Below are 57,671 nucleotides of genomic sequence, written 5' to 3'. Positions count from 1 at the left end.
GATTTCCACTCTTGTGATCACGTCGCGGCTAAATGATGCCGCTCTGCCGCAGCGCTGCAATCGCGGCCTTGTCATAGCCGAGTTCCGCGAGCACGGAATCAGTGTGTTCGCCAAGCGTCGGCGGACGCGATGCGATTTCGCCGGGCGTTTCCGAGAGCCTGACGGCAGCGCGCGCAACCGGCGCCTGCTTCGGCAAGCCGGGATAGTCGACGTCCTGCAAGAAGCCGGCGGCGCGAATGTGCGGATGATCCAGCGCCTGCTGCGGGCTTAAGACCGGCCCGGTCGGTATCATCGCCTTGCCGAGCGTGTCGACAGCCTCCTGCGTGGTGCGCATCGCGCACCAGCGCGCCATGCGCTCGCTGATGACAGGGCCGTTGTTGCCGCGGCTGATGTCGTCGGCAAAGCGCGGATCGTTCAGCCAAAGCTCCTCCTCGCCCATCAGCTTCGCCCAGCGCTTGAACAGCGGATGACCCGTGACCTGGCACAGCACCCAGCCATCTTTGGTGCGATAGATATCCGCAGGCGCGGCGGTCTGGCCGAGATTGCCTGTCGGAACGCGGTTGACGTTGATGACCGCCTGCTCGATCAGCGTCGCATTGGTGAAGGACAGAGCGGTCGCCAGCAGCGCGCCCTCGACGATCTGCCCGCGTCCGGATTTGCCGCGCTCGATCAGCGCGGCAAGCGTCCCGAAGGCGCAATGCAGCGCGGTGCCGAAATCCACCCAGTTCACCGCGGCCCGATACGGCGGATCGCCGGCACCGGTCATGTAGACCGAGCCCGACATGACCTGGCCGACGCCATCAAAGCCGACGCGGTCGGACCAGGGGCCCGGCCCGCCGAACGCTGTCGCCGTCGTCAGGATGATGTCCGGCTTGATCGCCTTGAGCTGCTCATAGTCGAGCTTCATCGCGCGCAGGGTCTGCGGTGGCAGATTGGCGACGACGACGTCCGCGGTCGCGATCAGCTTGCGCATCACCTCCTGCCCTTCGTCCGTCATCGGATCGAGCGTGATGCACTTCTTGTTGCGGTTGATCTGAAGAAACAGCGCGCCCTCGCCGCCGTCGCCGACCGGCGCCACGAAGCGGTCCTCGCTGCCGTCGCGCTTCTCCACGCGAATGACTTCGGCCCCGAACTCGGCCAGCAATGTCGCGCAATATGGCCCCGCGATATAGCGCCCGAAATCGAGGACGCGCACGCCGTCCAGAACTCCCCCCATCGGCCTCATTCCTTATGTCTTTCCCGGCAGATTACAGGGAATGGGTGCCGCGGCAAGGTGGCAGCCCACAACCGGCCTCGCTCTCAAGATGTGATCGGGCAACCCGTTTCGGCTGGCGGAAATTCTGCTCTAGTATGGAGCCAGCAGTCCCTCCAGCCGGAAGCGCACACCCATGCCGCAACAATTCGATCGATCCGCAGAAGATCTCGGCAACGCCATCCATTTCGAGCACGTCAACATCACGGTTCCGGATCAGCGCCTCGCCACGCTGTTCTACGTCACGGGCCTCGGGCTGACCCGCGATCCCTATCTGATGGTCTCAGACACCAACATGTGGATCAACGCCGGTCGGAGCCAGTTTCACCTGCCGCAGGGCAAGCCACAGGTGCTGCGCGGCCATACCGGGCTCGTCATCGAAGGACGCGAGGCGCTGCTGGCGCGACTGGCCTCGGTCAAGAGCAAGCTCGAAGGCACGGCCTTCGCCTACGCCGAGCACAATGATTATGTCGAGGCGACCTGCCCCTGGGGCAACCGCATTCGCGTCCATGAACCCGACGCGGCGCGCTTCGGGCGCATCACGATCGGCATCCCCTATGTCGAGTTCGATGTGCCGGTGGGATCGGCGCAGGCGATCTGCGCCTTCTATCCAGAAATCATGGGCATGCCCGCGGACTTGCGCAACGGTGACGGCAAGGTTGCCGCGGTGCAGACCGGCCGCGACCAGCACCTCTTGTTCCGCGAGACCGACCGGCCGCAGCCCGGCTATGACGGCCACCATGTGCAGATGTACATCACCGATTTCTCGGGCCCCTATCGCAAGCTGCTGGCGCGCGATTTGATCTCGCGCGAGGACAATCAGTACCAGTACCGTTTCTGCGACATCGTCGATCTCGACAGCGGCAAGCCTCTCTTCACGGTCGAGCACGAGGTGCGCAGCGCGACGCACCCGATGTTCATGCGACCGCTGGTCAATCGCAACCCCGCCGTCAACAACCGCAACTACGCCTACGGCCACGACCAGGCGTCGTGGGCGATGGGGCCGGATCAATACGAGGGTTAGGGAGCAACCTGGCTGGGGCGGGAGGGATCGAACCTCCGCCGCCAAAGGCGCTAACCATTGCTGAGGATGCGCTACACTCTTGGGAGACAGTGCGCAAAGTGCCTGCATGGCGCTCAAAGACGCGGTCTGCCTCGGAGATGCGCTCGGCCCGCAGCGTGGTCACATCGAACTGAATCTCCCATTCAGGCGTCGACCGTCATTGCCGCCTTCCAGGCAGCAAGGCCCTCACGACTTCTCCTCTGGCCCATACCGACGAATGCCCGCGGTCGTTCGGCTGTTCGCTATCGAAGCGATGAGCCGGACCGCGCGAGTCACGGCAAAAACAGCAAAACTGATCCATGCGGACAAATTCTCGCATAACCCGCTCGGGCCGCGGCGTCCGCTCCCAAGAGCAGTAGCGTTGGCAAACGATCTTCGGCCGTAAGCTAGCCTGCCGGCCTCTTTGAGCAATTTGACGGCCGTTTCGATGCTCGGCGCTCTCTTGACCCAGATTTCCAACGAGTTGACGCTACGGGGCGGACTAATATACTAGTGTTCCAATTCTAAGATGGGAGGAAAGCTTGGACCGACGCACGGCGCGCGATCGCGGTCGCCAAGGCGGCCGTCCAATCAGCTCCGCACCCGCCGAGGCCGACGCAATTCTGTTGAGGCGCAATACCATCGCAGAGCAGATCCATGCCCTCCTGCGCCGCGACATCATCTGCGGTCGCCTGCCGCCACGCGCCGGCCTAACCGATCAGGAATTGGTCCAACGTTTTCGCGTATCGCGAACGCCAATCCGGGAGGCCATGATCAAGCTCGCTGATGAAGGCCTGGTCGAGATATTTCCGCAATATGGCTCGTTCGTCGCACCGATCAAACTCGCCGAGGTCTTGGACAGCCAATTCGTTCGCGAGACGCTGGAATGCGCCGCGGTCGAAAAGGCGGTCGCGCAGATGGATTCCAGGCAGGCCGATGACCTGAAGGCTCTTCTGGATCGCCAGCGCGCATTGCAGCGAAGCGGCGACGAGGAGGGCTTTATCCGCGCCGACGAGGCCATGCATGCCCGGATTTTTTCGATCGCCGGCCATCCGACAGCCTGGCAGTTTGTGGCCGGTGCCAAGGCACAGATGGATCGCGTGCGCTATCTCGCTATGACGATCCTGCACAAACAACCATCTGTCATCGCCCAGCACGCCCTCATCATCGACGGGCTCTGCGCCCGGGATCGCGAGGGCGCTGTCGCGGCCATGCGCACCCACACGCGGGGAATTCTGAAGACCATCGAGATTCTCAAGGGTGGGAAGTACGACTATTTCGCCGAAGAGGACGGAAATCTGCAGCCGCGGCGCGAAGCACTCGATCAAGAAGCCCGGAAGCGGCCGCGGAAAGTACAAGCCGACAACTTACCATAAGCATCGCGCAAGACGTTGCGCGCCAATTCAAAAGGGAGAGAGAACGGCCATGACATTTGCACCTACTCGCCGCAACGTCGTCGCGGGCCTCGCCGGCTCGTTCGCCTTCAACGGTCGCGCTTTCGCGGCGTCTCCGCCGCTGCCGTCCTCCCCCGTTTCCTTGAACATCGTCGACGTTGCCGGCAACCTGGCTTTGACGCAGAAGGCGATCGAGGCCTACCGCGCCAAGAAGCCCAGTCTCGTCTCCAAGATCACCTTTACCAAGGCGCCGGCGCCGGAGCTGCCCGGCAAAATCAAGGCGCAACAGGACGCTGGCCGGGTCGACATTGACGGCGTGCTGACCGGCATCGATGCGCTCTCAGCGGGAGTCGACCAGAACCTCTGGATTCCGACCGTGAAGGACTACGCGGACAAGCTGCCGAAGCTCGACGATATCTATCTGCCGGGCGCGCGCGCCATGCAGGGGCTCGCGGCCAATCAGGGCGTTTGCATTGTGTTCTGTCCGGCAGGCCCCGTGATGGAATACATGCCCGAGAAGGTGAAGCAGGTGCCGGGCACGGCCGAGGAGTTGCTGGCCTGGGCCAAGGCCAATCCCAACCGATTCATGTACGCACGTCCCGCCAACTCGGGTCCGGGCCGCGTATTCATGATGGGGCTTCCCTACATCCTCGGGGACAAAGACCCGAAGGATCCAAAGGACGGCTGGGACAAGACATGGTCGTTCCTCAAGGAGCTTGGGCAAAACGTCGAATATTATCCCGCGGGTACGGGCGCGGTGATGAAGGAGCTCGGCGAAGGTTCGCGCGACATGATCCCCTCACAGATGGGCTGGGACATCAACCCGCGTGCGCTCGGCGTTGTGCCGAAAGAAGCAAAGGTCTTCTTCCTGAAAGGCTTCCACTGGATTCTCGACGCCCACTATCTGTGTATCCCCAAGGGCGTCAGCCCTGACAAGCTCGCGGTGCTGCTCGATCTCCTCAACTATCTGCTCGGCAAAGACGCGCAGGCCACCACCTACGACACCGGCTACTTTTATCCGGGACCGGCAGTGAAGGATGTCACGCTGGCGATGGCGCCACAGGACAGCCAAGACGTCATCAAGGAATTCGGTCGCGCGGAATATGAGGCCGCGATCACTGGCAACCCACAGGAGCTGCCGCTGACACCCGATAAGCTCGTCTACGCCTTCGGTCGCTGGGATGAGCAGATCGGCGCCCAAAAGAAGAAATGACGCGGGGTGGCCTGCCTTTATGGCCCTCAGATGAGAGCAGCCTGGTTCTCCTGGAGTTCTTGATACATGTCGATTGCAGGACGTGACTTCCGCGAGCTCCGGCTGGAGGACCTGAATCGCAGCTTTGGCATGCTGAACGCCCTCAAGGGCGTCAGCCTGAGCGTCAAACGGGGCGAGTTCATTGCACTCCTCGGCCCGTCCGGATGCGGCAAGTCGACCGCACTCAACTGCCTCGCAGGCCTGCTCACGCTGAGCGGCGGCAGCATCTGGCTCGACCAGACCCGGATCGACCGGCTCAAGCCGGAAGAGCGCGGCTTCGGCATGGTGTTCCAGAACTATGCGCTGTTTCCGCATATGACAGTCCGCCGCAACATCGGCTTCGGGCTCACAATGCAACGCAGGCCAAAGGAGGAGATCGCGCGCAAGGTCGAGGAAGCCCTTGCCATCGTCCGCCTCGGCCAGCAGGGCGACAAGCTGCCGGGTCAGCTTTCGGGCGGTCAGCAACAACGCGTGGCGATCGCACGTGCCATCGTGATCGAACCGCCGCTGGTCTTGATGGATGAGCCGCTGTCCAACCTGGATGCAAAGCTTCGACTGGAAATGCGCTCGGAGATCCGCCGCATCCATGACCTGATCGGCTCGGCCACCATCTATGTCACCCACGACCAGGAGGAGGCGCTTTCGCTGGCCGACCGGATCGTCGTGATGCGCGACGGCACGGTGCGCCAGGTCGGCACGCCGGCGGAGCTCTACGGCCGGCCGGCGCATGCCGATGTTGCGGAGTTCATGGGTTATCGCAACGTGCTGCCCGCGCGCGTGCTCGACGGCGGCGGCAGCGGTTGCATTCAGGTGTCTGTCGGCGGCGCTGCGCTCAAAGGGATGGCCATCGAACAACGCCCCGCCGATCAGGCGATCGTTGCCGTTCGGCCCGACGATCTCAGGCCCGCCAGCGACGGGCCAGTAGCCGCGATTGTGGAGAGCGCGCAGTACCACGGACGCGAGTTCTACTGCTCCGGACGTGCAAGCGACGGTACCGAGCTCTATTTCTGCTCACCGCAACCAGTACGGAAGGGCGAGCGGGTGCTCCTGGCCGCCGATCCGACCCGCGTGCTGATTTATGCGGGCACATCATGACCCATACTTCCGATCGACTGGCGCGCGCCACGCAAGAGAGTACTCATGAACGCACTCCCTGGCGCGTCCGGCTTGCGCTCCATGACATCGACGGCATCACCCTTCTGGTGGTGCCTGCGGTGCTTTTTGTGCTCGGTCTCTTCGTCTATCCGTTCCTCTATGGTTTGGTGTTGTCATTCAAGCCGCGTGCCGGGGACTTCCTTGCCAACTACAGAAAATTCTTCTCCGACCCGTTCCTCTATGACACTATTTACGCGACATTGCGGCTCGCGCTGCCGGCGACCATCATCAACGTACTGGTTTCGATTCCGGTCGCGCTTCGCGTGCGCAAGCTGCACCGCCGCCGGCTGTTGACGACAATCCTCGTCATCCCGATCACGCTCGGCACGGTGCTGATCGCCGAGGGCCTGCTCAATTATCTCGGTCCGCAGGGCTGGCTGAATCGCACGCTGATGCTGTTGGGCGTGATCAGCGCGCCGCTGCGGCTCGTGCACAACTACACCGGCGTGATGATCTCCCTGATTCTGTCCGGCTTCCCCTTCACCTTTCTGCTGACCCTCTCTTATATCACCGGGATCGATGCCTCGCTCGAGCAGGCCGCCGCAACGCTCGGGGCCACGGCCCGAGCGCGCTTCCGCCATATTGTGCTGCCGCTGCTGGTGCAGGGGCTCGCTGTCAACTTCTGCCTCTCCTTCGTTCAAACGTTTTCAGTGTTTCCGTCGGCGGTGCTGCTGGGGGCGCCGGCCGGCGATACAAGAGTGATCTCGATCGCTGCCTATCAGGCTGCCTACGAGCAGTACGACGCGTCCATGGCCGCGACGATCGCAATGATCATGGGCTTCGTGCAACTCACCGTCGTCGTGCTGGCACTCGCGGGGCGAAACCTGTTCTACCGTGGCGCGGCGGGTGGCGGAAAGGGCTAAAGGGCAATGGGCCAGGACAAGACCATCTCCGAGCGACTGTGGGCCGTGGCGATCTGGGCAGCCGTTATCTTCTTCATCATCAACTTCATGGCGATGATTGCGACGGTCGTGATCAACTCCTTCGGCACGCGATGGCTCGGAACGTGGTTGCCGGCCGGCTACACGACTCGCTGGTACCGCTCGGCGTGGGACGAATTTCAGCTCGGTGATGTGTTGATCACCACGTTCCAGGTAGTTGGCGCTGTGGTGCTGTTATCAGGGCTGTTCGGCGTGCCCGCAGCCTATGCGCTGGCCCGCCGCAACTTCCCCGGCAAGCAGCTCGTCATGCTGTTGTTTCTGCTCCCCCTGATGATCCCGCCGATCACGTTCGGCATTCCGCTCGCGACCGTGCTCTATCGGCTCGGCGTCGGCGGAACATTTTGGGGCGTCATCATTGCCAACCTCGTGCCGACAGTGCCTTTCGTCATCCTGGTGATGATCCCCTTTATCGAGCAAATCGACCCGCGTATCGAGTCCGCGGCCCGCGTGTTCGGCGCCGGGACGGGGCAGCTGTTTGTTTACGTCCTGGTTCCGCTGCTCGCACCGGGCATTCTGGCAGCGCTGCTACTGGTACTGGTACGCACGATTGCGATGTTCGAGTTGACTTTTTTTACCGCCGGGCCCGATAGCCAGACGCTGGTTGTCGCGCTTTACTACGCCGTCTATGCAGCCGGCGTGAGGGCGGGCCAGTCGATCGACGCGATGGCGGTCATCTACATGATCACCACGCTGATCTGGCTGCTGATCGCGCTACGTTTCGTCGATCCCACCCAGATGGTCGCCCGCGCTAAGCAGGAAGCAGCGAGGTAAGATGACAAAAAAATTCCGCCGCGCTGTTGCGAGTGCGCCGCGGGCTTCGCGCTAAGTGGGTCCGGGCCTCCGAATGACGGAATCAAAATCAGTTTGATAATTCAACGATTTCAAGGGGCGTTTGGAAGAAGGCCGAAAAGTCCCCTCTTCTGAGCCAAGATCCTCTCATCGTGGATCAACCGTTGACAGCGAAAATCCAACCGCGAGCGCGTCTGGGGCGGTGGGTAAATCTTGGGCAAGTCATTGCCAAGTCGACCACGAGGCCAGCCAAGCAGCGCCCTCATTGAGCTAACTCAAGCTGGTCCGACGATCTCAGGCTATTCAAGACATTCGATCGGACCGTTGAGATATGGCGCCTAACAATGCGTGGCCCCGCAGTATTTGCTATCGCCGCCTTGCTTACGCTTGCTGCAGGCGGATATATCTACTGGACGCAAGTGATGGCGGTGCAGACCCCTGTCGGGCTTGCGACCGCCAACGGCCGCATCGAAGTGACGCGCGTCGACATCGCCTCCAAATTGCCCGGGCGGGTGGCGCAAGTCCGCGTCAAGGAAGGTGATGCCGTTGAGAAGGGCGAGCTGATCGCCGCGCTCGATACCACGGAGCTGCGCGCACAGCTTGCCGGCGCCAAGGCCGCGGTTCAGCGCGCCGCAGCCTCCATCACCCATGCCGAGGCCGACATCAATATCCGCAAGGCGGAGTACGACTTGGCCGAGATCGAGACGCAGCGCGCGACGCGTCTTGAGCAGACGTCCGCCGGAACCAGGGCCGATCTCGAACGGCGCCGCGCACAAAGCCTCGTCGCCGCCGCACAAATCGAGGGTGCGCGCGCGGCGATGGTCGAAGCCAATGCGGCCAGGGAGGCCGCCGATGCCCAGGTCGCGCAGATCGAGGCGACGCTCAGCGATTCCGAACTGCACACGCCGGTGTCGGGCCGTGTCGAGTACAAGCTGGTGCAGGCCGGCGAAGTGGTCGCGGCAGGCGGTCGTGTGGTCACTATCCTCGATCTCTCCGACGTCTACATGACCGTCTTCCTGCCGACCGGCGAGAGCGGCCGGATCGCACTCGGCTCGCAGGCGCGCATCGTGCTCGACTCGGTTCCGAACGCCGTGTTCCCTGCCACTGTCTCCTTCGTCGCTGCCGAGGCGCAGTTCACGCCGAAGACGGTCGAGACGCAGAACGAGCGGCAGAAGCTGATGTACCGCGTCAAGCTCTCCATCGACCCGAAGCTGCTCGACACCTACCGGGACTATGTCAAAGCCGGCCTCAGCGGCAACGCCTATGTCCAGGTGACTCCGAACGCGACTTGGCCCGCCTGGCTTGCCATCCGGCTGCCCAATGTCGCCGGCTGAGCCTTTCGCCGTTGAAGTCAGCGAGGTCGCCTACCGCTACGGCAAGGTAACGGCGCTGGCCGACATCGGCCTGTCCGTCCGCGCCGGCAGCGCCACGGCGCTGGTCGGGCCTGACGGCGTCGGCAAATCGACCCTGCTCGCGCTGATCGCCGGCGTCCGCCGCTTGCAGGCGGGCAGCATCCGGACACTGGGCGGCGACATCGCTTCGCGCGCCCACCGCGACGACATCATGGCGCGCATCGCCTACATGCCGCAGGGCCTCGGGCGCAATCTCTATCCGAGCCTATCGGTCGCCGAGAACATCGATTATTTCGGCCGCCTGTTCGGCCAGTCGGCGACCGAGCGCGCGGCTCGCATCAAGCAATTGTTGAGAGCGACCGGCCTTGCTCCGTTTCCCGACCGGCCGGCCGGCAATCTCTCGGGCGGCATGAAGCAGAAGCTGTCGCTGTGCTGCACGCTGATCCACGATCCCGACCTGCTCATCCTCGACGAACCGACCACCGGCGTCGACCCCCTGTCGCGGCGACAGTTCTGGCGGCTGATCGACGACATTCGCGCCCAGCGTCCGCAGCTCACAGTGCTGGTCTCGACCGCCTATATGGAGGAAGCCGAGCGCTTCGATCACGTCGTCGCCATCGACGCCGGCCGCGTGCTGGCGCAGGGCGCTCCGTCCGAGCTCCTCAAGCAGACCGGAACCCAGCACTTCGAACAGGCCTATATCGCGCTACACGGCGGCAGCGTCGCACCTGAGATGGTGCCCATCGCGCCTTTGCCACCGAGCGCTGACGACACGCCGGCCATCGTGGCCGAGGGGCTGACGCGCCGGTTCGGCGACTTCGTCGCCGTCGATCATGTCAGCTTCAGCATCCGGCGTGGCGAGATCTTCGGGTTCCTCGGCTCGAACGGCTGCGGCAAGACCACGACGATGAAGATGCTCACCGGCCTGTTGGACATCAGCGACGGACGCGCCGAACTGCTCGGACGTCCCGTCGAGGCGGGCGACCTCGCCACGCGCCTGCGCGTCGGCTACATGTCCCAGGGCTTCTCGCTCTACGAGGAGCTGACAGTCCGCCAAAATCTCGAGCTGCATGCGCGCCTCTATCGTATTGCGGAAGCGGAGGTGAAGCAGGTTGCCGATCGGGCCCTGGAACATTTCGGCCTGGTCGAGGCGGCAAGCAGCAAGCCGCCGAGCCTGCCGCTCGGCATGCGGCAGCGGCTGCAGCTTGCTGCGGCATGCCTGCATCGCCCCGAGGTGATGATCCTCGACGAGCCGACCTCCGGGGTCGATCCCGCCGCGCGCGACATGTTCTGGCGCCTGCTTGGCGAGTTGTCCCGCCGCGACGGCGTGACCATCTTCGTGTCGACGCATTTCATGAACGAGGCCGAGCGCTGCGATCGCGTTTCCCTCATGCACGCCGGCAAGGTGCTTGCTGTCGGCACGCCAAAAGAGCTGCGGCAGGCCAGGAACACGGCCAGCCTGGAGGACGCGTTCATCGCCTATCTCGAAGAGGCCGATCCCGACGGGACGGTCGACGAAGGGGCGCACGCCGTCTGGACGACGTCGGCGGCAGCCCGTCCGCTGCCGAATGACAGCCTGCGGGCATCGCTGCGCCGCATGTGGGCATTCAGCTACCGCGAGATGCGCGAACTGCTACGCGACTGGGTACGACTGGGCTTTGCGCTGCTCGGTCCGCTGCTGCTGCTTCTGACCTTTGGATACGGCATCACCTTCGACGTGGAGAACCTGTCTTTCGCCGTGCTCGATCGCGACCACAGCGCCGACAGCCGGCAACTGGTCGAGAGCTTCGCCGCCTCGCGCTATTTCAGACAGATGACGCCCCTGCACAGCGAGACGGAGGTCGATCGTCGTCTGCGCGCCGGCGACCTGCGCCTGGTGATCGACATCCCGCCCGGCTACGGCCGCGATCTCGTCGCCGGCCGCCAGCCCGAGGTCGCCTTCTTCCTCGACGGTGCGACGCCCTTCCACGCCGAGACGACGCGCAACTACGTGGACGGCATCGTGCTCTCCTATGTCGAGGACCTCGCGCGCCGCACCCGCGGCGCTGTGCCGAAGCTCGTGGCGGCCTCGCTCGAGCCGCGTTTTCGCTATAACCAGGATTTCCGCAGCGTGTTTGCGCTCACGCCGGGACTGGTCATGATCTTCATGGTGCTCTTCCCGTCAATGCTCGCCGCCCTCGGCGTGGTGCGCGAGCGCGAGCTCGGATCGATCACCAATCTCTACGCCTCGCCGGCGACGGTCGCGGAGTTCCTGCTCGGCAAGCAGCTGCCCTACATTCTCTTCAGCTGCGCGAGTTTCGTCAGCCTCTTGGTGCTGGCGAGCCTTGCCTTCGGCGTAATCGTCAAGGGCTCGGTTGCCGCGCTCGCGCTGGGCGGCCTGCTCTATATCTTCGCCTCTACTGCCTTCGGCATTCTCGTGTCCGTCTTCGTGCGCAGCCAGGTGGCTGCGATCATCGTCACCGCCATCGTCAGCACCGTCCCGGCGATCAATTTCTCCGGCTACCTCTACCCGGCCGCCGCCCTGCAGGGCAGCGGTCGATTCATCGGCATGAGCTTTCCCTCGCTCTGGTTCCAGAACATTTCACTGGGCACCATCACCAAGGCGCGCAGCTTCGTCGAACTCTATCCGAACCATCTCATCCTGCTCGCCTTCGGTCTTGCCTATCTCGTGGCCGCGAGCCTCTTGTTGCGCAAACAGGACGGCTGAAATGACCCGCTGGCTCTCCAACGTGTTCCGCCTCGGCGTCAAGGAGCTTGCGAGTCTCGCAAGTGACGTGGTGCTGGCCTTCTTCGTGGTCTATTCCTTCTCGTTCAGCGTCTATAGCGAATCGACGGGGATCACGACCGAGGTCAACAACGCACCGATCGCCATCGTCGATTCCGATCGTTCGGTGCTGTCCACCCGCATCGCCGACGCGCTACTGCAGCCCTATTTCCGCCGTCCGGTCCCGGTCGACCGTTCTGCCGTCGACCGCCTCATGGATGAAGGCCAGTATGCCTTCGTGCTCGACATCCCGCCACGGTTCCAGGCCGATGTGCTGAACGGGCGCGATCCGGCGGTGCAACTCAACATCGACGCCACGGCCATGACACAGGCGGCAGTCGGCGCCGGCTACGTGTCCTCGATCCTGCAGCAGGAAACGACGAACTACGTGCATTCCCGCGGCATCGCGCGCGAACTCCCGCTGCGCAGCGTCGAACGCGCCTTCTTCAATCCGAACCTGGAAGGCTTCTGGCACATGGCGATCAATGCGCTGGTGGAGAACCTGACGATGCTGACCATCCTGCTGGTCGGCGCGGCGGTCATTCGCGAGCGCGAGCGTGGCACCATCGAGCACCTCCTGGTCATGCCTGTCCGCGCGCACGAGATCGCCGTCGGAAAGATCTGGGCCAACGCGCTGGTGGTGGCATTCTTCGGCACGCTCTCGCTGCTTGTCGTGATCAAGGGCATATTGCACGTGCCGATCGCGGGCTCGATCCCGCTATTCGTCTCCGGCATGGTGATCTATCTCTTCGCCATCGCCTCGCTCGGCATCCTTCTCGCGACCATCGCCAACACCATGCCGCAGTTCGCGCTGCTCGCGATCCCGGTGTTCCTCATCCTCAACATGCTGTCGGGCGGGGCCTCTCCGCTCGAAGCCATGCCGCAGCCGCTCCAGGTCGCGATTCAGATTTCGCCGGCCGTGCATTTCGTGCAGTTCACGCAGTCGGTGTTGTGTCGGGGCGCCAGCATCGACCAGGTCTGGCCGCATCTCGCCGCGATTGTCGGGCTTGGCGCAATCTTCCTGGCGGCCGCACTTGCCCGATTCCGCCGGATGCTGGCGCGGGCGCAGTAGATCCTGGGAGCTGGCTGGGGCGGGAGGGTACTGAGCCAGATTTCCGCCGGTGGCCAACGCAGCTACACACCTGAAAACACTGAAGAAAATCGGACGACACTGCGGATGTGTAGCACCCGCGTGCTTCATCATCAACTGCGGCAAATGTCCGCGCTAGAATATGACCGGTGACGCACAGTAGGCTCCAGGCTACAGGCTCGCTGCCTCGGAGATGGTCACCACGTCGGTGGAAACGGCGGCTGAGCACAAGGGCGTAAAACCGAAGGAGCGGCACTCCGAGTGCGCGAGACCAGTGCACAGGCGATCGCTCGCCACCTTTGACTGATAGGCTTCGCCGAGCACGCTGCTACTCGAAGCAGGTGCCGCGGAAGGCGGCGGCCTGCACCGGGGTCAGATGGCTGCGCAGCTCGATCCGGATCAGATCGATGACGGCATCGCCCAGCTCGGCCTGTTCGATCAGCCGCCACACCGCGCGCCCCACCTCGCCGTCGCGAATGCCCTGCTCTCGCACCGAGGCCTTGCGCAGCTGGCGCTTGCCAATAGCCATCCGGCGGCGCGTAGCTTTGAGGCGTTCCTCGATAATCTCGACCCGGCTGCGCGGCAGCTCGCGCGGTTCGGTATCTTTGATGATAGCGGTATGTCTGGGCGCGGGGCGCGGGAAGGAAGACATCGAGAGCTCCTATGCGATTGATCGGTTACTGGAGCGCCTCATTATCCAGCTGGAGCAGCAAATCACCAGGGTGTCATTTGGGGCGCCGATGCCCGGACCAAATTCTCTCCTGGTAGCGGGAGGATCTGCCCACCCGGCCACCTCGGGCTTCGGCACGGGAGCAAGGGCCGGCCGCTTGGAAGCGGCTCGAGCCGATATCCGGTGGCCCGGAAACCGGCGGCCTTGCCCTCCCAAGGTTTTCTCGCCGCTGCATAGCGGATGGCCTTTCGGCTTGCTGCCGAGGCGGTTACCTTGCCCGGCATCGAGACACGGAGCGCGCTTCATCTATACGTCGGGTTCTTCATGGTCAGCTCCCTCGGCTTCGATATGGGTCTAGTGCAACGCTCGCGTGGGGGCGACGCGCAACGCCATTCCGCCTACGTGTGCGGCGGCAAGGCGCGGCTCGCCGACGGCTCGATCGTCGATTATTCAGGACGAAATGACGTTGTGGCCACCTTCATCGTGAAGCCGAAAGGCACGCCGGCCTGGGCTGCTGATCCCACGGAATTGTGGAAGCGCGCGGTTGCGGCCGAGAAGCGGGCGGATGCCCAAGAGGCCCGTCTCTTCGAGTTGACGATCCCGCGTTCCATCCCAAGACGGCACTGGTCGGAGCTTGCGCGACACGTAAGCAGCGCGTTCGCGGTTCACGGTATGATCGTGCAGGTCGGCATCCACTGCCCGATGGCATCCGACGGGGCGTTCAATCCGCACGTGCACTTTATGGTCACGATGCGTGAAATCATGGATGGAGAGTTTTCGCGCAGGAAGGCTCGCCACTGGAATAAGATTTTCCACGGTGCTGCCAAAGCCTTCCGCTCCAAGATTGCGGAGATGTTGAACGAGTTTTGCCGCATCAAGGGCGTGGACTGCCAAGTCGACCATCGCTCAAACGCCGAACGGGGATTGCCCCCGGCCGAAGTGCGCCTGCCGCACTGGCACATTCAGTACTACAAGCGCACCGGCAAGAGGACCCGCGCGATGGAGCAGCGCGACAAGGAGCGTGCAGCTCGGGCAGAACTCGCGCGCTTGGAGGCCGAATGCGCTGAACTCGAGCGCGAACTCCAGGTAGCCCGCGCGGAAGCCGAAGCAGTCTCTGTCAAAGATACGGTCCCGACCGCTCAGCGACAAGTGCCCCGCTTCCCGTTCGGGATCGCTAAGCCCGCGACGTATCGCCGTAAAACGGAAGCTGAAACGGCCGAGATATCAGTTCGGAGTGCGACAGGTTGTATTCTGCCTAGTTCGAGATACGGACCCTAAGGGCTGTTTCCAGGCGGAGGGCTGTTGGTCCGATCGCTCGCGCAAAATCATTCGGCGAGGTGACTAGTGGGTTGAGACTAAGCCGTTACGCCAAAATGAGCGCGGCGCAACGGGGCGTAGCAAGTTGTCCTCGGCGCGCAGTTCCTCCTGGACTCCCGTAGCATTTTGCGGACCGATCAGCGTCGAAACCCAATTCGGTCTTCGGCGGTAAGTTTCTGCCGACGAGAGTTGCCGTCTTTCCATCGTTCGTCCGCCGGCGCGCGCCTAGGGATGACAGACTAGATGCTGTCGATCCGTGTCAGTCAAATGTCAGCTACCAACTGCCATAATGGAGCACACTGTAATCAGCTAGAACGTTCATACGTCTAGTTAAACCCGCGTCCGAGAACGCCAACTAGCAAGAGTGCATGTAATGAAAGAAGCGCTCGCAAGAATTGCGCCCGGCGCAAAGCTCAGCGCGGCGATGACAGCGATACTTGTCGCCTTTTGGATCTCGCCAGCTGCAGCCCTCAGCGACGAAGATTGGGATACCTGCGCCCGTTCCGCTGACCTATCTTCTGATCGCCCCATACGAGGATGCACGGCGATCATCTCCGCGGGCGAGCGGATTCTCGCCCAATTGGTCGCGGCTTACAACAATCGTGGACTTGCGTTCAGGGCGAATGGAGATTTGGACCGCGCCATAGAGGACTATGATCAGGCCATTCGCCTGATGCCCGACCACTATATCGCCATTAACAATCGCGGCGTGGCGTTGATGGCCAAGGGCGAGTTAGATCGCGCGATCACGGATTTTGATCAGGCGATTCGGCTGAAATCGGACTACCTCGCAGCGGTTGGTGCTCGAGCAGCGGCTTATAGCCGCAAAGGCATGTTCGATCGTGCTATCGCCGACCTCGACGTGGTCATCAAAGCAGATCCCAAAAACCAGGCTCTTATCCGCGAGCGCGGCACAATAAAGGCAAAAATCGGCGACGGGATCGGCGCGGAAACGGATTTTCGCCGAGCAGATGCCCTTGGCTCCGGCAATACCGCCCCAGTTCGCCCGAAATGATGTGCGCCCCCGATCTGGCACGGAGGTCGAGGGATCGGCAAGTTTCACGTATAGGGGATGTCGATCACGCCAAATTCCGAGACCGGCACGATCCAATAGACGATCCTTGATCCAAGGAAGGCCGCCTTCAGTCGTTCGAGCAACTGAGCCGCGGCTTGTCTCTCAAGGATCATTCGCACTATCAACTCGTCGGCATGTCCTTTGACCCGCTCGGCTGATGTCTGCAATCGTACATCGGGACCGTGTCCCGCTGCGTCCGATGCGGTGAAACCGGAAACGAGATCGCGTTGTTCGCTCAGATAGTCGAACAACTCGTCCCGGAGTGATCGGCCGGCGATCAGCGTTAGGCAGACAAATTCGGCGCTCATTTGGCACCCTTCACAATTCCACCAAACCGGCGATAGAGGATTGGCAGAAGGATCAGCGTTAAAGCCGTCGACGACAACAGGCCGCCGGTCACCACGATCGCGAGAGGCCGCTGGATCTCTGATCCCGGGCCGGTCGCAAACAACAGAGGGATCAAGCCCAAAGCCGTGATGCTCGCCGTCATCAGGACCGGCCTGAGCCTGCGCTGGGCGCCGTCGATGACAATGCGCCCCTCCGGGACGCCATGAGCGCGTAGCTGGTTGAAATAGGAGACCAGCACGACGCCGTTGAGCACCGCAATTCCAAGCAGCGCAATGAACCCAACGGACGCCGGAACCGAAAGGTATTCGCCGGCAAGCACCAGGGCAAACACGCCACCAATCACGGCGAACGGAATATTGACGAGGACCAACAGCGCTTGCCGGATCGAGCCGAAGGTCGTGAAGAGCAGCACAAAGATCAGCCCGATCGCCACTGGCACCACAATCGAGAGGCGCGCCGCCGCACGTTGCTGATTCTCGAACTGACCGCCCCAGGTTAGCCTGTACCCCCCAGGCAAGGGCAATTCCGTGGCGACCTTCTGCCGGGCAGCCTCAACGAAGCCGACCATGTCGCGACCGCGAACGTTGGCTCGTACAACGCTCATCCTATTCCCGTTCTCGCGATTGACCACAACGGGACCGTCGACCCGTTGAATGCGGGCGACTTGTGAGAGCGCCACATGCTGACCCGAGGCAAGGGTTAGCGGCAGACTGGCCAGCAACGTCGGCGCCTCGCGCGTCGCTTCACTGCCGCGAACGAGGATGGGGGTACGGCGCCCCTCTTCCAGCACAGTGCCGACGGTGCGTCCCTCGATCTGGGTGCGCAACGAATTGGAGATGGCATCCACCGTCAGGCCGAGCCGTCCCGCCTCCATCCGATTAACGGCGACCGTGTAATATTGGGCACCCTCGTTGATGGTGGTGTAGACATCCTCGGCGCCGTCGATGCTGGACAAGATGGCGGACAGCTTGCTCGCAATCTCATTGAGCTTTGCGATATCAGATCCAAAGATCTTCACCGCGACATCGCCGCGCACGCCGCTGATCATCTCCTGCACGCGCATGTCGATCGGCTGTGTAAAGCTGAGCGATAGTCCCGGGAAATTGCCGAGCACCTGCCGCAGCTCTTCAATCAGAGCGGATTTGTCGACCGTCTTTCGCTCTGCTGCTGGCTTCAGAACCAGGAACGTGTCGGTCTGGTTGGGTCCCATCGGGTCAAGCCCGAGCTCGTCGGACCCGGTTCGGGCCACGATACTTTTGACGTCAGGGACCTTCGCGAGAATGGCCGATTGAAGTCTGGCATTGATCGCGATCATTTCATCGAGATTGATCGATGGCAGCGCCTCGACGCTGACGATCGTGTCACCTTCGTCCATCGTCGGCATAAACGTCTTGCCGAGCTGGGTATATGCATATCCGGCAGCGACAAGGGCCGCGACTGCCGCGATGACTACCTTGCGCTCGTTTTTCAGCGCCCACGCAAGTGCGGGCGCATAGAGCCGAGACGCAAGTCGGATCAACCACGGTTCTTGATGCGACGTCGCTTTGAGGAGAAATGACGTTGCTACGGGAATGACCGTGAGCGCCAAGAGCAGCGAGCCGCCGAGCGCAAAGATGATCGCGAGCGCCACAGGGATGAATAACTTCCCTTCAAGCCCCTCCAGCGTCAGCAGCGGCACGAATACCATCATGATAATCAGCACGCCCGAGGCGACCGGCTGGAGTACCTCGGAGACAGAGCGGTAGATGATATGAACTAGCGGCGTGGCCTTTCCCTGCGGTTCCTTACTCAGATTTCCGACGACGTTCTCGACAACCACCACCAGGGCGTCGATCAGCATGCCGATGGCGATCGCAAGGCCGCCCAGGCTCATCAGGTTTGCCGACATGCCGACCATTCGCATGACAATAAGGGCGATCACGATCGCGAGCGGCAGGCTTAGGGCGATCACCAGGGAGGCGCGCCAGTTGCCGAGAAATAGCAGGAGGAGGACGACGACAAGGACGGTTGCTTCGCCAAGTGCGCGGATAACGGTGCCAACCGCGCGGTCAACCAGCCGGCCACGGTCGTAAAATACTTGGATACTCACACTTTGAGGGAGTGATTGCTTAATCTCGTCGAGGCGAGCCTGCACGTCGGCCACGAGTTGACGCGCATTGGCGCCTCGCAGACCAAGCACGAGGCCTTCTACCGTTTCACCGTGGCCATCCGCAGTGACAGCACCGTACCGTGTCAGCGCGCCCAATTGGACACGGGCAATGTCCCTGACCCGGATCGGAACCCCATCTTTGGTATCGACGACGATTTGCCTGATGTCGTCGATGGTCCGAATGCTGCCTTCGATACGCACAAGAGCGCTGTCTTCGCCCTGGTTGACACGGCCTGCGCCGTCATTGCGGCTGTTCGTCTCGATCGCCCGCCGAAACATCTCGTAGGAAATGCCGCGGGCTGCAAGCGCATCGCTTAGCGGGACGATCTCAAAAGCCCGGACATAACCTCCGAGCGCATTGACGTCGGCCACTCCTGGCACCGTCCGTAGCGCCGGGCGGATCACCCAATCGAGCAGACTCCGCCGCTCGGCCAGCGAAAGTTCCGCACTTTCGATGGTGAACATGAACATTTCGCCGAGCGGGCTGGTGATCGGGGCGAGCCCACCTGCTACCCCATCTGGTAAGTCACGGGTGATGTTGGCCAAGCGTTCGGACACTTGGTTGCGTGCCCAGTAGATGTCGGTGCCATCCTCAAAATCGACCGTGACGTCGGCGAGCGCGTATTTGGTGGTGGAGCGCAGGATCTTCTTGTTTGGCAACCCAAGCAGCTCAAGTTCGATCGGCACGGTGACCCGCTGTTCCACCTCCTCCGGGGTGAGACCCGGCGCCTTCATGATGACCTTGACCTGGACGGGCGAAACATCCGGAAAGGCGTCGATGGGCAGGCTAGGCAACATAACCAGTCCGGCGCCGATCAATAGGAGCACGCCAAGAGCCACGAACAGCCGCTGAGAAAGCGCAAAGGCGACAAGTCGTTCGAGCACTAGCCTGCTCCCAGCTTCAGCAGGATACCGCGGAGCGCGGAGATACCACTGACGGCAACTTCGTCGTTGTCCGTGATGGCGCCAGAGATCACGACATGATCTTGGTCCTCCTCAAGCAGCGTGACCGGCACCAGGCGGAAGCCGCCCTTCATTGCCACGAATACAGAAGCTTGCTCGCCGCGGCGGAACAGCGCGCTGTAAGGGAGTTCCCAAGCGTTCTCCCGCTTAGAGGCAAAGGAGATGCGAGCCGCAGCAGTTTGACCAGGCCGCAAATCGCCCGAATTTGGTAACTCTGCCCGGACCAGCACGGTTTGCGTAGCCGGATCGGTCGTTTCAGAAACCAGCACCACCTGGCCTGGAGTTTCGTAGCCATCGACCTCCACCCTTGCGCCTTGTCGAATGGCCTTGATGTTCGATGCCGGAACCGCGATCTCGACCCATAGTGGAGAAAGCTGTGCGATCTTGATCAATGGCGCCGACTGCTCCACGCGTTGGCCGGGAGAAACGGCAATATCGATCACCGTCGCCGGCCGCGGAGCGGCAACCGTAAGGGTCGCGCTGATCGCGGCTTCGTTGGTCAGTCTTGAGATTGTCTCATCTGAGAGGCCACTGAGACGAAGCATCTGACGGCGCTCCGCGACCGCAATGCTCGCCTGCCGTGCCTCCGCCTGGCTCGCCTCAAGAACACGCTGTGCTACCGCATTGCCTTGGAAGAGCTGGGTGTTGCGGTTGAGTTGCTGTTTAACCAGGACTTCCTGCGCCACGGCATGCAAATAGTCGCGCTGCTGCGACACGAAGCCCTGGCTCTCCATGATGGCGAGCGGCTGCCCAGCGGCGACGCGGTCCCCTCGCGCCACCGAAAGATTGGTGACCATGCCAGCCACGGGAGCGCTAACGACCCACAATTGCGGTGTGGGAACGACGATCTGGGCTGGATAAGGAAGTGTCTTGTCGGTTGGACTCGCAACAGGATGAACGACACGAACTCCCAAGCTTGTTGCCTGCTCAGGGCTGAGTTTCACTCCATCCTCGGCCATCGACATAGAAGGCACAGCCAGAAACGCCGCTACCATCAGGGTGCGGGTGCCGCTGCTCCACAAGCGCGCTGTTAAACTCCGATGCATTGCCAAGATCCTATTGCAGCGATCGAGACCGGAGATCTGGCCGTTAGACCAACTATTCTCCGATCTGCATGTCAGAGGGTTGATATTCATCAACTGCCTCGTCGATCACTGTTTGAACAATAAGGCACCTTCGCTGACCGGAAGCTGTTGAGGCATGTCAGCAAATTGTAAGGTCAAATCGGCGATAAAGACCGGCTATGAAGCCGAAGTGGTACATCTCCTTCGAACCAGCGAACCGCGGAACAAACCGCATTTACCGGCGCGAGACCAAAACCTTTCTCACGGAAGCGGAGGCCAAGGCATTTGCACGGATGATTCTCGAGCGCGCCCTACGCATTTCCGCCGGGACAATAAATCCTGTTCAGCCAAAACGAGTGATTGGATCGAAGCGTGAACTTTCTGAGTGGCTCTCTCGGACTTGATCAAAATACTGGCGCCGACGCCTATAGCGTCAGGCTTGCTGCTGCGAAGTTGCCGAGGCGTTCGATTCTGTTGCGGAAGGACTCGAGAGCTTGGAGATCGCAGACCGCGGAGCGATTCTCGCTTTCAGCCCGCCGAGCTCCGACTTCGAAAGGTGCAGCCCCCACTCATACGCGTCCAGGACGTCCTGGACGATTGCAAGACCCAGGCCCGCGGTTCCTCCGCGCTCGTCAAGGCGGGCACCACGCTCGATCACCCGCTCGAGCTGACTTGGCTCGATCCCTTCGCCATCATCTTCTACAACAAGGGACAGCCCGTCGTCGGCGGCGGTGATGCGCACACGGCCCGTAGCATGGCGGGCGGCGTTCTCGATCAGATTGCCTAGCACTTCCGCGAGGTCGGTCCTGTCGAGCGGGAGGGACAGATCGTCGCCGACAAGGTTCTCGAACGTCACTCGCGCGCCGTCGGGAGTGCGCGAGATGGTCGCGATGATCGACCCTATGAGCGGCTTCACAGAGGCGGATGTTGCGGCGTTACCCCTGGCGCTACCGCGAATCCTCGCCCGTGCGAGTTCGCGGTCGACGTGACGGCCCATGGCTTCGCCGACGGCATCAATGTCCCGAGCGATGTCGCGCTCGCCCCTCTCCCGAAGCCGCGAAGCATCGGCCGCGAGAGCAGCAAGCGGCGTCTTCAGACCGTGCGCCAAGTCGGCGGCGCGACCGCGAGACCGTTCGATTTCGTGTTCCTGCGCATCAATGAGTGCGTTGACTTCCTCGACGAGAGGTTGGACTTCGGTCGGGACCGAGGATGGCAGGTGGCGAATTCGCCCCGCTCTGATATCGGCCACTCCGCGGCGCAGCGCGACCAGGGGATGCAAGCCAACGCCGACCTGGACCCAGGTCGCAAGCGCCAGCACCCAGCCGAGAAGGACCAGCGCGATCGAGAGATCCTTGGCGAACGCCGAGCTTGCCTCCGACACCCTCGCCAGGTCCTCGGCGACGGCAAGGCGGACGGTCACCGGCTTCCCGCCTGCGGAAAGCGTGACGGCGCGCTCGGCAACCAGCACGCGCTGGCCACCGGGACCGGAAGCTTCGTGCTGGTGCGTTTCGCCAGGCCTTAGACGGTCGGCCGGAAGCTCCATAGCCGAATCCCACAGCGACCGCGAGCGAAGCAACTGCCCATGATCATCGCCGACTTGCCAGTACAGCCCGGAAAGAGGATCGGCGAACCGAGGATCGACGGGGCTCTGCGACAACACCAGCTTGCCCTGAGGGTCGACATCGATATTCGCGAGTAGCTGCTTCAGATGGACGTCGAGATCTTGCGCCAAGGTGCGTGAGACATGACGCTCGAAGAGGACGACGAGCGCGCCGCCGGCGGCCGCAAGCGCGATCAGGATCGCGACGATACCGCCGGCGACAAGTCGCAGTCTGAGCGAATGCCGTTTCATGCGGGTGCATCTGGCATCATATAACCGAAACCGCGCCGCGTCTCTATCGCGCCGGGGCCCAGCTTCTTGCGCACGCGGCCGACCAGCACCTCAAGTGTGTTGGAATCGTGCTCTTCGCCGTGACCGTAGACGTTCTCGTCAATCTCCTGCTGCGAAACGACTCGCCCGCGATTACGGAGCAGGTGGGCAACTAGCCTGTACTCGAGCGGTGAGAGCGTGATCGGCACGCCGCGGCGGGTCACCTTCATCTGGCGCTCGTCGAGCGTGATCTCGCCCGCCGTTATGACCGAGGAGCCGTGCCCCGCGGAGCGCCGAACGATGGATCGCAGCCGGGCCAGAAGCTCCTCCATCCGGAACGGCTTCGGCAGGTAGTCGTCCGCGCCGGCGTCGATGCCGTCTACGCGCTCGGCCCAGCTTCCCCGTGCCGTGAGGATGAGAACGGGCATGTGGCGGCCGTTGGTGCGCCAGCGCTTCAGGACGGCGAGGCCGTCCATTCCGGGGAGACCCAGGTCGAGAACGACGGCACCGTAGTCCTCAGTGTCGCCGAGGAACCAGGCGTCCTCTCCGCTCGCGACGGTCTCAACCACATACCCGGATGCTTCGAGCGCGTGCGAGATATCCGACGCGATCCGCTGGTCGTCCTCGACAAGAAGCACGCGCATCACTTCTCCTTGGTCCGCTCGACTGCGCCGCTGCGGGCATTGACATGGATCTCGAACACGCGCCCCTTCTCGTCGACGACCCGGAATTCGTACATCCAAGCTCCGGCCTCTCGTTCGAGTTTCACCCCGACAACTTCGCCCGGAAGCTTGCCCTTGACCGTGTTGAGAATGTCGGCAAGCGGTCGTATCTCGCCAGCTTCTACCGCCCGTCGCGCGTCGTCATGATCGCGAGCAATCGCCGGTGCCCCGCCACCTGCCAGCAGGGTGGCGGCAAGGATCGGGGCGCAAATTCTGCGCGGGCGAAAGTTCATGAAACAACTCGTCATCGGGAAGATATGGATGCCAGATATCACCTGACAAATCGCTGACTTGGCTCAACAGATGTCAGTCAGGCCGCTTCTGGCAGGTTGCCCCGCATCGCCGGCGCATGGTGCGGCCGGCCACCGTCAGGAGATACCTATGCGCAAGATCGCCTTTCTTACCGTCGCCGCTGTCACGCTCGGAGCGGCCACCGCCCAGGCCGGCAGCCTCGGCAAGCCGTGCACCTCGGCCCCGGAGGCCCAGTGGCTGCCGATCGCGCAGTTGCAGGCCAAGGTCGAGGCTCAGGGCTACAAGGTTCAGAAGGCCAAGCTCAAGAACGCTTGCGGCGAGCTCTACACGCTCGACAAGACCGGCAACCGGGTCGAGCTGTTCGTGGATCCAACCAACGGCCAGATCATCGCCCAGATGTGACGATCCGCAAATGAGAACCGTGAGCAACACGATCGGAGCCGGCGGCGCGACGCCGCCGGCCACGGTCAAGGTCTGGGATCCGTTCGTCCGGATCTTCCACTGGTCACTGGTCGCCTGTTTCGTCATCGCCTACGCCACCGGCGACGAGATCGAACGGGTGCATGTCGCGGCCGGCTATGCCATCGCCGCCCTCCTCGCGGCCCGCATCGTCTGGGGCTTCGTCGGCCCGCGGCATGCGCGCTTTTCGAGCTTCGTTCGTCCGCCGCGCGAGGTGCTGGCCTATGTCCGAGACGTCGTGATGCTCAGAGCTCCCCGCTACATCGGCCACAACCCGGCAGGCGGTACCATGATCGTCGCGCTCCTGATCGCACTGGCCGGCACGTGCGCCACGGGCTACATGATGACGACGGACGCCTACTGGGGCTCTAAGCTGATCGAACACGTCCACGAGTTCCTGGCGAACCTGACCGTCGGCCTGGTCGTGGCACATGTCCTCGGCGTGTTAATCGCAAGCTTCGAGCATCGCGAAAACCTGGTCGCGTCGATGATCTCCGGCCGCAAGAGGGCCGCTGAATAGGCAGCCCTCTTCGAGCTCGACCCGCGAATTCCATTCCAACCTGGAGCACCCCTGTGCCAGCCACCCCGCACATCGAAAAGCACTTCACTTCCTCCGAAAGCGTCCGCGACGTCGTGATCGGGATGGCCGACGGCCTGACCGTGCCGTTCGCGCTGGCGGCCGGTCTTTCCGCGGCGGTTGCCAACACGGACGTGATCGTCACCGCTGGACTCGCCGAGGTCGTCGCTGGCGCCATCGCGATGGGCCTCGGCGGATATCTCGCCGCACGCACGGACGCAGAGCACTACGCTGCCGAGGAGCAGCGCGAGCACCACGAAATCGATCACCTGCGCGAGCGGGAGGTCGAAGAAGTGGAGCAGATCTTTCGCGACTACGGTCTCGAAGGAGATGCGCTGAAGTCCGTCGTTGGCGCGGTCGCTTCAAACCGGCAGCGATGGGTCGACTTCATGATGCGCTTCGAACTGGGTTTGGAGCGTCCGGATCCGAAACGCGCGCCGATCAGCGCCGCAACGATCGGAGGTTCTTATGTCGTCGGGGGCCTGATTCCGCTCGTGCCGTACATGTTCACGAAAGATATCGGGACCGCCCTACAGATCTCGGTGGCTGCGACCGGCCTGGCCCTGCTCTGCTTCGGAGCCGTCAAAGGGCAATTCACAGGCGTCAACAAGATCAAGTCGGCGCTGCAAACATTGCTCGTCGGGGGATTGGCCGCCGGGGCGGCGTATTGGCTCGCGCACCTGTTCGGATAGCGTGCCCTCATCGCACATCCGCAAGCCATCCTCTGACGGCCGCGCTGGTTGTCTGCGTGGCGACCAACGGCAACGCACTAGAGATAATCACGATCGACCACATTTCAGCAGTTGGGGGCGCAAGCTGCAAGAGATGCGCAGCCGACGGTAGGTAGGGCGGTACAACGAGTAGTGTTGCACAGAGTACAAGCGCGCCCCACAACCAGCCGTTCCGCGTCACCTCGTTGACGAACAGCGGCGAGCACGGATCACGCATGTTGAACGTGTGCCAGAGCTGGGCGAAGGCGAGCGTGAGGAACGTTGTGGTGACGGTTGATGATGCATCGAGAGCGAGCCAGGACGACGCAGCCAGCGCCCCGAACGTGCCGGCGGTCAACGCCGCTCCGTGCAGGACAATCGTGATCCATTGCCGGCGGCCCAGAATCGGCTCCTTTGGATCCCGCGGCGGCCGCTTTAGGATGCCCTCCTCGCCCTCGCCCATGGCAAGCGCGAAAGCTGGGAATACGTCTGTTACCAGATTGAGATACAGGATTTGCAACGGCAGGAGCGGCAAAGGAAGCGCCAGCGACACCGCAAGGCCGACCGCCAACACCTCGCTGAGATTGCAGGACAAGAGGTAGGCGACGAAGCGACGGATATTGGCGAAGATCACGCGCCCTTCGTGGATCGCCTTGATGATGGTTGGAAATGCATCGTCGAGCAGGATCATGGCTGCCGCTTCGCGCGCGACATCGGTGCCGCGCAAGCCCATCGCCACACCGATGTCGGCCTGCCGAAGGGCTGGCGCATCGTTCACCCCGTCTCCCGTCATGGCGACGATCTCGCCCTCAGCCTGATAGGCCCGGACGAGGGCGAGTTTTTCATCTGGCGTTACTCTCGCGAAGATCCCGATGTCTCGGAGCGCAGGCTGCCCGGTTTCAATCATCTGGCTGACATTCTTGCCCTCCACGACATTCGCAACGTTCTCCCCGAGATCGACGGCACGGCCGATACTTTGCGCCGTCACGACGTGATCGCCGGTGACCATCACGACGCGAATGCCCGATTGCCTGCAGGCCTTTATGGCCGGCGGCACGTCGGCGCGCGCGGGGTCTTCTAGGCCGACAAGACCCGCGAGCACTAGCCTGTCATAGGGTGCGGCATCGGCCAGTTGATCGATTCTCGTTGCGCAGGCGAGCACGCGCAGGCCCTGATGGCCAAGCCGATCGGCTCGGCTGAGCCACTCTGCTCGCATGGCGTCATCAAGCGCGACTTCGCCGTTACCGACGGCTACGCGCGTCGCCGCCGCCAGGATCGCCTCGGGCGCCCCCTTTACGGCGATCAGCACACCTTCCCCATGCTCATGAACGGTCGCCATCATCTTGGCGACGGCATCAAAAGCATGCTTGCGTACGACGCCGTGACTTTCCAGCAAGGCTGTCCGCCTGAAGCCGGCGCGTAGCCCGGCACGCAAAAGCGCGATCTCCATGGGATCGCCGTTGCCGCGCTCTTCGGAATCATCGAGATGCGCGTCGTTGCAGAGGACCGCAATCCGGAGCAATTCGGCGGCCTGTGGATCGTCGGCGACCTGCGGACCCTCGCTTCCCTCTTGAACGCCGGTCCCGAGCTCGACCTCGCCCGAAGATGTACAGAGCCGTCGCACCGTCATCCGATTTTCGGTCAGGGTCCCGGTCTTGTCGGTAAGAATGACCGTGGTCGCACCGAGCGTCTCGACCGCCGAAAGGCGCTCGATCAAGGCATTTTGTCGCGCCATTCGCCACATACCTCGGGCGAGCGCAAGCGTCGCGACGATGGGGAGACCTTCCGGAATCGCGGCGACGGCGAGCGCGATAGCCGCCTCGATCATCAGGAGAGGGTCTTTGCCACTCAATAAACCAATGCCACCGATGATAGCGGCGACAGCGACAGTCGCCCAGACTAGTTGCACCGACAGACGTTCGAGCTTGCGCTCGAGGGGTGAATGACCGGGATCAGCTTCGAGAACTAGCCGCGTCACCTTACCGAGTTCTGTGATGATCCCGGTCGCGACCACCACACCAGCGCCGGTGCCGCGCGTAATTGCGGTGCCCTTGAACGCCATCGACGCGCGATCACTCATACGGGTGTCTTTGCTGACTAGCTCGATCTGCTTATCGACGGCGACGGATTCTCCGGTCAGTGACGATTCGTCTGCTGAAAGACGAGATGTCTCGATGAGGCGCAGGTCGGCCGAAATGGCATCACCGGCCTCCAGGACCACTACATCGCCCGGAACCAGTTCCTCGGCCGGGATCACATGAACCCGCCCCTCGCGTCGAACACGGGCGGTCCGCATGCCGAGCGCACGCAAAGCCTCGATCGATCGGACCGCTTTCAACTCGGTTGCGAAGCCGATCAGCGTATTGATGGCAAGCACCGCAAAGATGGCGCTGCCCTCCTCGAGTTCGCCGAAATAAAACGCAAGGCTGGCTGCGCCGCTCAGGAGATATACGACTGGACTCTTGAATTGGTGCAGCAGCAAGCCCAGCGCACCGGCCGAACGTCGCGAAGCGATAGTGTTCGCACCGAAATGCTTGCGCCGTGCGCTAACCTCTGCTTCGGACAGCCCCTCGGCGCCGCACACGCGTAACTGCGCGAGCAGCTCTGCCACGGACAGAGCATGCGGAAATTTCGGGAGTATCAGCGGGTCAACGACTTCCTGTTTCGCGATGTCTAACCTCCCTTGCGCCGGAGCGGACAGATTATATCGCCAAGCCGGGCCTAAGCCGCCACGGCTTCGTAGATGTCCTCTTCCTGGGCGGTATGCATCCGCACCAACGTCTCGATCGCCTCGATCACGCGTTGCGCGTCTCGCACGAGATAGCGGTCGATTTTTTCCGAGGGCATGTCCTCGACGATCCGGCTCAGCAGCCGGGCAAGATGCAGGATCTCGCGATGCGCACGACTCATGGCAGAGAGCCCGTGACGCTCGCGTAGAACCTCCGCAAGTCTCGGATAGATGCTGTCTTCGTCATCGCGCTCGTGTTTCACGACGCTGCTCTGAACCAGCCGCTGGGCCTCGCCGATCAATGTCCCGGCCGATTCGGGCGTCACGTCGTCCAGGGCATCAACGATTTTGCGCAGGCGGTCCAAATCCCGGAATAAGGTCTGATGATCGTGACGCAATGTCAGCCCCTGCTCCTGGGTGAAGCGCCGGCCACCGGCGCCGAAGGCCGGAGTGAGCGCGCGCAGCGCGTTCAGGATGACGGCGACATCGATCACCTCCTGCGCAATAGCCGCCGGTACTGGGGCGAGCCAACCCAGAGTGGCAGCGACCATCGCGACGAGCGACAGCCCCATGCCGACGACAATACTTTGCAGGGCAATCCGTCGCGCCCGCTGCGCAATGATGATCGCTTCGCCCACACGGTCGAGGCGGTCGGCCAGGATCACCACATCAGCCGCTTCAGACGAAGCGCTGGCGCCCCGCGCCCCGAGCGCGACCCCGACGTCGGCTACGGCCAGCGCCGGGGCGTCGTTGATGCCATCGCCGACCATGATGGTCGCATGCAGCCGCTGCTCGCCCCTCACCGCTTCGACTTTGTCGGAAGGGACGCGGTCGGCCAGCACGGCATCGAGGTCGAGCGCCGCGCCGATGGCCTGCGCCGCCGCGGCGCGATCACCGGTGACCATCACCATGCGCGCGATGCCCGCATCGCGCAGCAACCGGATCGCCCGCGGCGTATCGGCCCGCAGTTCGTCCGCCAGCAGCAACGCCCCTATCGTACGCCGGTCGACGGCGACAAACACGATCAGCGCCGACCGCCACGAGGCGCGCCGGATTGCCCGCAATTCCCATGGCGACAGCTCGGCATTCGAGGGGAGCATCTGTCGCGAGCCGGCGGTGACCTGCCGTCCATCGATCAGGCCGCTCAGGCCCGATCCCATCGCCTCCTTGACCTGTTCGGGCGCTTTCAGCTTGAGGCCGCGCTCGACCGCCGCCGCCACCACGGTCTTGGCAAGCACGTGATGCGAAGCCTGCTCAAGCGATGCCCCGAGCCTGAGAACCTCATCCGGGTCCCCTCCCGGTGCAACCTCGATCGAAAGCAGACGCGCCCCTCCGACGGTCAGGGTGCCCGTTTTATCGAACAGCACCGTATGCGCGCGCGCCAGCGCCTCCAGCGCCCCACTGCCCTTGGCCAGGATGCCGCGGCGCGCCGCTTGCGCGACGCCGGCAATGAAAGCGACCGGTGCAGCCAGGATCAGCGGACAAGGCGTAGCCGCTACCAGTACGGCAAGACTGCGGGTCAGATCACCGGAGATCCGCCACGCCACGAACGCGATCGCGATCGTCACTGGCAGAAGGATCAGCGCGTAGCGATCAGCCATCCGCACAAAGGGAGCTTTTGCCGTCTGCGCTGCCGTCACCATGCGCACGATGCCAGCATAGGTGCTCTCGCCGGCGGGCGCGGTCACCGTCAACTCGAACGTCTCGCCCGCATTCAGCGAACCCGACAGAACGGCACTGCCACGCGCTTTCTCGGCCGGGATCGGTTCGCCGGTCACGGCGGACTCGTCAATGGTAGCCGAGGACGAGCCAACGATGCCGTCGACCGGCACGATCTCGCCGGCTCGCACCAGGAGTTCCTCGCCGACGGAGACGGCATCGACCGGAACATCTTCGATCCGTTCGCCGCTCTTTCGGTGAGCCTGGCGCGGCGCACGATCGACCAGCGACCGCAGGTCGCGCTCCGCGCGTGCGACCGCGATATCTTCCAGCACGTTGCCGCCCGAATACATCAAGGCGACCACGGCTCCGGCAAGCGGTTGGCCAAGCGCCAGCGCTGCGCTCATGGATAGCAGAGCAATCGCATCCACGCCGAAGCGACCGCTCAGAAGATCCCTGACGATCGAGACCGCCAGTCCTCCGATTACGGGCGCCGTGCCGAGCTCCCATGCGATATCGGCCCAGTCAGGCCGGCCAATGGCTTGTGCGAGAATACCCGCGATCAATCCTGCAATCGCGATTGCCACCAGCGTCCATCGAAGGACTCGCTCCAACAACATAGCTCCGTTCCATATCTTGCGAATGAATCTGATCCGAAACCCGCTTCGCCGTTTGAGCAAATAATTGCAGTGCAATAACAATTGTATCTGGAAGCCTCATGCGACCATGACCTGAATCAACATCTGGCTTACCGTTTGTCCGATACTTACTTGGAGGAGGCCGTCATGCGCACACTAGCTCGCGTTCTCACGGTGTTTTCCGTGTTATCGTTCGGCATGCCCTGCTCCGCCGGTCAGCCTGGAACGACCGAGGGTTACTCGCCGTCCAAGTCATCACAGCGCGCTGGGGAGCGTCAGCCGGAAGCGACGGACCAAACCCGAAATACCAGTCATCGGCTGCAGCGAATGATGGACCAGCGGGACTGGGATCACCGCAAAGCTGGCCGCGAGTGGCGGCTGCGGGACGACAAGAATCCAAGTCATTGAGCGTCCATACTCACAAAACTCGCGCACGGCAGACGAGAAAGGCAATCGCGTGGTCTGATCGGCGCTAGTTTTGGCAAGGATGCAATCACCGCGCAGACTCAGTGCTGCCGGGGATAGACTGCTTTCGCTCGACAATCGCAGTGGAAAGCCGCCCGTAGAGATCTCGGCGTCTCGCAAGAGGCCACCAGTCGTAAAGAAATATCTCGAGCGGACGCCAGTTTGCGACCCACCCAAGGATCAGGAAGCTTTCCTCAACCAACCTTCGGAAAGGGGCTTCAATGAGGTATCCAGCGGCAAAATGTGCCGAGAAAAGGCACGCGATCAGGATTGTAACGCCGATTGCGAGAGACCTCCGGCCGACCCGGAATAGTTCGTTCAGGTCGCCTTGGATGGCGCCAGCCCGGCCCGCGAAGTACCGGCTGAAGGCTTCCGGAAGCTCCTGGGCCAGTCGCGTCTGTCCTTGATCAACCGGAAAGTGGACGATGATCCTGAAAGGACGATTGCGCGGCAATTCTCTTGCCCATCCAACGATGTAGTCCTCGACTTCTCGGTCGAGGTCCTTGTCGCGAAAGGGGTACGGATCGAGCGTGTGAAAGAGCTGTTCGACCGTGCCGACGCGCATTTCGATAATGTTGTCTGCCTTTTGGTCTTCTTTGCGCATTTCGTTCCGCCTAAGCGCTTGTTGATCCACGTCAGGGCAACATTGATCGTTTCCGCGCAACTTGGATCGTCTTTTTGGTTCTGGCCACGGACTATTGTTCCCCCTCTGTGTTTTGATCTGGCGCATCCCGGAGCTCGACGGATGACAAGGACACGAGCCGACCTACTTCGCCGTGAAATCCTTCCTTTCTTCGCGGCATTTGCGGCGCTCGTCCTTGTAGCTCTGCTTGTCGATGCCGTCCTTCATGCGTTCGGCAAAGTCTGGATTGGACGCTATCTCGGAATTCCCGGAACTCTCCTCATTCTCGCGTCGTTCAGCTATTCGCTCAACAAGCGGAAATTGCTCGACCTCGGACGCCCCGTACAACTCCTCGTCTTTCATCAGAGAATGGCCTGGGCCGGGTCGTTGCTAATCCTGGTGCACGCCGGCGTCCATTTCAACGCAATTCTGCCGTGGCTGGCTGTCGGAGCGATGCTGACCAACGTCGGGAGCGGCCTCACGGGAAAGTATTTGCTGAAGAGCGCGGGGCTCAGACTGGAATCCGCACGGCAGAAGTTGCGTGAGGAAGGCGTGTCCCAGGCCGCCCTTGATGAGCAATTGTACTGGGACAGCCTGGCGTTTGATGCAGTCAGGCAATGGAAGATCGTGCATTTGCCGATCACGCTCGCCTTCGCAGTACTGGCCATCGCGCACGTTGTAACTGTTCTTCTGTTTTGGGGCTGGCGATGAGACGCGTCACCCTGCTGGCAATCACGTTGAGCATCACGGCAATCATGGCGCTCGCCGGTACCTACCCGGACCTGATGATCAGTCCGGGGCATATGAGCGAAGGGCACGCAACGCTCGCGACCGATTGCTTCGGCTGCCATGCACCGTTTCGCGGCGCATCATCCCAACGATGCATGAGTTGTCACTCTGTTGCAGATATAGGCTTGCGTACAACGAACGGTGTCCCGCTCGCGAACGATACTCAAAAGGCAAGCTTCCATCGAGATCTCACCGTCGAGGACTGTGTCGCTTGCCATAGCGAGCATGTCGGCTTGTTTCCGACGCGCAGCCGTAAACTTTTCCGCCATGATCTGCTTCCGGTTTCAAAGCGAGAGCGGTGCGAAAGCTGTCATGCAGCGCCCAAAAGCGACTTCCATGTGAATTTTACCGCAAACTGCATGCAATGCCATGGCCTGGAACGCTGGAAGCCCGCTACCTTCGATCATTCCGAGTTCTTCAAGCTGGATTCAAACCACAATGCAAATTGCGCAACCTGCCACCCCGGCACCGATTTCAAGCAATACACGTGCTACGGCTGCCATGCCCACAACGTGGAGAACGTGCGCCGCGAACACATGAAGGAAGGCATAGTAAACATCGAGAATTGTGTGCGCTGTCATCGAAGCGCCCGTAAATGATATGGTCGCGTGGCGGTTGGGACCAGCAGCGGCCCGGAACAAGCAAGAAGGCGGGCGGTCTCTTCAATCCGGTCGTGGTGCGACGCGCGTACCCGGTGCAACGCGGTCGCTAGGGTAGACGATGACCTCTTCGCCGGGAGTAAGTCCGGCGGCCACGGCTGCGAGGCGGCCGGACCGGCGTACGAGCTCAATCTGGCGCAATTCGGCGCGACCTTCCCTCGCAACATAGACATTCCAGCCTTCCCCGCGACGAAAGAGCGCACCGGCCGGAATGATCGTGGCATCGTCCAGCGCGAAGACGGTGATCTGAACATCCACCTGATAGGCGTCGCCCAGCCGCGCCCACTGCTCCGTTGGCGAGAGGATATCGACGAGAACATTCACCCTCTGCTCCTCGACGCCAAGCGTCGAGATCTTGGTAAAGGCCGCCGGCTCGACCCGGCGAACGCGACCCTTCAGCTTTCCCTGCCCGCCCCAATGATCGATGACGACCTCAGCTCCTGGTCGGATCTCGACGGCATCGGTGCTCAAGACGTCGACGACGACTTCGATATCCCCGGCGTCGCCGATATCCAGGAGTGGAGCGCCCGGCTGGACGATCGTCTCGCTTTCCTGCGCGACCTTCAGCACCACGCCGGCAACCGGCGATGCGATGTTCCAGCTTTCCGGCTGCCCGCCGCCGTCACTACCGTATCGCGCCAACAATGCGCGCTGTTGGCTGATCTCATGCTCAGCGGCGTGATCCTGAAACTCCGCCGCACGCAAATCCCTATCGGCAAGACGCATCGCGAGTTCTGCACGCTCGAGGGCCTGCGCTGTTGCAGCCCCTTGCTGAGCCAAGGTTTTGGTCCGCATCAGGTCGGTGTTGGCCTGTTCCCTCTGGGCCTGCGCACGCTCGACAATTGCCTTGGCGCGCTCCAGGTTGGCTTCGGCTGTTCCGAGCATTTCCTCGACTTCGCGGCGGGTCCGGGAATCCATCAGCGGGGCCGGAGATGGGGTGATCGTCGCAACGGCATCATCGACCCGAATCTGGTCGCCGACCTTGAAGCGGACTCGGTTCAGCCGCCCCGCGAGCGGCGCGGCCACCACGTATCGCTCACGCACGCGGGTCTTGCCGTCTTCGTCTACGGTGGCGACGAACCTTCCCTTCGTCACCGCGGCAGTCTCGACCGGCACCGGCGCCGGCATCAAGAGCCAGGCCGTGATTCCGGCGGCGGCCAGAAGCCCGCCGGCAATCCCGATATGGCGGCCCGTGATGCGCATGCTCATTCCCTGGTCTTGAGAGCCGCGACCAGATCGAGCCGATCGACACGGCCTTTGACGATGTAGGCGCTGGCGGCGGCCGCCGCCAGCACGACACCCACTGCGATGAAATAGGTCTGCGGCGCGATCACAGCGGGTATCTGGAAGCTCTCGTTGGAATGAAATCTGGCGATCAGGCCGATGACGGCGTGAGACAGCGGCAGGCCGATCAGAATCCCCAGCGCGATCTCGATGGCGAACTCGCCGAACAGGATGCCCGCAACCTCGCCGCGGGTAAAGCCCAGCACCCGCAGGCTGGCCAATTCCCATGCGCGCTCCTGCAGGCTGATGCGCGCACTGTTGTAGACCACCCCCACCGTGATGATGGTGGCGAAAGCGGCAAGGATGCCGGCGGTTACGAAAACAAGACCAGCGATCTTCTCGATAAAGGAGGAGAGCGTATACGCTTTCATCGACACCGATTCGATGGTCGGGAGGTTCTTGAACCTCCGCCCCAATGCCGGCATCGCCGCCGGCTCGACGTACAGGCTCGCAGCCGAAATCACGGCGCCCTCGTCGGTGAAGCGGTTCAGGGTCTCGATCTCCATGTAGGATGCCATTCCGATCGACTCGTCGACGATGGCGCTGACCGGGAGATCGCGCTTGCGCCGCCGCCCCTCCATCGCCTCGACCGCAATGACATCGCCGGCTTTCACATCGAGCCGTTCGGCAAGCCGCCGGGTGAGCGTAATCCCGTCGGGCGTGGCCGCGATTGGGCGCAGCATAGCGTCGTGCGGTCGGCGCAGCTGGTCCCCTGCAGACAGGCCGATCACGGACGTCAAATAGCTACGCTGCCCGGCGCGGAGCCGCACCGGCACGATGCGCTGCCCTTCCGCCACGAGAACGCCGGGCTCGCGTGCCAGATCGCGCATGATCGAACGATCCATGGGGTGCGGAAACGTCACCGTCGCGTTGCCGCGTTCGACCAGGTTGAACTGGAGGTCTATCATCTCGCTGATGGCGTCGCGCCAAAAAATTCCCAGCACCATCATCGGGATGGCAAAGGCCACTCCGGCCACGGTCAGCAGCGAACGGAATGGACGTCCCGCAGTATTCCGCAGGATCATCAGCCGGCGTGACCTGGTCGCGGTGCGTGGCAGGAGCGCTTCGATCCAGGAGCGGCGAAAGCCAAGCGGCGCGGCCGGCCGCATGGCGACCGCTGGCGCAAGGCAGACGACCTGCCGTAATGCAGTCAAGACGCCGAGAGAAGCCGCGGTCAGGCTGATCGCAATGCCCAGCACTGCCGACCAAGGGGTGAGCCCGAACGGCAGCTCCGGCAGACGAAAGAACCCCTGATAACTTGCGATCATCGCTTTTCCAAAGCCCCAGCCGGCTGCAATTCCCAGCACCGACCCGATCAGCACGATGACGAGTATTAGCTTCAGATAGTGCAGGATCAGCGCCGCGGTTGGAAAGCCCAACGCCTTCAACGCAGCGATCTGCTCGCGCTGGGCAGCCACCAGCCTGCCCAGGGCGCTGTTGAGCAGGAACGCTGCGACGCCGAAGAAGATGAACGGGATGGTGGTCGACATCACCTTCTGCTGGTTCAGCTCGTCTTCGAGAAACCGGTTGGACGGCTGATCCCGTCGCTCGACAGCGCCGACCGATCCGTAAGGTTCGAGCACCCGATCCAGCTCGTCGATCACCGGTTTCGGATCGGTGCCCGGCGCCAGCGAAATGACGGCATCATTGAAAGCCCCCTTCATATCGAAGGCGGCCTCCGCCGCGCTGCGGTCGACCCAGAGAATGGCATAGAGCCGGTCGTCCGGAATGGGCAGTCCCGGCTTGACGGCGTAGACATATTCGGGTGAGAGAGCCACGCCTGTAACGTGAAAGGCTTCCACCTTTCCGTTCAACAGCACGCGGATGTCATCGCCTGGCTTCACCCCATTGACCTCCGCGAACGCCTCATTGATCGCGGCCTCTCGCAAGGAGCCGGGTCCGGGCGCCGTACCTCGCCGTAAATGCAGCCGAGCAAGGTTCTCGTCCCCCGCGTGCGCAAGCGATACCATGCGGGCCGAGACCGGCTGCGGAGCCGACGGCCAGTCGACGATGACTTCACGGACGATGCGCGGCACGACCGCGGCAACGCCGGGAATTGCGTTGAGCTGCAGGACGATTGACAATGGTGCGCGCTTGAGCGTCACGAACACATGCGGAAAGCGCGTCGTCGCGTAGAAGCGCTCCACGGCCGTATCAAGGGACTCGTATGTCGAGACCGCCCCCACGAAGACGGCGACGCCAGCGGCGACCAGCAAGGCGATGGTGAGCACCTGCCCCCGCATGGCATTGATGTCGCGCAAAAGTTTTCGATCGAGCAGGCTCACCACCGCACCTCTTCCGCCGAGAGCCGGTGTGCATTGCGCTCCTCTCCGACGATCCGCCCGCCGCCAAGCCGCAACACGCGGTCCGCCATCCCCGCGATCGCGGCATTGTGTGTGATGACGATCGTGGTGGTGCCCAACCTTTCATTGGCCCGTGCGATGGCCGCAAGCACCACCTTGCCGGTCTCGTAATCCAACGCACCGGTCGGTTCGTCGCACAACAAGACGTCGGGTGACTTGACGATGGCGCGGGCCACCGCGACGCGTTGCTGCTCGCCGCCGGACAGTTGCGAGGGGAAATGGTCGATCCGCTTTTCAAGCCCGACCAGGGCGAGCACCTCGAGCGGATCGAGCGGCTTGTCCGCGATCTCGTTGACCAACGCAACGTTCTCCAGCACCGTGAGGCTGGGGATAAGGTTGTAGAACTGAAAAACGAAGCCGACATGTTCGCGCCTGTAGCGCGTCAACTCGGCGTCGGTCGCGCCAACCAGATTGTGGTCGCGCCAATGGGCCTCGCCCGAGGTCGGACTGTCCAGGCCGCCCAGGATGTTCAGCAAGGTCGACTTGCCCGATCCGGACGGCCCGAGGAGCACGACGAACTCGCCTTCAAAGATGTCGAGATCGACGTCGCGCAGCGCATGCACGTCGATCTCTCCCATTCGATAGGTCTTCGAAAGCCCCCTGGCGTGAAACACCGGCGATCCGGTGCTATTCGTCTTGGGCGGATGGACGTCCATCGGCATAGCCCGCTTACCGCCATCCTTCAGAAATTTGGCCGGTTCTGATCGATTCAGTGCGACAACAGCACGGGAATTGGCGGCCTCGTCAGTATGCTGCGGGTCGCGCCTCCCAATATGAACTCGCGTAAGCGGGAATGACCATACGCCCCCATGACGAGCAGATCTGCCCTGCGGGAAGCTATTTGAGCCGCAAGAGCATCGCCAATGGCCCGTCCTGCAGCGTCGACCTCCTCGACGACCACATCGACGCCGTGACGCGAGAGATTCTTCGCCAGTTCGGACGGCGAACGCCGGCTCGAAATCGCCTTCTCGTTGGTCACCGTGACAATGAAGACCTCTCGGGCCTTCTCCAGGATCGGGATCGCATCGGAAACGGCACGCGCCGCCGCGCGGCTGAAATCCCACGCAACGATCACCCTGTTGAGTTCGGCGTCCCTGGACGCAGTAGCCTCGGGCAGCACCAGCGTCGGTCTTCCCGAACCGAAGATAATCGCTTCCGCATACCATTGGTCGTAGGATTCCGGCACCGGCACGATGGTGAGATCGCGCAGCCGCGCATAGTCCACCAGGAGATCCGGAACCTCGGAGGTCAGACAACGTTCGAGAATGGTTTCGTGCAGCAGCCCCGATTTCGTGGCGGTCGCTTCGAAAGCCGCCAGCAGGTCCTGCGCATTTTTCCTGCTCTTGTGGGCTTCGCTTGCCACCATCGATCCGACATTGCCGACCCCGGACAGGAAAGTCCCGGGTATCTCCACATGGACTTCACAAGAGATCGCCGCGATGTGGGCACCAAAGGGGGAGATCAGCGAAACGGCACGGTCGATCACGGAAACCGGCGTCGGTCCAGGATAGCTGGTCAAGGTGAGCAAAACGTCCCTTATGGCCATCGCGTGCCTCCAAACTTTCAATTTTCATAAGGTATCAGCGTCGGGTCCGGGTCGATTGATCTAGGTCAGAACACCTCCGGTTCAGCCCGTGCCGTCAAACCTCCGATCGCCGGCCCACGCCACGACCTAGGGCCTCGCACTTGAGCCAAATCAAGCGACAGTACGTCGGTCTGCCCGATATAAGCTCCGGTCGTAACTCCCCTCCTGGCCAAAAGTGGAAGACGTGCCGGAATATCCAATCGCACCTCCGGCACGCTTGCGGCGGCGTATCAGCCTGCCCCTGCTCGTTCTGTACGGCACCGGAGTGACCGTAGGAGCCGGAATCTATGTCCTGATCGGCGCCGTCGCTGGTCACGCGCAGATGTACTCATCGTGGGCGTTCGCATTGGCGGCCGCGGTCATGGCATTCACGGCCGCTTCCTATGCTGAACTTGCCACCCGCTATCCTGTCAGCGCCGGAGAGGCTGCCTACGTCCGCGCCGCATTCGGCTCCCAAGTCTTGTCCACCGCCGTCGGCTCCTTGAGGATCGTCACCGGCATCGTCTCGGCTGCCGCGGTAACTGTCGGCAGCGCAGGTTACGTGCGACAGTTGATCGAGATGCCGATGCCATTAATCGCCTTCGCGATCGTGATCGCACTAGGCGCCGTGGCGGCGTGGGGCATCCTTGAATCCGTTTTACTGGCGGGTTTCCTGACGTTGATCGAGGCGGGTGGGTTGGTGTGGATCATCGTCTCCGCGGTCCAGTCGGATGTCTCGTTCGGCTCTGCATTGTTCACACCCCCGCCCCTCGATGCAAAAGTCCTTTCGGGAATTACCTTCGCAAGCCTGCTCGCGTTCTTCGCTTTTGTCGGCTTCGAGGACCTCGCCAACGTGGTGGAAGAGGCCAAAGACCCGCAACGGGATGTCCCGCGGGCTATGGCGCTGACACTGCTGATTACCTCGGTCCTGTACATCCTCATTGCCGCTATCTCAGTCAGCGCAGTGTCTCCCAGTGTTCTCGCAGCTTCGCCCGCGCCGTTGAGCCTGGTGTTCGGTTACGTGGCGAAGATCAGTCCCACCACTTTCAGCGCAATTGCGATCGTGTCGACGCTTAACACGATACTCGCTCAGATCACCATGACGGCCCGTGTTGCATACGGCATGGCGCAGCAAGGCGACCTGCCTCGATGGGTGGGAGACGTCCATTCCCGCACGGGAACGCCGCTGGTTGCCACCGGATTGGTCATGCTCGCCGTCGCGACCCTCGCGCTGACCCTACCCCTGGAGTTGTTGGCAGAGAGCACGTCCGTGATAACGCTCCTGATCTTTGCGTTCGTTAACCTGGCCCTGCTCCGAGTTCGATCGCGACAGACGCGATCGGATACCGCGATCGTGCATGTCCCGTTATGGATACCCTCACTGGGCCTCGTCACATGTATCCTGATGATAGGCAGCGCGCTCATCCCGCGATAGCTCAACCGCGGAAAGCTCGAGGAAAGACGCGATCAATGCTTCCAGCCCCAAAATCGCCCGATGGAACACCGGTCGCGGCGCCACTTGTAGTGGCCATCGTGCTGGGCGTTGTCGCCTCTACCTTCATGGCGATGCCGTTCCTGGGAGCTCTCGTCTGGTCCACGACAATCGCGGTCCTGTTCGCGCCATTCGATCGCGCTGTCAGCGGGCGCCTCAAGTCCCGCAGCCTTTCGGCATTGATCACGGTCATGGTCACCGCATGTATTGTGGTCGCTCCTGCCATGCTGGTGGCAGGCACCTTGCTCAACGAGGCCGTCCGCAGCGCGTCGCTCGTCGTGCCGATGTTCGACACCGACGACTGGGCGCGCCTCATGAGCGAGCATCGCTGGCTTGCCCCGGCGCTGCAATGGGTCCATGACCAACTGGATTTTCCCGATCTGGTGCGAACAGCGACATCGACGCTCGCGACGTGGAGCGGCTCCGTGCTCCGCGCCTCCTTCTCCGGTATCGCCAACCTTCTGCTCACCTTCTATTTTCTGTTTTATCTCTTGCGCGACCGGGAAGCGATCGTGGAGGCCGCGCGGCTGCATTTGCCGCTCTCGGAGCCCGAACTCGCGCGGATCACGGGCCGCATTACCGATACTATCTTCGCGACCGTCTTAGGAACCGTCGCAGTCGCTGCATTGCAGGGCGGACTGGGAGGCCTGATGTTCTGGGGGCTGGGCCTGCCAGCGCCGGTGTTCTGGGGCGTATTGATGGCTCTACTGGCCATCGTTCCGTTTCTGGGCGCCTTCGTCATTTGGGCACCGGCTGCTGCTTATCTCGCCCTAAGCGGCGCCTACACGTCCGCAATCATCCTGACAGTCTGGGGGACTTTCGTCGTCGGTCTTGTCGACAACGTCGTGTATCCTATTCTAGTCGGCAGGAGGCTCCGGATGAACACGATGCTGTCCTTCATCGCCGTCGTCGGCGGGCTGGTTTTCATGGGAACACCGGGCGTGGTGCTCGGTCCATTGCTGCTCGCCCTCACCCTGACCCTGCTGCAAATCCGGCGCGACCGGGCGGCAACCGCGATGGGCGCTACGGCATAGCGGCGGAATAAGCTAGGGCTGCATCTCTGTTGATGTATCTCAACGAGGGGGCGGGTAACACCGCCTAGGATTACGCATTCGACGTTGCAGCCCACGGCAATGGAGGACCACGTCATGCGTATACTCACTCAGCTTATTGCGGTCATCTCTGTATCGATCGCGACCGCAATGCTCGCAGGGAACGCCACCGCGCAGTCCTTTGGACCCGGAGCGGCGGGATCGGGACGAGACATGATGGGCTCCGGCATGATGATGGGTCCGGGCTTCATGGGCCGGGGCGGATTCGGAGGCACGTGCAGCCCTGGTGCAGCCGGCTTTCTCGGATGGCGCATCGATCGGATCGAGCAGGTTATCAAACCGACAGAGGCACAACGTGCCAAGTTCGACGATTTGAAGGCAGCGTCTGACAAGGCCTCCGAAGTCCTCCGTGCGGCTTGTCCGACCGAAGCACCGACCACAGCGGTCGGCCGAATGGAATTCATGGAAAAGCGCATGGAGGCCATGCTGCAGTCCGTCAAGACCATGCGCCCCGCGTTCGAGGCCTTCTACACGACGCTCAGCGACGAACAGAAAGCCCGGCTGGATTCGCCTTCCGACCGCGGCCGCTTCTGGCGACACCTTTGGTGACAGTCGAGCCGAGACGACGCGCACTTCCAACTCATTCAGGCAACGATCCGGTCCACGCAGGTGACGAGGTGGGATTACAATATGGCCTACTATTTCAGCAAGACCTTGCCAGTCGGCTTCGACGAAGCATCGCAGCGCGCGACGGAAGCGCTCAAACAGGGTGGCTTCGGCGTCATCACGGAAATCGACGTCAAGCGAACATTCAAGGAAAAGCTTGGCATCGACTTTCGAAACTATCGGATCCTCGGGGCATGTAATCCGAAGCTCGCTTACGAGGCCCTGCAACTCGAAGACAAGGTCGGCACGATGCTGCCGTGCAACGTCGTGGTTCAGGAGATCACTCAAGATCACACCGAGGTCGCGGCCATTGATCCCGTCGCATCCATGCAGGCCATCGACAATCCCGAGCTCAAAGCATCGGCCCAGCGCGTCCAGGCGCTGCTGCGGAAGGTGATCGAGAGCTTGTAGGAACGCGCCGAAGCCGGTTGCCTCACGCGTGAAAAGCCGTTACCTGATCCGGCGTTCCCATGTCCTCGCATATCAGATCCTTCCTCGAAATCGGTTTGAGCGACGTCGGCCTGGTCGGCGGCAAAACGGCTTCACTGGGCGAACTTTATTCCGTCCTCGCGTCCCAGGGGATCGCGGTCCCCAACGGCTTTGCGATCACGGCCGACGCATACCGCGAAGCGCTGTCGCGGGACAGTGTCGCGGACGCGCTGCACCAAGTGCTGGATGGGCTGGACAAGAGCAAGATCAAGCAGCTCGCCAGCAAGGCCGCCAAGGCGCGCGAGATCATCTACCAGGCGATGGACACTCCCCTCCTCCGCAACCAGATCGTGGAAGCATACCGGCAGCTTGAGCGCGAGGCTGGGACCGGGGTTGCCGTTGCCGTGCGAAGCTCGGCGACCGCCGAGGATCTGCCGACCGCGAGTTTTGCGGGCCAGCACGAAAGCTATCTCAACGTGCGCGGGCCCGACGATCTGTTCGAAGCCTGCCGGCGCTGCTTTGCGTCCATCTTTACCGACCGCGCGATCTCCTATCGCATCGACAAGGGCTTCGATCATTTCAAGGTCGCACTCTCCGTCGCCGTGATGAAAATGGTGCGCTCCGATCTGGCGGCCAGCGGCGTCGTCTTCACGCTCGACACTGAATCCGGCTTTCGCGACGTCGTCTTCGTCACGGGCTGTTACGGTCTCGGCGAAACCATCGTTCAGGGCCAAGTCGATCCAGACGAGTTCTATGTCCATAAGCCCACGCTGAGCCAGGGCTATCGTAGCGTGCTGCGTCGACGGTTGGGCGCCAAGCAGATCCGTATGATCTACGGCAAGCGCGGCGGCGCTCATGCGACGCTCACCCGCAAAGTTCCGGAAGCCGAACGCCGGAGGTTTTGCATCTCCGACCCGGAGGTGGTGAGCCTTGCCGAGATCGCGATCCGGATAGAAGCGCACTACTCGCAACGCGCCGGTGCCGCGATGCCGATGGACATTGAATGGGCCAAGGACGGTGTCGACGGGAAGCTCTACATCATTCAAGCTCGGCCCGAGACCGTGGCCTCGCAGCGCTCGGCGGACGTCTACGAGACCTACAATCTGAAAGCGCACGGCCCGGTCATCGTCAACGGTCGCGCCGTGGGCGAGAAGATCGCGTCAGGACGGACGCGCCGCGTCGTGACTGCACGCGATCTCGCTGCCTTCAAACCCGGCGAGATCCTGGTGGCCCCGGCGACCAGTCCGGACTGGGAGCCCATCATGAAGATCGCGGCTGGCATCGTCACCGACAAGGGCGGCCGCACCTGCCATGCCGCCATTATCGCGCGCGAGCTCGGCATTCCCGCCGTGGTGGGAGCCACGCTTGCGACCGAAAAGATCAGGACCGGGACCGAAGTCACGATCTGCTGCGCAGAAGGCGACGTCGGCAGCGTCTATCAGGGCAAGGCCGGATTCGACGTGACCCGAACGCCGGTGAGCGACCTGCGGCAGCCGCGCACGGCGATCATGGTGAATGTCGGGACTCCGGAGATGGCGTTCCGGACGGCAACGCAGCCGCAGGCCGGTGTCGGCCTTGCGCGCATGGAATTCATCATCAGCGAGCATATCGGGGTTCACCCGATGGCGCTGCTCAAGCCGGACAAGGTCAAGTCAGGCAAGGCGCGCGCGGCGATCGCGCGCCTGGTGAAGGGCTTCACGAGTCCCGCCGATTTCTTCGTTCAAAGACTGGCCGAAGGCGTCGGCACTATTGCCGCGGCATTCTACCCGAAGCCCGTGATCGTGCGGCTCTCCGATTTCAAGACCAACGAATATGCCAGCCTGATCGGTGGTGAAGGCTTCGAGCCGCGGGAAGAGAACCCGATGCTGGGTTTCCGGGGCGCCTCTCGCTACAGTCACCCCGCCTATGCGGAGGGATTTGCCTTGGAGTGCGCCGCACTCCGCCGGGTGCGAAATGACATGGGTCTCTCCAATCTGCGCGTCATGGTGCCGTTCTGCCGGACCGTCGAAGAAGGCCGGCGTGTGATCGCGACGATGGCGACCAACGGGCTGAAGCGCGGCGAAGACGGTCTCGAGATCTACGTCATGTGCGAGATCCCGAACAATGTCATCCAGATCGACGCCTTCTCGCAGCTGTTCGACGGCTTCTCGATCGGCTCCAACGATCTCACCCAGCTCACGCTGGGCGTCGATCGGGATTCCGACATCGTGGCTTTCGACTTCGATGAGCGCGATCCGGGAATGCTTGAGATGTTCCGGCAGGCAGTGGTCGGCGCCAAGCGCAACGGGCGTCATATCGGCATCTGCGGCGAGGCGCCCGCGAACTACCCGGAGATCGCGCGCTATTTGACGGGGCTCGGCATCGATTCCATTAGCGTCAATCCGTCGAGCGTTTTTCGGACCATGGCTGCCGTCTCGGACGCCGAGGCCGCCATCCCGAAGTCCGCGACGTGACGCTTTCGCCCGGTGTCGCACTCAAAGCGCGGCCGGAACAGCCGCAGCGTGAATTCGTTCTGCCGCGGCATTGACCTTGGTCATCATCTGCGTCACCGCGTCATAAACTTCGTCGCCGATCGTAACGACGCCGAAATTGGAATCCTCGCCGTCAAAGCGGCCCTCGGCCGGCTGATCTGCATGCTCGAACCAGTGATAGCCGACCAGATTCGGCTTGCTGAGCGCTGCCACGACGTAGCCTTCGAAAGCCCGGGCACGTTCGGTCTGGGTTGGTAGCCGCGGTCCGGCCCCTCTAGAGTTCGGCAGGCCCGCATCGTCGCCGCGGAACGAGAATTCCGAGATCAGGCACGGCTTGCCGGTGGCAGCGTAAGCGTCGATGACAGGTCCCGGATCGAAGTCGTAGCAGTTGAAGGAAACGACATCCAGGTGACGGCCCGCCGCGGCAATCACGCCGCTGAGCGGCTGGTATCCGAACCGGGAGCCGAGCACGAGATGATTGGGATCGGCGGCCTTGATCGCCGAGACACACAGTTCGAAATACTTGTCGGCTACGACGGCCACAAAGGCATCGCAATCGGCGGAAAACGCCTCGCGAGCAGAATCCGCCAGGTTGGCCCTGGTCTCGAGCGCATCGTTCAAGACGCCGGGCCGGAGCCTGACAAACGGCGCCACGATGTGTTCAATCCTGCCGAGTTCCTCCCAGGATCGCGCCTTTGTGCGCCAGACCGCATTGAATTGAGCAAACTCTCGATAGTGCGCTTGCAGACCAGAGATCGCGGCAATTTTGCCCGGACGATGAGATGGCAGGTTCAGAAAGAGCGTCAGAAGCTCGTCGGTACCGCGCCAGTCGGGTGACCAGTAGAGTTCGTTGTCGATGAAGGTACCGAGCAAGCCGGGATCGTTGCGTCGGTGCTTGCAGCGCTGCTCGGCGCTCACACGGATATGCGCCGAGAATTCGGGATCGTAGACGTCCGGAAAGACCTGATCGCGGCGATGCAAGCGAAAGGATGCGCCGAGCTCCGCGATTGGCGTGGTCGCCAGCAATCGCGATCCCGCGCTGGCGACGAGTTCATCCGACCAGCAGCCAACCGTGTTGAATTTCCAGCCCGCCAGCCGGTCGGACGCCGCCGCGCGCCAGATGTGCGAGCTGCCGTACTTGGCTGTGCAGGCCTTGGCGTAAGGCACGCGATCTGTCTGTCCGACATGGTCCTGATCGAAACGGATGGTGTTGACGCCTTTGGAGAGAAAGCGGCCACCGTCAGGATCGACCAGCCAGAAAACGCCGTTATGCTCGGCGATGCGGAAGAAGCCGCTTCCGCTGAGGCCGTCGACGACCCCACCCCACTTCGTTCTTTGCAATTGTGGACCCCGGCAACAGACCAAGATTTGCAATTCATCGCATGGTCCTGCCTGGGGCTCTTGACCTATCTCAATACCATCCAGCAGCTCCCTGACTAACAAGGCGACAGGGAGAAGATTCCTGCAATCCAACGGCCGCAAGCATAGACGGGTATCGGTGGAGCAGGACCAAGCAGGTCGTCCATGTCGACAATTCAACTGCCGAACATCGCCAACTTGCGCTCCGATTTCATCTGGGGAGTTTCCACCTCGAGCTTTCAGATCGAGGGGGCCACGCGGGAGGACGGCCGCGGACCAAGCATCTGGGACATCTATTGCCAAAGCGGCATGGTCAAGAATCACGATACCGGCGACGTCGCGTGTGACCACTATCATCGCTATCGCGAGGATGTGGCCCTGATGAAAACCCTGGGCGTTCAGGCGTACCGGTTCTCGATTGCCTGGCCGCGCATCCTGCCGCAGGGACGCGGAGCAGCCAACGAGGCCGGTCTTTCATTCTACGACAGCCTGATCGACGAGCTCCTGGCCGCCGGCATCGAGCCGTGGCTGTGCCTGTACCATTGGGACCTACCGCAGGCATTGGAAGAGCGCGGTGGCTGGCAGAACCGTGAAATAGTGACCTGGTTCGCCGACTATACGGCTCTGGTCGCGGCGCGCTTCGGCGACCGGGTCAAGCGTTTCGCAACGCTCAACGAACCATCGATGTTCAGCCTGTTCAGCCGGTCACTCGGCAAGCGGGATCGCAGCAGCGAGGACAAGCTGCATCGCATGATCCACAACGTCAATCTTGCGCACGGTGCGGCGGTCGATGTCCTTCGTACAAACGTTACTGGAGCCTCGATCGGGTGCATTCACAACTGGCAGCCGTGCCGGCCTTCCAGCAGCGTCGAGGCCGATACAGCCGCCGCTGCACGCCTCGACGTCTACTGGAATAACGCCCTCCCGGATCCGCAATGTCTTGGCGCATATCCTGCGCAGATGCAGGCAGCGATCGAACCACATCTGCAGCCCGGTGACCTCTCGCGTATTTGCCGACCGGTCGATTGGTTCGGGCTGAACCACTACAGTCCAGTTTACGTGAAGGCGAATGCAGGTTCGATGCTGGGCTATGACTTCGGCGACAAGCCCGCCGGCGCCCCATTGACGCCGATCGATTGGCCGATCGATCCCGAGGCTTTCGGGGATACGTTGCAGGCTGTCCAGGATCGCTACCGCTTGCCGATCTACGTCCTCGAGAACGGATACGGCAATTCCGACCAGCCTGACGCGACCGGCGCGGTGATTGACATGGGCCGAATGGAGTTCCTGAGGGACTACGTCGAGGCGATGAATGCCGCCGCCTCTCGCGGCGTCGACGTTCGCGGCTATTTCGTCTGGTCGCTGCTCGACAATTTCGAATGGGATTCCGGCTACAGCATCAGGTTCGGCCTGACCTATGTGGATTATGCGTCGCTGCGGCGGACACCAAAATCCTCGTTCGACTGGTATGCAGGGCTGATCAAGGCGGGGCGGCCATGATGAAGGCGCGAACCACTTTGCTCGCCGATATCGGAGGGACCAATGCCCGCTTCGCACTCCTGGCGGACGGCAAGCTCAGCACGATCGCGCACATGGCCGTCAACGATCACGGCACCTTTCTGGAAGCGCTTGCTGCCTATCTCGGCGATCCGTTGAAGACCGGGACGATTGAGCACGCAATCGTTGCTGCCTCCGGCCCTGTTCAGAATGGCCGTTGCACGCTCACGAACAACTCCTGGGTGATCGACGCAGAGCAGTTGCGCGGGACCTTTGGATTTTCGTCTGTGCGCCTGATCAACGATTTCGAGGCGGTCGCGTTGGCCCTACCCCATCTTCTTCCTGGCAATCTGCTGCAACTGGGGGGACGGGAACGGGTCGCGGGAGCGCCGCTCGCAGCGATCGGCCCCGGCACCGGCCCTGGCATGGCAGCGCTCATATCGCACGCCGGCGGCCAGATCGTGCTCTCCGGCGAAGGCGGCCATTCCACGATGGCAGGCAGCTCCTTGCGTGAGGATGCCGTCATCGCGCATTTGCGACAACGGTTCGGGCATGTCTCGTCGGAGCGCCTGCTGTCGGGCGCAGGGCTGGAAAATCTCCATGACGCTATTGCCTCCATCGATGGCGTGATCGTTCCAAAACGCCGCGCGACCGAGATCACGCGGGCTGCAATTGAGGAGACGTGTCCAACCAGCCGCGCCGCCGTCGAGATGTTTTGCGCTATGCTGGGATCGGTCGCAGGCAATTTTGCCCTCGCAGTCGGCGCAAAAGGTGGTGTGTTCATCGGCGGAGGCATTTTGCGCCATATGCCCGGCTATCTAGCCGCGTCCGAGTTTCGCGAGAGATTTGAGGCAAAGGGTCGTCTCAGGACATTCCTGGAGCCGATACCGGCCTATCTCATTCTGAATGACGATGTCGCGTTCACTGGCCTTCGCGCGCTGATGGAGGTCGAAGGCCTTGGCTAAGGTGCCGCAGATCATCACGTTGACCATCAACCCGGCGCTCGACATCTCGACCTCGGTCAGGAAGATGCTTCCCTTCACCAAGATGCGCTGCGCGGAAGCTCAGCGCGATCCCGGCGGCGGCGGCATCAACGTCGCCCGGGTTCTGACGCGGCTCGGAATCGACGCGATCGCGATCTATCCGGCCGGAGGCGCAACCGGGCAGACCTTGGCGGTCCTGGTCGAGCGCGAATCCGTGCGCAGCATCGTGATCCCGACCGCCAACGATACCCGCGAGGACATTACCGTCTTCGACGAGACAACCCGAGAGCAGTTTCGTCTGGTCTTTCCGGGCGCCTCGCTCAGTGGATTCGAATGGCAACAATGCCTCGACGCAGTCGCGCGCTTCAGCTCGCAAGTCGGGTTCGTCATCGCGAGTGGCAGCCTGCCCCCGGGAGTGCCAGACGACTTCTACGGCAAAGTGGTCCGGGCCTCAAATGGGGCAGCCAAGATCGTCGTGGATACAACCGGCACTGCGCTGAAAGCTGCCCTCGAAGCCGGCGTCTATCTCATCAAGCCCAATCTTCACGAGTTTCAGGATCTCGCCGGGATCAGCACCGATGATGAGCCTTCGCTGCTCGAAGCGGGACGCAGCCTGTTCGATCGCTACCGTATCGAGATCATCGCGCTCTCGCTGGGCTCTCAGGGCGCCTTGCTCCTGACGCGCGACAAGGCCCTGCGTGCGAACGGCCTTCCCATCGAACCCGTCAGTGTTTCCGGCGCGGGCGACAGCTTCCTGGGAGCGATGGTGTCGAGCCTAGCAGGTAACGACAATCTCGAAGCGGCTCTGCGCTATGGCGTTGCCGGCGGTTCAGCGGCGCTGCTGAGCCCCGGCACGGGGCTGTGCTTGAGAGAGGACATTGATCGTCTCGCGTCCAGCGTGAACGTGACAGCCGTCGCCGGCTATCATGCCTAGAAACAAGGTCTACCAGTCGCCGGGTGAACGCAAATTGCTGTTGCGATTCTGGCAAAGCGCGCGCGGATTCTGGGCCGGGAATTCAGCCGGCTGGGCCTGGCTCCTCACCGTGCTGCTGATTGTCACGATTGTCCTGCAACTGCTGACCCAATATGCGCTGAACTTCTGGAACCGCGACTTCTTCAACGCGGTGGAACGAAAGGATGGAACGGAGCTCCTCGCGCAGGCGCTCCGTTTCCTGCCCCTGCTCTGCGCCAGCCTTTCTCTCGCCGTGTTCTCCGTCTGGGGACGGATGACGCTGCAACGGAAATGGCGCGCATGGCTGAGCGGCGAGCTCTACCGGTATTGGCTGGAGCGGGATCGCTTCACACGGCTCAATGACGTGACAGGAGACTATCAAGCCCCCGAATATCGGATTGCAGAAGACGGCAGGCTGGCCACGGACCTGCCTGTCGACCTCATTCTCGGGCTCGCCTCCTCACTCCTGACAGCGACGACCTTCATCGGCATCCTCTGGGTGGTCGGAGGCAGCCTCCAGATCGGCGCCGCCGACCGGACCCTGACCATTCCCGGTTATCTGGTCATCGCCGTGGTGTTCTATGCAATCATCGTGGCAGCCGCGACAATGCTGATCGGCCGTCGCCTGACGCACGTTTTGGAGGAGAACAAGAGGGCCGAAGCCCAGTTGAGGGCCATTGGAACCCACGTGCGTGAAGGTGGCGAGAGCAAGACGCCAGGAGCGAGCGGCGCGGATGGAATTCGCAAAATCGGACCGGCGCTCGATGCAGTGATAGCGGCATGGCTCAGCTATTGCTGGCAACTCATGCGCCTCACGGTCGTGTCTCATAGCAATTCATTGCTGACGCCTGTGGTTGGATTGCTACTGTGCACGCCCAAATATGTCGGGGGCACAATGCTGCTTGGAGAAGTTGTCCAGGCGGCCGCAGCCTTCGTGATGGTCCAGGGCGCCTGCAGCTGGTTCACGGACAATTATCCGCGGCTGGCGGAATGGGCCGCTTCGGCCAACCGTGTCGCGTCGCTTCTTCTTGCCCTGGACAAGCTCGATCGATCTGCTGAAGACCAACCAATGCGGATACGCAGTTGATCGCCACGAACCGAAAGGCGCACCGAGTGGAAGATGAACTGCTTTCGAAGCTGGAGCAGCGCCTGGGGCGTATCCACGCCCGGCAGCGGCTCGGAATCGAAACCGATCATGAAGCCCAGGTCTTCGGCCAAGGCCTCAACTTCTTCCATATCGAGAACTGGTACTCTGTTCATTCGTTGATACGAAGTATTCTGAAGTTGTCCGGGCTTTACTGGCGCGGGCGCCGAAATGCCGAGCGAGTGACCCTGAAACACAACAGTATCGAGTGCGCTGACTTGCCGGCCTCGTTCGAAGGATTCACCATTCTTCATATCAGCGATACCCACGTAGATATGAGCCAGCGTGCCATGCGGCACATGGTCGAGCTGATCTCAGGATTGAACTATGATTTATGCGTCCTAACCGGTGACTATCGTGGCAAGACATTCGGAGCGTTTGACGCAGCGGTCGAAGGCATGGCGCGGTTGATCGCGAACCTCAAGCAGCCCATTCTCGGCGTGCTCGGCAATCACGACACCATCAGGATGCTGCCCGGGCTGGAGGCGATGGGCATACGCATGCTCCAGAACGAATGCACGACAATCACGCGCGGCGATCAGGAACTTTTTGTCGCAGGCATCGACGATGCGCATTATTTCAGGGTCGACAACATCGAGAAGGTTGGGTCGGAGATCCCGGATGGCGCCTTCTCGATTCTGTTGTCCCACACACCGGAAATCTACCGGCAAGCGGCGCATGCCGGCTTTGATGTGCTCCTGAGCGGACACACGCACGGAGGACAGATATGCCTTCCGGGCTCGATCCCTATCACACTTGACTCAGTGCTGCCGCGTCGGATGGGAGCCGGCGCCTGGCGCTATCACGACATGGTCGGCTACACGTCTGTCGGCGCGGGATCGAGCGTCGTGGCAGTGCGCTTTAACTGCCCGCCGGAGATTACACTGCATCGATTGTGTCGGCCAACGGACCGCTTCAATACGGCTGATCCCTGATGTCCAATATGTAGAGCACGCGCGAGATCGCGAGCTCCCCGACGAAGAACATCAAGACGACCACGAAGATGTCGGCGTAACTCAGCCCGAGACTTTCCTGGCAAACCAGAAGTGGGAACAGCGATTCCGGAACCTGGTCCAAGCCCAACGCCTGGCTGCTCGGCGGCATGTTCATGCGCCGCTTCAAGAAGCTGGAAAACAAGTCTCCCGCCATCGCGACGATGGCCATCAGAGCTCCCAATTCGTAACCAAGTCCAAGGAGGATCCCGCCGACCGCGGTCACGACGATCGAAGCAACCATGCCGCGGACGGTCTTCGAGGTCCCGAATACCGGTCGGCCGTCGAAGAACAGAAGGCCTCCATCCAGCGCAAACGCGAAGCGGGATCCGAAGAGCTTCTTGGCCACGACCGGAGACCCGTTCGCGAGCGTCAACAGAACAATCGAATAGAAAATTGGCATCGTGGCCATGAACCATCTCGCGGACAGCACTGAAGTATGAGCAAGCAGGCACGTCTGCGGATCGTAAGACGTCTCAATCCTTGGAGTGAAGCAACATCCGGCTCAGGGTTCGGTCCTGAAATACCCAATGATGAATGAGCGCGGCGATCGCATGAAACGCTGCGATGACCACCAGCGCATGCGCCAGAACTTCGTGCATTTCCTTCACGTTGTGAGCAAAGGCCGCATCCTTGATCCACGGTGACGGAATGGCGGCAAGACCGAACAATGGCAATGCATCACCACGCGCGAACTGAAGCACAATCCCGGCGACCGGCACCGCAACGAGCAAAGCGTAAAGAGTATAGTGCGCGATCGCGGCGGCAGGATCACCCCATTTCCCGAGCCAGCCCCCAAATTCGGTCGCCCCCGATATAGGTGGTGGATTGACCGCACGCCACATCAGGCGAGCCACAAGCAGGACGAGGATTGCGATCCCGGCCCCGACATGGACGGCCAGGCCTACCTGACGGGGTTCGCCTTTCGGCAAGTCGTCACCGAAAATGCCAAGCATCCAAGCAAGAATGACGAGAATGACTGTCAGCCAGTGCAGGGTCTGCGCAATAGCACCATAGTTCTTGTCTGAATTGAGTAACTGCATGTCGAAGCCTCTTAACCACAATGGACTAAACGCGGATCAATTCGTTGACGTGCGTCAAGCAGATCGAGCGGAGGCATTTGGCTGGTTCTATCGATCGACATCCATCAAGCGCCTGCCTTAAGTGACCGTAGGCGGTGGCTTTGCAGCCCCCGCGGGACGATGCGAAACTGGCTGATTCAAATACTGCCTGACTTGGGGCGGAAGCCACTTTGCTCTGGATCAAGACTCTGCGGCCATATGGCCGCAGTCTCGATAGCTTGCAGACCAGCCGCGCCTGCTGCAGAGTCACGCGAGGTGACTACTTCGGTTTTTTCAGATTACTTCGGTCGAGGCTCAAAGGAGTTCGCAGATACTGGCACATCCTGGCGATGATCGTGACTTGCGGCTCGACGCTTGTCGCGGGCTGGCGCTCTGGTTTGTCTTCATCGACCACATCCCCGGCAATGCCTTCGGCTGGTTGACCATTCGCAACTACGGATTTAGCGACGCCTCCGAAGTATTCGTGTTCGTGTCTGGTTATACGTGCATGGTCTCTTATGGCGGCGCGCAGCGAAGTCGTGGTTGGCCGACGGTCATCGCACGCAGCTTGCGACGCAGCCTTGAAATCTACATTGCATTTCTACTGCTGGTCATCATCTATCTCGCTCTGGCTTGGCTAAGCGGCTCCTATCTCGACGAAACCAACACACGACACTTTTTCAACGATCCCGGAACGGCCCTCGTCCACCTCCTGATTCTTCAATACGCTCCCGTCAACACCGATATCTTGCCCACGTTCGTCATACTGCATGTCTCAATTCCGCTGGTTCTGTGGCTCGTTGCTCGCAACGCGGCAATCACGCTCTCTGCATCATTCATGCTTTACTTGATGGTACAGCTCTATAGTTGGCACATGCCTGCTTGGCCGTCTGGCGAACTCTACTTCAATCCATTCGCTTGGCAGATATTGTTTGTCGTCGGCGCCTGCTGCGCCGGTCCGTGTGCCCAGCAATTTGCTGCTGTCTTGCGACACCGAGCCACGACACCACTCGCCGCCGCTTATGTTCTGTTCAGCCTTGTTGTCGTCTTGAGTTGGCGTATAGATGTCTTCAAATGGCTGATCCCGCAGATCATCGAAGACTGGCTCTATCCAATCTACAAGAGTCATTTGGACCCGGCTCGCCTCGTCCACTTTTTGGCTATGGTCGTTTTGTTGACGCGTTTCGTGCCGCGAGATGGGCACCGTCAACCCGGGCTCTGGACGAAGGCGCTGATCCGTTGTGGCGAAAACTCCCTATCAGTCTTTTGCTTCAGCGTGCTCGCTTCGTTTATCGCGTTCGTCATATTGAACCGGGTCTCCGACGGACTGCCAATGCAGGCCGCGGTCAGTGCACTTGGCATCGGCTTAATGATTGCGATTGCCAACCTTCTCACATTGGAAGCCAAGCTCGACCGGCGGGGTCCCGAGCTGTTTTAGGTTTTAGCAGCCAACTTCGATGAGCTGAATGCAGGTTCCCACGCAATGGCACTCCTCGTCGAGCCGGCTCTATGTTAGGATCTACCGGTGCCGCGGAGATTTACCGTCATCTCCGCTTTGCGCCGATTTTCCGCAAAAGAGAGCAACGAATAAGGCAACGAGAGGCGCCATGCTGTTCTCCCCTCTTGGCAAGTCGAGCTCCAACAAAGATCAGGATAACCGGGGACAATCAAATGTTACGAGCCTCGGACGGCGACTGGAGACATCGAAGAATATCACAGGCACGCCTCATTGAAAAATCATATGCCGGCCGATCGAAGGACGGGCTTGTCCGCATCATGTAGCCGTGGCGCACCCCGGGAAAGACGTGCACTTCGACGTCTTCCCTGCGCGCCGCTGCCTCACGATAAGCCTGCAGCACCTCGGCCGGCGCGCGATCGTCCTCGTCGCCCCACATCAAGCAGACCTGCTTGCGGAGTCCGGCAAGCTCGTGAAGAAATTCCAGCATCTGCGACCCGTGGCAGCAGATGCCGGCGGCATAGCCAAGCCGCTTCGGTCCAAGAACCGCATAGGGACCGCCGTAGCAAAACCCCATGACGGCCGCCTGGCCGTTGAATTGCGGGATCGTGCCGAGGTGTCTCAAGGTGTCGATCATGTCGTCTTCGCCAGCTTTGATTTGCTCGAGGCGCGGCTGCGCGCGCTGGGCCGCACGCAGGTCATTCCGAGGCAGCGGGCCGGCTATCGACCGCGAGAACAGATCCGGCGCTGCGACGATGACCCCGCATGCCGCGAGCTCGTCGGCGATTGCGATCATGTCCGTATCCACGCCGTGAATAGCGGAAGCAAGCACGACGGCAGCAACCGGCTTTTCAGTCTCGGGCGCGACCAGATAGCAATCGAACGCGCCGACAGCCTTCGAGCAAATCTTGCTGACTTTCCCCCGCATTTAAAACTCCCGTGCTATTCCGGTCGGATCTTCGCCAAGCTGATCACTTTGGCCCACTTCTCAGTTTCGTCGGCCATCAGCTTGCCGAAATCGGCGGGCGAGCCGCCTAGTCCCGTCGCGTCGAGGCCGCGCAGGCGCGTCCTGAACCTCGCATCGGCCAGGGCGGCGTTGGCCTCCTTGTTGAGCCTGTCGATGATCGCGCCAGGGGTGCCTTTCGGCGCACCGATGCCGAACACCGAGCTGGCCTCGTAGCCAGGCACGAATTCGCCGATAGAAGGCACATCCGCTAATGCCTCGGATCGCATCGCCGTCGTCAGCCCGAGCGCGCGCAGCCTGCCGCTCTCGATGTAACCGATCGCGGGCGCCACATTGGCAAAGACGACCTGCACCTGCCCGCCGAGCAGATCCGTGATGGCGGGCGCCACGCCGCGATAGGGCACATGCTGAAGATCCAGCCCCCCGGCGGCCTGCTTGAACAATTCCGCGGCGATGTGGGTGATCCCGCCCACGCCGCCACCCGAACCGTAGGCGAGTTTCCCGGGATTGGCTTTGGCATAGGCGATGAACTCGGGAATCGTATGGGCAGGAACCGATGGGTGGATCACCATCACCAGCGCGCCACGGATCAGCCCTGAGACCGGCGCGATATCCCGCAGGAAGTTGAAATCGAGATTTTCATAAAGCGTAGCATTGATCGCGTTGGAAGAGCCAGCCAGCAGGAGCATGTAGCCGTCGGGAGGCGCGCGCACGACCGCGTCAGTGGCAAGATTGCTTCCTGCCCCGGGCCGGTTCTCGACGATGAATTGTCGGCCGAACCGCTCCGACCACCAATCTGCAACCAGACGCGCGAGAATGTCGTTTGGGCCGCCGGCGGCGAAGCCAACCATGATCCGGACCGGCCGAGAGGGATAGGTGTCGGCGGCAGCCAGGCCCGACAGCAGCGGCGGTGCGGCTATCCCCGCTGCGAAGTGCAAAAATTGACGTCGGGAGGGAGTCACAAGCCTTGCTCCGTCGAACCTGCACCCACGCTGGCACTCTTCAACAGCGGAGGATAGTTGATGCTGTCATAAGCGCATAAGGCTATTGTCTGATGAGACTATCTCAAAACGGATATGGGCATCCCCATGCAGATGAGCGATCGCATCGGAAAACGCATGAAGCTGCAGGATTTGCACGTGCTGATGGCCGTGGTGCAGGCCGGCAGCATGGGCAAGGCGGCAGCCCTGCTCAACACCACCCAGCCCAACATTTCGAGATCGATCGCCGAACTCGAGCGGGCGTTCGGCGTCCGTCTGCTGGATCGCCACCGGCGCGGAATCGAACCGACCGCGTGCGGCCGCGCCCTGATCGATTGCGGCGCTGCCGCCTTCGACGAATTGCGCCGGGGCGTGAAGAACATCGAATTTCTCGCCGACCCCACCGCCGGAGAGGTGCGGATTGGAAGCACGGCTGATCTGGCGGCGAGCTTTGTTTCTGCGCTCATAGACCGGCTCTCCCGGCGTCATCCGCGGATCAGATTTCAGCTCGTCACCGGCTACATCGAGGCGCTACATCGCGACCTGAGCGAACGCAAAGTCGATCTGTCGTTCGTGCGCAGTCGCGGCCCGATTGCCGACGAGCGGCTGCATTTCGAGTTTCTTTTTGAAGATCGCTACGTCATCGCGGCGGGTGCGAAAAATCCATGGACGCGACGGCGCAATATCCAGCTCTCTGATTTGGTGGGCGAGCGTTGGGTGCTTCCACCGCGGGAGAGCGTGATCGGCTCGATCATCACGCAAGCCTTTCTTGCGAGGGGGCTCGCGTATCCCCAGGCGACGGTGGTCACCGATGCCCCCCATATGCGGGTCAGTTTGCTGGAGACGGGGCGGTTCATCACGGTTTTCCCAGCTTCCACACTGAAATTTCTCGCCAGGGAGACGGCGCTCAAGGTCTTGTCAATTGAACTGCCGGCGGACCGTCGACCGAACGGGATGCTCACGATCAAAGATCGCACCGTCAGCCCGGTTGTGCAGCTCGTCATCGACAGCGCCCGTGAGCTCGCAAAGCCAATGGCTAAACCAAAGTGATAAGACGGATGTCGGTTTGTGGCCCATCGCTGCCGCGTCTCAGGGCCGAAGACATGTCGGCTGTAAGGGGCAGACCCGACGTAACTTGGAACCGAGCCAAATTGTCGCGATTGACCCGCACCAAACCTTCTTCTCGGGCCGGCTGCCATGGTTCCTCACCATTTTCGCTTTGCGTTTGCCAACCTCAATCTCGGAGGGTTCAATGCTTTCAACCCGGCGTCATTCCCTTCGCTTTAATGACGGCGCTTGCTTCTGGCGACTTGAGATACCCGAGCAGCGCTTTTGCGGCATCTCCTTGCTTTGTGTCCGCGGCAGCAGCCCCCGTAAAGACAACTTCCTGCTGCAAGTCCGCAGGGAATGGGCCGACGACGTCTAGTCCAGGGGCGGTGAGCACATTTAACAAGAACACGCCTAGCTCCGCTTCGCCCTTTGCAACCGCCGCAACGATCTCGGCTGGTGCCGCTTTTGCCTGAATCTTGCCCTTGATTGCCTCGGCGACACCAAGTCGCTCGAATGCTTTCGTCACTTGCGCACCTGCAGCGCTTGCCGGCAGCGTCGCGATCGACTGTGCTTTGAGCAGCGCAGCCTTAAGTCCGTCAGGTGTGCCGATGTCGGGCCTCGGAGCCCCAGCTCGCACCGCAACACCCAGGCCGACCCGCGCAACATCGGATGTCGTGCCGGAGGCGAACTTTGCACGTGCTGCTGCGTCCTGCATCACCTCGACCGGCACAACGCCGACGTCAAACGACTTCCCCGAAGTTGCCTCCTTGATCAAATTTGGCGTGGTGCCGAAGAAAATGTCGAGCTTGTGTCCAGAGACTTGTTCAAACTTTGGTTTCAACTCCGCCCACACCGCGGTCATCGCGCCGCCCGCCAGAACGCGCAGCTCGGCTGCCTGACCGTTCTCGACCAAAAGTGCAAGAAAGACTGACGCGAGGAATGCCGCGCGCGCAAAGCTCAAGGCTTTCATGATGTGCTCCCTACACAGTTCACGCAGCCTAGCAGTTCCAACGGTTCACCGCCAATCGCCTGCGTGCGTGCGGCGCATCGCCCGGAGGTCCGGAAATGTGAAGGGTTTCGGATGCCGGCCGCATGATTGACGGCGCTGCATATTGGGGCGGCCGGCGTCCGAAAGCCTCCAAGGG

The 57,671-nt window shown here is 61.9% G+C and carries 50 protein-coding genes; 28 read left to right on the top strand and 22 right to left on the bottom strand.

Annotated elements, in window-relative coordinates; translation table 11 throughout:
• Nucleotides 1–28: 28 nt before the first annotated feature.
• Nucleotides 29–1,216: a CaiB/BaiF CoA transferase family protein gene (locus XI06_RS32735; protein WP_271607274.1), complete on the bottom strand. Its 1,188-nt coding sequence runs from the start codon at nucleotides 1,214–1,216 to the stop codon at nucleotides 29–31.
• A gap of 172 nt (nucleotides 1,217–1,388) precedes the next feature.
• On the opposite strand from XI06_RS32735, the gene XI06_RS32730 reads away from it, so the two are divergent.
• The 9 genes from XI06_RS32730 (at nucleotide 1,389) to XI06_RS32690 (ending at nucleotide 13,013) form a co-directional block, all read left to right on the top strand.
• On the top strand, nucleotides 1,389–2,276 hold the full coding sequence (locus XI06_RS32730) for a VOC family protein (RefSeq protein ID WP_271607273.1): 888 nt from the start codon (nucleotides 1,389–1,391) through the stop codon (nucleotides 2,274–2,276).
• 560 nt (nucleotides 2,277–2,836) lie between these two features.
• Nucleotides 2,837–3,670: a GntR family transcriptional regulator gene (locus XI06_RS32725; protein ID WP_237863514.1), complete on the top strand. Its 834-nt coding sequence runs from the start codon at nucleotides 2,837–2,839 to the stop codon at nucleotides 3,668–3,670.
• A gap of 49 nt (nucleotides 3,671–3,719) precedes the next feature.
• The gene (locus tag XI06_RS32720) at nucleotides 3,720–4,901 is read left to right on the top strand and encodes an extracellular solute-binding protein (RefSeq protein ID WP_237863513.1); all 1,182 of its coding nucleotides are present in this window, start codon (nucleotides 3,720–3,722) and stop codon (nucleotides 4,899–4,901) included.
• 66 nt (nucleotides 4,902–4,967) lie between these two features.
• A complete protein-coding gene (locus XI06_RS32715) occupies nucleotides 4,968–6,035 on the top strand; it encodes an ABC transporter ATP-binding protein (protein WP_237863512.1) in 1,068 nt (355 codons plus the stop codon).
• Nucleotides 6,032–6,958, top strand: coding sequence for an ABC transporter permease (locus XI06_RS32710; RefSeq protein ID WP_237863511.1), 927 nt, complete (start codon nucleotides 6,032–6,034; stop codon nucleotides 6,956–6,958). The genes XI06_RS32715 and XI06_RS32710 overlap by 4 nt, the downstream gene beginning before the upstream one ends.
• 6 nt (nucleotides 6,959–6,964) lie before the next feature.
• Nucleotides 6,965–7,807: an ABC transporter permease gene (locus XI06_RS32705; protein ID WP_237863510.1), complete on the top strand. Its 843-nt coding sequence runs from the start codon at nucleotides 6,965–6,967 to the stop codon at nucleotides 7,805–7,807.
• 440 nt (nucleotides 7,808–8,247) lie between these two features.
• Nucleotides 8,248–9,159, top strand: a complete 912-nt coding sequence (locus tag XI06_RS32700; protein ID WP_237863509.1) for an HlyD family secretion protein — start codon at nucleotides 8,248–8,250, stop codon at nucleotides 9,157–9,159.
• A complete protein-coding gene (rbbA, locus tag XI06_RS32695; RefSeq protein WP_237863508.1) occupies nucleotides 9,146–11,884 on the top strand; it encodes a ribosome-associated ATPase/putative transporter RbbA in 2,739 nt (912 codons plus the stop codon). The genes XI06_RS32700 and rbbA overlap by 14 nt, the downstream gene beginning before the upstream one ends.
• Before the next feature lies 1 nt (nucleotide 11,885).
• Nucleotides 11,886–13,013, top strand: coding sequence for an ABC transporter permease (locus XI06_RS32690; RefSeq protein WP_237863507.1), 1,128 nt, complete (start codon nucleotides 11,886–11,888; stop codon nucleotides 13,011–13,013).
• A 346-nt stretch (nucleotides 13,014–13,359) separates the two neighbouring features.
• Here XI06_RS32690 and XI06_RS32685 read toward each other — a convergent pair whose 3' ends face one another.
• Nucleotides 13,360–13,683 (bottom strand): hypothetical protein, encoded by a 324-nt coding sequence (locus XI06_RS32685; protein ID WP_271607272.1) that lies wholly within the window; start codon nucleotides 13,681–13,683, stop codon nucleotides 13,360–13,362.
• A gap of 258 nt (nucleotides 13,684–13,941) precedes the next feature.
• Here XI06_RS32685 and XI06_RS32680 point away from each other — a divergent pair, with 258 nt between their 5' ends.
• Entirely contained in the window at nucleotides 13,942–14,979 is a 1,038-nt protein-coding gene (locus XI06_RS32680; protein ID WP_271607271.1) for a MobA/MobL family protein, read from the top strand.
• Nucleotides 14,980–15,391: 412 nt separating this feature from the next.
• Nucleotides 15,392–16,033, top strand: coding sequence for a tetratricopeptide repeat protein (locus XI06_RS32675; RefSeq protein ID WP_271607270.1), 642 nt, complete (start codon nucleotides 15,392–15,394; stop codon nucleotides 16,031–16,033).
• A 44-nt stretch (nucleotides 16,034–16,077) separates the two neighbouring features.
• On the opposite strand, the gene XI06_RS32670 is transcribed toward XI06_RS32675, so the two are convergent.
• The 6 genes from XI06_RS32670 to XI06_RS32645 all read right to left on the bottom strand — a co-directional run bounded on the left by XI06_RS32670 (nucleotide 16,078) and on the right by XI06_RS32645 (nucleotide 23,442).
• Entirely contained in the window at nucleotides 16,078–16,401 is a 324-nt protein-coding gene (locus XI06_RS32670; protein ID WP_271607269.1) for a DUF3240 family protein, read from the bottom strand.
• Complete coding sequence (locus XI06_RS32665; RefSeq protein WP_271607268.1) at nucleotides 16,398–19,475, bottom strand: efflux RND transporter permease subunit; 3,078 nt, start codon at nucleotides 19,473–19,475, stop codon at nucleotides 16,398–16,400. Before XI06_RS32665 ends, XI06_RS32670 begins: the two co-directional genes overlap by 4 nt.
• Nucleotides 19,475–20,548: an efflux RND transporter periplasmic adaptor subunit gene (locus tag XI06_RS32660; protein WP_271607344.1), complete on the bottom strand. Its 1,074-nt coding sequence runs from the start codon at nucleotides 20,546–20,548 to the stop codon at nucleotides 19,475–19,477. The genes XI06_RS32665 and XI06_RS32660 overlap by 1 nt, the downstream gene beginning before the upstream one ends.
• A 502-nt stretch (nucleotides 20,549–21,050) precedes the next feature.
• Nucleotides 21,051–22,469, bottom strand: coding sequence for a sensor histidine kinase (locus XI06_RS32655; protein WP_271607267.1), 1,419 nt, complete (start codon nucleotides 22,467–22,469; stop codon nucleotides 21,051–21,053).
• A complete protein-coding gene (locus XI06_RS32650) occupies nucleotides 22,466–23,131 on the bottom strand; it encodes a response regulator transcription factor (RefSeq protein WP_271607266.1) in 666 nt (221 codons plus the stop codon). The genes XI06_RS32655 and XI06_RS32650 overlap by 4 nt, the downstream gene beginning before the upstream one ends.
• Nucleotides 23,131–23,442 (bottom strand): PepSY domain-containing protein, encoded by a 312-nt coding sequence (locus XI06_RS32645; RefSeq protein WP_271607265.1) that lies wholly within the window; start codon nucleotides 23,440–23,442, stop codon nucleotides 23,131–23,133. The genes XI06_RS32650 and XI06_RS32645 overlap by 1 nt, the downstream gene beginning before the upstream one ends.
• 148 nt (nucleotides 23,443–23,590) lie before the next feature.
• On the opposite strand from XI06_RS32645, the gene XI06_RS32640 reads away from it, so the two are divergent.
• Genes XI06_RS32640 through XI06_RS32630 form a run of 3 tightly spaced genes read left to right on the top strand, consistent with a single transcriptional unit; the run spans nucleotide 23,591 to nucleotide 25,189 of the window.
• Nucleotides 23,591–23,863 carry a PepSY domain-containing protein gene (locus XI06_RS32640; RefSeq protein WP_271607264.1) on the top strand — a complete coding sequence of 91 codons (273 nt, stop codon included), beginning with the start codon at nucleotides 23,591–23,593 and terminating at the stop codon, nucleotides 23,861–23,863.
• 10 nt (nucleotides 23,864–23,873) lie between these two features.
• Nucleotides 23,874–24,440, top strand: coding sequence for a cytochrome b/b6 domain-containing protein (locus tag XI06_RS32635; RefSeq protein WP_271607263.1), 567 nt, complete (start codon nucleotides 23,874–23,876; stop codon nucleotides 24,438–24,440).
• A 53-nt stretch (nucleotides 24,441–24,493) separates the two neighbouring features.
• Complete coding sequence (locus XI06_RS32630; RefSeq protein ID WP_271607262.1) at nucleotides 24,494–25,189, top strand: VIT1/CCC1 transporter family protein; 696 nt, start codon at nucleotides 24,494–24,496, stop codon at nucleotides 25,187–25,189.
• Nucleotides 25,190–25,196: 7 nt separating this feature from the next.
• Here the strand turns inward: XI06_RS32630 and XI06_RS32625 are convergent, their stop codons facing one another.
• The 4 genes from XI06_RS32625 to XI06_RS32610 all read right to left on the bottom strand — a co-directional run bounded on the left by XI06_RS32625 (nucleotide 25,197) and on the right by XI06_RS32610 (nucleotide 31,301).
• On the bottom strand, nucleotides 25,197–27,818 hold the full coding sequence (locus XI06_RS32625) for a cation-translocating P-type ATPase (protein WP_271607261.1): 2,622 nt from the start codon (nucleotides 27,816–27,818) through the stop codon (nucleotides 25,197–25,199).
• A 110-nt stretch (nucleotides 27,819–27,928) separates the two neighbouring features.
• Nucleotides 27,929–30,214, bottom strand: a complete 2,286-nt coding sequence (locus XI06_RS32620; protein ID WP_271607260.1) for a heavy metal translocating P-type ATPase — start codon at nucleotides 30,212–30,214, stop codon at nucleotides 27,929–27,931.
• Nucleotides 30,215–30,487: 273 nt separating this feature from the next.
• Nucleotides 30,488–30,637 (bottom strand): hypothetical protein, encoded by a 150-nt coding sequence (locus XI06_RS32615; RefSeq protein ID WP_271607259.1) that lies wholly within the window; start codon nucleotides 30,635–30,637, stop codon nucleotides 30,488–30,490.
• A gap of 88 nt (nucleotides 30,638–30,725) precedes the next feature.
• Nucleotides 30,726–31,301, bottom strand: coding sequence for a hypothetical protein (locus XI06_RS32610; protein WP_271607258.1), 576 nt, complete (start codon nucleotides 31,299–31,301; stop codon nucleotides 30,726–30,728).
• Nucleotides 31,302–31,442: 141 nt separating this feature from the next.
• Between XI06_RS32610 and XI06_RS32605 the strand changes: the two genes are divergently transcribed.
• Both XI06_RS32605 and XI06_RS32600 read left to right on the top strand, forming a co-directional pair.
• Complete coding sequence (locus tag XI06_RS32605) at nucleotides 31,443–32,030, top strand: hypothetical protein (RefSeq protein WP_271607257.1); 588 nt, start codon at nucleotides 31,443–31,445, stop codon at nucleotides 32,028–32,030.
• Nucleotides 32,027–32,707: a cytochrome c3 family protein gene (locus XI06_RS32600; protein ID WP_271607256.1), complete on the top strand. Its 681-nt coding sequence runs from the start codon at nucleotides 32,027–32,029 to the stop codon at nucleotides 32,705–32,707. Before XI06_RS32605 ends, XI06_RS32600 begins: the two co-directional genes overlap by 4 nt.
• 63 nt (nucleotides 32,708–32,770) lie before the next feature.
• Here the strand turns inward: XI06_RS32600 and XI06_RS32595 are convergent, their stop codons facing one another.
• The 4 genes from XI06_RS32595 to XI06_RS32580 are packed head-to-tail and all read right to left on the bottom strand — an operon-like array spanning nucleotide 32,771 to nucleotide 37,960.
• Nucleotides 32,771–33,970, bottom strand: a complete 1,200-nt coding sequence (locus XI06_RS32595) for an HlyD family efflux transporter periplasmic adaptor subunit (RefSeq protein ID WP_271607343.1) — start codon at nucleotides 33,968–33,970, stop codon at nucleotides 32,771–32,773.
• Nucleotides 33,971–33,972: 2 nt separating this feature from the next.
• Nucleotides 33,973–36,336: an ABC transporter permease gene (locus tag XI06_RS32590; protein WP_271607255.1), complete on the bottom strand. Its 2,364-nt coding sequence runs from the start codon at nucleotides 36,334–36,336 to the stop codon at nucleotides 33,973–33,975.
• A complete protein-coding gene (locus tag XI06_RS32585) occupies nucleotides 36,333–37,070 on the bottom strand; it encodes an ABC transporter ATP-binding protein (protein WP_271607254.1) in 738 nt (245 codons plus the stop codon). Before XI06_RS32585 ends, XI06_RS32590 begins: the two co-directional genes overlap by 4 nt.
• Before the next feature lie 53 nt (nucleotides 37,071–37,123).
• Nucleotides 37,124–37,960, bottom strand: coding sequence for a universal stress protein (locus XI06_RS32580; protein ID WP_271607253.1), 837 nt, complete (start codon nucleotides 37,958–37,960; stop codon nucleotides 37,124–37,126).
• A gap of 214 nt (nucleotides 37,961–38,174) precedes the next feature.
• Here XI06_RS32580 and XI06_RS32575 point away from each other — a divergent pair, with 214 nt between their 5' ends.
• From XI06_RS32575 to ppsA, 5 genes are all read left to right on the top strand, one after another.
• On the top strand, nucleotides 38,175–39,413 hold the full coding sequence (locus XI06_RS32575; protein ID WP_271607252.1) for an APC family permease: 1,239 nt from the start codon (nucleotides 38,175–38,177) through the stop codon (nucleotides 39,411–39,413).
• An 89-nt stretch (nucleotides 39,414–39,502) separates the two neighbouring features.
• The gene (locus XI06_RS32570) at nucleotides 39,503–40,504 is read left to right on the top strand and encodes an AI-2E family transporter (protein ID WP_271607251.1); all 1,002 of its coding nucleotides are present in this window, start codon (nucleotides 39,503–39,505) and stop codon (nucleotides 40,502–40,504) included.
• A gap of 99 nt (nucleotides 40,505–40,603) precedes the next feature.
• The gene (locus tag XI06_RS32565; protein ID WP_271607250.1) at nucleotides 40,604–41,131 is read left to right on the top strand and encodes a Spy/CpxP family protein refolding chaperone; all 528 of its coding nucleotides are present in this window, start codon (nucleotides 40,604–40,606) and stop codon (nucleotides 41,129–41,131) included.
• Nucleotides 41,132–41,212: 81 nt separating this feature from the next.
• A complete protein-coding gene (locus tag XI06_RS32560; RefSeq protein WP_271607249.1) occupies nucleotides 41,213–41,599 on the top strand; it encodes a DUF302 domain-containing protein in 387 nt (128 codons plus the stop codon).
• Between the two features lie 59 nt (nucleotides 41,600–41,658).
• Nucleotides 41,659–44,070 (top strand): phosphoenolpyruvate synthase, encoded by a 2,412-nt coding sequence (gene ppsA, locus XI06_RS32555; RefSeq protein ID WP_271607248.1) that lies wholly within the window; start codon nucleotides 41,659–41,661, stop codon nucleotides 44,068–44,070.
• A 21-nt stretch (nucleotides 44,071–44,091) separates the two neighbouring features.
• Here ppsA and XI06_RS32550 read toward each other — a convergent pair whose 3' ends face one another.
• Entirely contained in the window at nucleotides 44,092–45,570 is a 1,479-nt protein-coding gene (locus XI06_RS32550; RefSeq protein ID WP_333909381.1) for an agarase, read from the bottom strand.
• 42 nt (nucleotides 45,571–45,612) lie between these two features.
• Here XI06_RS32550 and XI06_RS32545 point away from each other — a divergent pair, with 42 nt between their 5' ends.
• From XI06_RS32545 to XI06_RS32525, 5 genes are read left to right on the top strand one after another with little or no spacing between them, the layout of a single operon-like run.
• The gene (locus XI06_RS32545) at nucleotides 45,613–46,947 is read left to right on the top strand and encodes a GH1 family beta-glucosidase (protein WP_271607247.1); all 1,335 of its coding nucleotides are present in this window, start codon (nucleotides 45,613–45,615) and stop codon (nucleotides 46,945–46,947) included.
• A complete protein-coding gene (gene glk, locus XI06_RS32540) occupies nucleotides 46,944–47,909 on the top strand; it encodes a glucokinase (RefSeq protein WP_271607246.1) in 966 nt (321 codons plus the stop codon). The genes XI06_RS32545 and glk overlap by 4 nt, the downstream gene beginning before the upstream one ends.
• Before the next feature lies 1 nt (nucleotide 47,910).
• On the top strand, nucleotides 47,911–48,861 hold the full coding sequence (locus XI06_RS32535) for a 1-phosphofructokinase family hexose kinase (protein ID WP_271607341.1): 951 nt from the start codon (nucleotides 47,911–47,913) through the stop codon (nucleotides 48,859–48,861).
• The gene (locus XI06_RS32530; protein WP_271607245.1) at nucleotides 48,854–49,966 is read left to right on the top strand and encodes an SbmA/BacA-like family transporter; all 1,113 of its coding nucleotides are present in this window, start codon (nucleotides 48,854–48,856) and stop codon (nucleotides 49,964–49,966) included. The genes XI06_RS32535 and XI06_RS32530 overlap by 8 nt, the downstream gene beginning before the upstream one ends.
• A gap of 26 nt (nucleotides 49,967–49,992) precedes the next feature.
• Nucleotides 49,993–50,958: a metallophosphoesterase gene (locus tag XI06_RS32525; RefSeq protein ID WP_271607340.1), complete on the top strand. Its 966-nt coding sequence runs from the start codon at nucleotides 49,993–49,995 to the stop codon at nucleotides 50,956–50,958.
• Here the strand turns inward: XI06_RS32525 and XI06_RS32520 are convergent.
• Together XI06_RS32520 and XI06_RS32515 are read right to left on the bottom strand one after the other, a co-directional pair.
• Nucleotides 50,939–51,427, bottom strand: coding sequence for a CDP-archaeol synthase (locus XI06_RS32520; protein WP_271607244.1), 489 nt, complete (start codon nucleotides 51,425–51,427; stop codon nucleotides 50,939–50,941). The two genes, XI06_RS32525 and XI06_RS32520, sit on opposite strands and share 20 nt — an antisense overlap.
• Nucleotides 51,428–51,491: 64 nt before the next feature.
• A complete protein-coding gene (locus XI06_RS32515; protein ID WP_271607243.1) occupies nucleotides 51,492–52,058 on the bottom strand; it encodes a cytochrome b in 567 nt (188 codons plus the stop codon).
• Nucleotides 52,059–52,437: 379 nt separating this feature from the next.
• Here XI06_RS32515 and XI06_RS32510 point away from each other — a divergent pair, with 379 nt between their 5' ends.
• Entirely contained in the window at nucleotides 52,438–53,514 is a 1,077-nt protein-coding gene (locus XI06_RS32510) for an OpgC domain-containing protein (protein WP_271607242.1), read from the top strand.
• Nucleotides 53,515–53,743: 229 nt separating this feature from the next.
• On the opposite strand, the gene XI06_RS32505 is transcribed toward XI06_RS32510, so the two are convergent.
• Nucleotides 53,744–54,460, bottom strand: a complete 717-nt coding sequence (locus tag XI06_RS32505; protein ID WP_271607241.1) for a dienelactone hydrolase family protein — start codon at nucleotides 54,458–54,460, stop codon at nucleotides 53,744–53,746.
• 14 nt (nucleotides 54,461–54,474) lie between these two features.
• Nucleotides 54,475–55,434, bottom strand: a complete 960-nt coding sequence (locus XI06_RS32500; RefSeq protein WP_271607240.1) for a Bug family tripartite tricarboxylate transporter substrate binding protein — start codon at nucleotides 55,432–55,434, stop codon at nucleotides 54,475–54,477.
• 150 nt (nucleotides 55,435–55,584) lie between these two features.
• Between XI06_RS32500 and XI06_RS32495 the strand changes: the two genes are divergently transcribed.
• A complete protein-coding gene (locus tag XI06_RS32495) occupies nucleotides 55,585–56,526 on the top strand; it encodes a LysR family transcriptional regulator (protein WP_271607239.1) in 942 nt (313 codons plus the stop codon).
• A 208-nt stretch (nucleotides 56,527–56,734) separates the two neighbouring features.
• Here the strand turns inward: XI06_RS32495 and XI06_RS32490 are convergent, their stop codons facing one another.
• Nucleotides 56,735–57,496 (bottom strand): molybdate ABC transporter substrate-binding protein, encoded by a 762-nt coding sequence (locus tag XI06_RS32490; protein WP_271607238.1) that lies wholly within the window; start codon nucleotides 57,494–57,496, stop codon nucleotides 56,735–56,737.
• Between the last annotated feature and the right edge of the window lie 175 nt (nucleotides 57,497–57,671).

This window comes from Bradyrhizobium sp. CCBAU 11434 (assembly GCF_028128895.1).
In the GTDB taxonomy this organism is placed as follows: domain Bacteria; phylum Pseudomonadota; class Alphaproteobacteria; order Rhizobiales; family Xanthobacteraceae; genus Bradyrhizobium; species Bradyrhizobium zhengyangense.
The sequence above is the reverse complement of the archived record's forward strand: the minus strand, read 5'-3'. Positions and strand labels throughout refer to the sequence as shown.

Coding starts and splice junctions, on each gene's coding strand:
- XI06_RS32735 (WP_271607274.1), bottom strand. CDS start 1,216: ATGGGGGGAGTTCTGGACGGCGTGCGCGTCCTCGATTTCGGGCGCTAT.
- XI06_RS32730 (WP_271607273.1), top strand. CDS start 1,389: ATGCCGCAACAATTCGATCGATCCGCAGAAGATCTCGGCAACGCCATC.
- XI06_RS32720 (WP_237863513.1), top strand. CDS start 3,720: ATGACATTTGCACCTACTCGCCGCAACGTCGTCGCGGGCCTCGCCGGC.
- XI06_RS32715 (WP_237863512.1), top strand. CDS start 4,968: ATGTCGATTGCAGGACGTGACTTCCGCGAGCTCCGGCTGGAGGACCTG.
- XI06_RS32710 (WP_237863511.1), top strand. CDS start 6,032: ATGACCCATACTTCCGATCGACTGGCGCGCGCCACGCAAGAGAGTACT.
- XI06_RS32705 (WP_237863510.1), top strand. CDS start 6,965: ATGGGCCAGGACAAGACCATCTCCGAGCGACTGTGGGCCGTGGCGATC.
- XI06_RS32700 (WP_237863509.1), top strand. CDS start 8,248: ATGGCGGTGCAGACCCCTGTCGGGCTTGCGACCGCCAACGGCCGCATC.
- rbbA (WP_237863508.1), top strand. CDS start 9,146: ATGTCGCCGGCTGAGCCTTTCGCCGTTGAAGTCAGCGAGGTCGCCTAC.
- XI06_RS32690 (WP_237863507.1), top strand. CDS start 11,886: ATGACCCGCTGGCTCTCCAACGTGTTCCGCCTCGGCGTCAAGGAGCTT.
- XI06_RS32685 (WP_271607272.1), bottom strand. CDS start 13,683: ATGTCTTCCTTCCCGCGCCCCGCGCCCAGACATACCGCTATCATCAAA.
- XI06_RS32680 (WP_271607271.1), top strand. CDS start 13,942: ATGGCCTTTCGGCTTGCTGCCGAGGCGGTTACCTTGCCCGGCATCGAG.
- XI06_RS32675 (WP_271607270.1), top strand. CDS start 15,392: ATGAAAGAAGCGCTCGCAAGAATTGCGCCCGGCGCAAAGCTCAGCGCG.
- XI06_RS32670 (WP_271607269.1), bottom strand. CDS start 16,401: ATGAGCGCCGAATTTGTCTGCCTAACGCTGATCGCCGGCCGATCACTC.
- XI06_RS32660 (WP_271607344.1), bottom strand. CDS start 20,548: ATGGTAGCGGCGTTTCTGGCTGTGCCTTCTATGTCGATGGCCGAGGAT.
- XI06_RS32655 (WP_271607267.1), bottom strand. CDS start 22,469: ATGAAACGGCATTCGCTCAGACTGCGACTTGTCGCCGGCGGTATCGTC.
- XI06_RS32650 (WP_271607266.1), bottom strand. CDS start 23,131: ATGCGCGTGCTTCTTGTCGAGGACGACCAGCGGATCGCGTCGGATATC.
- XI06_RS32645 (WP_271607265.1), bottom strand. CDS start 23,442: ATGAACTTTCGCCCGCGCAGAATTTGCGCCCCGATCCTTGCCGCCACC.
- XI06_RS32640 (WP_271607264.1), top strand. CDS start 23,591: ATGCGCAAGATCGCCTTTCTTACCGTCGCCGCTGTCACGCTCGGAGCG.
- XI06_RS32635 (WP_271607263.1), top strand. CDS start 23,874: ATGAGAACCGTGAGCAACACGATCGGAGCCGGCGGCGCGACGCCGCCG.
- XI06_RS32620 (WP_271607260.1), bottom strand. CDS start 30,214: ATGTTGTTGGAGCGAGTCCTTCGATGGACGCTGGTGGCAATCGCGATT.
- XI06_RS32615 (WP_271607259.1), bottom strand. CDS start 30,637: ATGACTTGGATTCTTGTCGTCCCGCAGCCGCCACTCGCGGCCAGCTTT.
- XI06_RS32610 (WP_271607258.1), bottom strand. CDS start 31,301: ATGCGCAAAGAAGACCAAAAGGCAGACAACATTATCGAAATGCGCGTC.
- XI06_RS32605 (WP_271607257.1), top strand. CDS start 31,443: ATGACAAGGACACGAGCCGACCTACTTCGCCGTGAAATCCTTCCTTTC.
- XI06_RS32600 (WP_271607256.1), top strand. CDS start 32,027: ATGAGACGCGTCACCCTGCTGGCAATCACGTTGAGCATCACGGCAATC.
- XI06_RS32595 (WP_271607343.1), bottom strand. CDS start 33,970: ATGCGCATCACGGGCCGCCATATCGGGATTGCCGGCGGGCTTCTGGCC.
- XI06_RS32585 (WP_271607254.1), bottom strand. CDS start 37,070: ATGGACGTCCATCCGCCCAAGACGAATAGCACCGGATCGCCGGTGTTT.
- XI06_RS32580 (WP_271607253.1), bottom strand. CDS start 37,960: ATGGCCATAAGGGACGTTTTGCTCACCTTGACCAGCTATCCTGGACCG.
- XI06_RS32565 (WP_271607250.1), top strand. CDS start 40,604: ATGGAGGACCACGTCATGCGTATACTCACTCAGCTTATTGCGGTCATC.
- XI06_RS32560 (WP_271607249.1), top strand. CDS start 41,213: ATGGCCTACTATTTCAGCAAGACCTTGCCAGTCGGCTTCGACGAAGCA.
- ppsA (WP_271607248.1), top strand. CDS start 41,659: ATGTCCTCGCATATCAGATCCTTCCTCGAAATCGGTTTGAGCGACGTC.
- XI06_RS32545 (WP_271607247.1), top strand. CDS start 45,613: ATGTCGACAATTCAACTGCCGAACATCGCCAACTTGCGCTCCGATTTC.
- glk (WP_271607246.1), top strand. CDS start 46,944: ATGATGAAGGCGCGAACCACTTTGCTCGCCGATATCGGAGGGACCAAT.
- XI06_RS32530 (WP_271607245.1), top strand. CDS start 48,854: ATGCCTAGAAACAAGGTCTACCAGTCGCCGGGTGAACGCAAATTGCTG.
- XI06_RS32520 (WP_271607244.1), bottom strand. CDS start 51,427: ATGGCCACGATGCCAATTTTCTATTCGATTGTTCTGTTGACGCTCGCG.
- XI06_RS32515 (WP_271607243.1), bottom strand. CDS start 52,058: ATGCAGTTACTCAATTCAGACAAGAACTATGGTGCTATTGCGCAGACC.
- XI06_RS32505 (WP_271607241.1), bottom strand. CDS start 54,460: ATGCGGGGGAAAGTCAGCAAGATTTGCTCGAAGGCTGTCGGCGCGTTC.
- XI06_RS32495 (WP_271607239.1), top strand. CDS start 55,585: ATGCAGATGAGCGATCGCATCGGAAAACGCATGAAGCTGCAGGATTTG.
- XI06_RS32490 (WP_271607238.1), bottom strand. CDS start 57,496: ATGAAAGCCTTGAGCTTTGCGCGCGCGGCATTCCTCGCGTCAGTCTTT.